The sequence below is a fragment of the Acetobacter pomorum genome (assembly GCF_002738225.1).
GTDB lineage: Bacteria > Pseudomonadota > Alphaproteobacteria > Acetobacterales > Acetobacteraceae > Acetobacter > Acetobacter pomorum.
In genome coordinates, this window is sequence record NZ_PEBQ01000083.1 from 1 (window position 1) to 57671 (window position 57671).

At 47.9% G+C, this 57671-nt stretch carries 41 protein-coding genes and 1 riboswitch (1 of these 42 running past the window's edge); of the genes, 20 read left to right on the top strand and 21 right to left on the bottom strand.

The genetic code is table 11. The annotated features are described in order from the left end of the window. Positions 1-677: 677 nt before the first annotated feature. The 6 genes from CSR02_RS05205 to CSR02_RS05230 all read left to right on the top strand — a co-directional run bounded on the left by CSR02_RS05205 (position 678) and on the right by CSR02_RS05230 (position 8166). On the top strand, positions 678-2300 hold the full coding sequence (locus tag CSR02_RS05205; RefSeq protein ID WP_099540811.1) for an ABC-F family ATP-binding cassette domain-containing protein: 1623 nt from the start codon (positions 678-680) through the stop codon (positions 2298-2300). A 378-nt stretch (positions 2301-2678) separates the two neighbouring features. After that, positions 2679-4112: a cytochrome ubiquinol oxidase subunit I gene (locus CSR02_RS05210; RefSeq protein ID WP_099540812.1), complete on the top strand. Its 1434-nt coding sequence runs from the start codon at positions 2679-2681 to the stop codon at positions 4110-4112. Positions 4113-4115: 3 nt separating this feature from the next. Beyond that, complete coding sequence (cydB, locus tag CSR02_RS05215) at positions 4116-5135, top strand: cytochrome d ubiquinol oxidase subunit II (protein WP_099540813.1); 1020 nt, start codon at positions 4116-4118, stop codon at positions 5133-5135. Further along, entirely contained in the window at positions 5122-5271 is a 150-nt protein-coding gene (locus CSR02_RS05220) for a DUF2474 domain-containing protein (RefSeq protein WP_099540814.1), read from the top strand. The genes cydB and CSR02_RS05220 overlap by 14 nt, the downstream gene beginning before the upstream one ends. A 53-nt stretch (positions 5272-5324) precedes the next feature. Further along, positions 5325-5840 carry a nitrate reductase associated protein gene (locus CSR02_RS05225; protein ID WP_099540815.1) on the top strand — a complete coding sequence of 172 codons (516 nt, stop codon included), beginning with the start codon at positions 5325-5327 and terminating at the stop codon, positions 5838-5840. 22 nt (positions 5841-5862) lie between these two features. Further along, positions 5863-8166, top strand: a complete 2304-nt coding sequence (locus CSR02_RS05230) for an FdhF/YdeP family oxidoreductase (RefSeq protein ID WP_099540841.1) — start codon at positions 5863-5865, stop codon at positions 8164-8166. Between the two features lie 48 nt (positions 8167-8214). On the opposite strand, the gene CSR02_RS05235 is transcribed toward CSR02_RS05230, so the two are convergent. From CSR02_RS05235 to CSR02_RS05245, 3 genes are all read right to left on the bottom strand, one after another. Beyond that, positions 8215-9705: an NCS1 family nucleobase:cation symporter-1 gene (locus CSR02_RS05235; protein WP_099540816.1), complete on the bottom strand. Its 1491-nt coding sequence runs from the start codon at positions 9703-9705 to the stop codon at positions 8215-8217. Between the two features lie 82 nt (positions 9706-9787). Next, on the bottom strand, positions 9788-12265 hold the full coding sequence (locus CSR02_RS05240) for a TonB-dependent receptor (RefSeq protein WP_099540817.1): 2478 nt from the start codon (positions 12263-12265) through the stop codon (positions 9788-9790). A 124-nt stretch (positions 12266-12389) separates the two neighbouring features. Then, positions 12390-13139, bottom strand: a complete 750-nt coding sequence (locus CSR02_RS05245) for an aspartate/glutamate racemase family protein (protein WP_099540818.1) — start codon at positions 13137-13139, stop codon at positions 12390-12392. A gap of 170 nt (positions 13140-13309) precedes the next feature. Here CSR02_RS05245 and CSR02_RS05250 point away from each other — a divergent pair, with 170 nt between their 5' ends. From CSR02_RS05250 to CSR02_RS05280, 7 genes are all read left to right on the top strand, one after another. Then, positions 13310-14014, top strand: coding sequence for a GntR family transcriptional regulator (locus CSR02_RS05250; RefSeq protein ID WP_099540819.1), 705 nt, complete (start codon positions 13310-13312; stop codon positions 14012-14014). Between the two features lie 135 nt (positions 14015-14149). Beyond that, positions 14150-15574 carry a DUF2252 domain-containing protein gene (locus CSR02_RS05255; RefSeq protein WP_099540820.1) on the top strand — a complete coding sequence of 475 codons (1425 nt, stop codon included), beginning with the start codon at positions 14150-14152 and terminating at the stop codon, positions 15572-15574. A 107-nt stretch (positions 15575-15681) separates the two neighbouring features. After that, the gene (locus CSR02_RS05260; protein WP_099540842.1) at positions 15682-16260 is read left to right on the top strand and encodes a TetR/AcrR family transcriptional regulator; all 579 of its coding nucleotides are present in this window, start codon (positions 15682-15684) and stop codon (positions 16258-16260) included. Between the two features lie 3 nt (positions 16261-16263). Continuing rightward, positions 16264-16593 (top strand): DMT family transporter, encoded by a 330-nt coding sequence (locus CSR02_RS05265; RefSeq protein WP_099540821.1) that lies wholly within the window; start codon positions 16264-16266, stop codon positions 16591-16593. A 71-nt stretch (positions 16594-16664) separates the two neighbouring features. Continuing rightward, the gene (locus tag CSR02_RS05270; protein ID WP_244176793.1) at positions 16665-17723 is read left to right on the top strand and encodes an efflux RND transporter periplasmic adaptor subunit; all 1059 of its coding nucleotides are present in this window, start codon (positions 16665-16667) and stop codon (positions 17721-17723) included. Beyond that, entirely contained in the window at positions 17720-20752 is a 3033-nt protein-coding gene (locus tag CSR02_RS05275; protein WP_099540823.1) for an efflux RND transporter permease subunit, read from the top strand. The genes CSR02_RS05270 and CSR02_RS05275 overlap by 4 nt, the downstream gene beginning before the upstream one ends. After that, positions 20749-22200, top strand: coding sequence for an efflux transporter outer membrane subunit (locus CSR02_RS05280; protein WP_244176795.1), 1452 nt, complete (start codon positions 20749-20751; stop codon positions 22198-22200). The genes CSR02_RS05275 and CSR02_RS05280 overlap by 4 nt, the downstream gene beginning before the upstream one ends. A 27-nt stretch (positions 22201-22227) precedes the next feature. On the opposite strand, the gene CSR02_RS05285 is transcribed toward CSR02_RS05280, so the two are convergent. The 6 genes from CSR02_RS05285 to CSR02_RS05310 form a co-directional block, all read right to left on the bottom strand. Continuing rightward, complete coding sequence (locus tag CSR02_RS05285; protein WP_099540824.1) at positions 22228-23541, bottom strand: Hsp70 family protein; 1314 nt, start codon at positions 23539-23541, stop codon at positions 22228-22230. Between the two features lie 45 nt (positions 23542-23586). Next, positions 23587-24234: an SOS response-associated peptidase gene (locus tag CSR02_RS05290; RefSeq protein ID WP_099540825.1), complete on the bottom strand. Its 648-nt coding sequence runs from the start codon at positions 24232-24234 to the stop codon at positions 23587-23589. Between the two features lie 20 nt (positions 24235-24254). Then, positions 24255-25010: a DUF72 domain-containing protein gene (locus tag CSR02_RS05295; RefSeq protein WP_099540826.1), complete on the bottom strand. Its 756-nt coding sequence runs from the start codon at positions 25008-25010 to the stop codon at positions 24255-24257. A gap of 56 nt (positions 25011-25066) precedes the next feature. Further along, positions 25067-26773, bottom strand: coding sequence for an ABC transporter ATP-binding protein/permease (locus tag CSR02_RS05300; protein ID WP_099540827.1), 1707 nt, complete (start codon positions 26771-26773; stop codon positions 25067-25069). Then, on the bottom strand, positions 26760-28760 hold the full coding sequence (locus CSR02_RS05305) for a TonB-dependent siderophore receptor (protein WP_099540844.1): 2001 nt from the start codon (positions 28758-28760) through the stop codon (positions 26760-26762). The genes CSR02_RS05300 and CSR02_RS05305 overlap by 14 nt, the downstream gene beginning before the upstream one ends. 386 nt (positions 28761-29146) lie before the next feature. Continuing rightward, the gene (locus CSR02_RS05310; protein ID WP_244176799.1) at positions 29147-29611 is read right to left on the bottom strand and encodes a DUF2946 family protein; all 465 of its coding nucleotides are present in this window, start codon (positions 29609-29611) and stop codon (positions 29147-29149) included. Between the two features lie 300 nt (positions 29612-29911). Between CSR02_RS05310 and CSR02_RS05315 the strand changes: the two genes are divergently transcribed. Beyond that, on the top strand, positions 29912-30214 hold the full coding sequence (locus tag CSR02_RS05315) for a hypothetical protein (protein WP_042787208.1): 303 nt from the start codon (positions 29912-29914) through the stop codon (positions 30212-30214). 69 nt (positions 30215-30283) lie between these two features. Here the strand turns inward: CSR02_RS05315 and thiD are convergent, their stop codons facing one another. From thiD to arfB, 5 genes are all read right to left on the bottom strand, one after another. After that, a complete protein-coding gene (gene thiD / locus CSR02_RS05320; RefSeq protein WP_099540829.1) occupies positions 30284-31084 on the bottom strand; it encodes a bifunctional hydroxymethylpyrimidine kinase/phosphomethylpyrimidine kinase in 801 nt (266 codons plus the stop codon). A 58-nt stretch (positions 31085-31142) separates the two neighbouring features. Further along, positions 31143-31262: riboswitch (TPP riboswitch) on the bottom strand. Between the two features lie 63 nt (positions 31263-31325). Next, positions 31326-32678 carry an amidohydrolase family protein gene (locus CSR02_RS05325; protein ID WP_099540845.1) on the bottom strand — a complete coding sequence of 451 codons (1353 nt, stop codon included), beginning with the start codon at positions 32676-32678 and terminating at the stop codon, positions 31326-31328. Between the two features lie 64 nt (positions 32679-32742). Beyond that, positions 32743-41208 carry a GH36-type glycosyl hydrolase domain-containing protein gene (locus tag CSR02_RS05330; RefSeq protein WP_244176801.1) on the bottom strand — a complete coding sequence of 2822 codons (8466 nt, stop codon included), beginning with the start codon at positions 41206-41208 and terminating at the stop codon, positions 32743-32745. Between the two features lie 135 nt (positions 41209-41343). Beyond that, positions 41344-41547: a hypothetical protein gene (locus CSR02_RS05335; protein WP_143225544.1), complete on the bottom strand. Its 204-nt coding sequence runs from the start codon at positions 41545-41547 to the stop codon at positions 41344-41346. 243 nt (positions 41548-41790) lie between these two features. Then, positions 41791-42213, bottom strand: a complete 423-nt coding sequence (gene arfB / locus CSR02_RS05340; protein ID WP_042787421.1) for an alternative ribosome rescue aminoacyl-tRNA hydrolase ArfB — start codon at positions 42211-42213, stop codon at positions 41791-41793. Positions 42214-42383: 170 nt separating this feature from the next. On the opposite strand from arfB, the gene katE reads away from it, so the two are divergent. Then, positions 42384-44519, top strand: coding sequence for a catalase (gene katE / locus CSR02_RS05345; RefSeq protein WP_099540831.1), 2136 nt, complete (start codon positions 42384-42386; stop codon positions 44517-44519). A gap of 10 nt (positions 44520-44529) precedes the next feature. On the opposite strand, the gene CSR02_RS05350 is transcribed toward katE, so the two are convergent. Further along, positions 44530-44886: a winged helix-turn-helix transcriptional regulator gene (locus CSR02_RS05350; RefSeq protein WP_042787213.1), complete on the bottom strand. Its 357-nt coding sequence runs from the start codon at positions 44884-44886 to the stop codon at positions 44530-44532. Between the two features lie 113 nt (positions 44887-44999). On the opposite strand from CSR02_RS05350, the gene CSR02_RS05355 reads away from it, so the two are divergent. Both CSR02_RS05355 and CSR02_RS05360 read left to right on the top strand, forming a co-directional pair. Then, positions 45000-46136: an alkene reductase gene (locus tag CSR02_RS05355; protein WP_042787214.1), complete on the top strand. Its 1137-nt coding sequence runs from the start codon at positions 45000-45002 to the stop codon at positions 46134-46136. Continuing rightward, positions 46133-47503 (top strand): NAD-dependent succinate-semialdehyde dehydrogenase, encoded by a 1371-nt coding sequence (locus CSR02_RS05360; RefSeq protein WP_099540832.1) that lies wholly within the window; start codon positions 46133-46135, stop codon positions 47501-47503. The genes CSR02_RS05355 and CSR02_RS05360 overlap by 4 nt, the downstream gene beginning before the upstream one ends. 124 nt (positions 47504-47627) lie before the next feature. Here the strand turns inward: CSR02_RS05360 and CSR02_RS05365 are convergent, their stop codons facing one another. After that, complete coding sequence (locus tag CSR02_RS05365; RefSeq protein ID WP_099540833.1) at positions 47628-48818, bottom strand: lipase family protein; 1191 nt, start codon at positions 48816-48818, stop codon at positions 47628-47630. A 229-nt stretch (positions 48819-49047) separates the two neighbouring features. Here CSR02_RS05365 and CSR02_RS05370 point away from each other — a divergent pair, with 229 nt between their 5' ends. Beyond that, positions 49048-49602, top strand: a complete 555-nt coding sequence (locus tag CSR02_RS05370; protein WP_042787217.1) for a TetR/AcrR family transcriptional regulator — start codon at positions 49048-49050, stop codon at positions 49600-49602. Between the two features lie 55 nt (positions 49603-49657). Further along, the gene (gene shc / locus CSR02_RS05375; protein WP_099540834.1) at positions 49658-51820 is read left to right on the top strand and encodes a squalene--hopene cyclase; all 2163 of its coding nucleotides are present in this window, start codon (positions 49658-49660) and stop codon (positions 51818-51820) included. 81 nt (positions 51821-51901) lie between these two features. On the opposite strand, the gene CSR02_RS05380 is transcribed toward shc, so the two are convergent. Both CSR02_RS05380 and CSR02_RS05385 read right to left on the bottom strand, forming a co-directional pair. After that, positions 51902-52594, bottom strand: coding sequence for a hypothetical protein (locus CSR02_RS05380; RefSeq protein WP_183172681.1), 693 nt, complete (start codon positions 52592-52594; stop codon positions 51902-51904). Positions 52595-52621: 27 nt separating this feature from the next. Further along, a complete protein-coding gene (locus CSR02_RS05385) occupies positions 52622-53719 on the bottom strand; it encodes a YeiH family protein (protein WP_099540835.1) in 1098 nt (365 codons plus the stop codon). A gap of 54 nt (positions 53720-53773) precedes the next feature. Between CSR02_RS05385 and CSR02_RS05390 the strand changes: the two genes are divergently transcribed. Further along, a complete protein-coding gene (locus tag CSR02_RS05390) occupies positions 53774-54673 on the top strand; it encodes a LysR family transcriptional regulator (protein WP_099540847.1) in 900 nt (299 codons plus the stop codon). A gap of 23 nt (positions 54674-54696) precedes the next feature. Here CSR02_RS05390 and CSR02_RS05395 read toward each other — a convergent pair whose 3' ends face one another. The 3 genes in view from CSR02_RS05395 to rbbA are tightly spaced (each overlapping or abutting the next) and all read right to left on the bottom strand, a layout consistent with a single transcriptional unit that may run on beyond the window. Then, positions 54697-56148, bottom strand: a complete 1452-nt coding sequence (locus CSR02_RS05395; RefSeq protein ID WP_099540836.1) for a TolC family protein — start codon at positions 56146-56148, stop codon at positions 54697-54699. After that, positions 56149-57276 (bottom strand): ABC transporter permease, encoded by a 1128-nt coding sequence (locus CSR02_RS05400; protein ID WP_099540837.1) that lies wholly within the window; start codon positions 57274-57276, stop codon positions 56149-56151. Then, positions 57276-57671: the end of a ribosome-associated ATPase/putative transporter RbbA gene (gene rbbA, locus CSR02_RS05405; RefSeq protein WP_099540838.1), read on the bottom strand. It continues 2337 nt past the right edge of the window; only the last 396 of its 2733 coding nucleotides appear in the window; its start codon lies beyond the right edge, outside the window; the stop codon is at positions 57276-57278. Before rbbA ends, CSR02_RS05400 begins: the two co-directional genes overlap by 1 nt.

Here is a 57671-nt window from a genome sequence, read left to right on the forward strand (position 1 = left end):
TTTTGTGCAAAACAGACTTTTTCATAATCTAACCCGATGTACAACCCTTCTGTGAGATTTCCGCGTCGAAATTCTCCGTTCAAAAGTACAGCAACATGACCCCGGTTATGCCTGGGGTTTGATTATTTTCATTTTTCATCAGGCTTCCGGGCGTAGCGTAAACAACGCGATAACATCACGAGGTTTCAGATCATTCGGTATTAACCCTGATGCTGAGTCAGTGCGTTATGTTTTGGGGGAATGTCAATGTAATAACAAAGAAAAGTAAAAAATATTATCGTTTATGTCATAACTTTTACTTTTTTATAATATGTAATGAAAATTAAATTCAAAACAGTGTGTATTAACGTTAGAATTAATCACAAATATGTTAATTTTTATACTTGTATGTTACGTGAGAATCGTATTTCGATTCGCAAATATAGCAAATTATTAAAAGAGTTTTTAAAATCGTTTTATAAAGTAGTTCTACGTTTATAGAGTTGAAAAATACATTGCCTGAACATCGGCGCATAACGTCATTTATAGTCAATCTGTGAATATTTCTGCTTTCGTCGATTAGGCAAACGAGAGCGTAATTGGTGAACATTCATACATTTCAGCTATTTACGCTAGGCAAAGGTTACGCAATAAGGGCTTTCCGATTTTGCTCATCCCCTTTTGTTGTCTGAGGCTCCATGATCCGTCTTGATACGATTAGCAAGCATAATGGTCATCGCGTCATTTTTATCGATGCGTCAGCATCACTTCAAAAGGGTGAGAAAATTGGGCTTGTCGGGCCAAATGGCGCAGGAAAGACAACGCTGTTTCGGCTCATTACAGGAGAGGAAGAGCCTGATGAAGGGCATGTTCTGATTGATCGTGGCATTACTATTGGCTTTTTCAATCAAGATGTAGGGGAAATGGCAGGGCGCAGTGCGGTTGCCGAGGTCATGAACGGTGCCGGACCCATTGCCGAGGTGGGAGCCGAGCTGGCGGAACTGGAAGCCGCTATGGCGGACCCAGAGCGTTTGGATGAACTGGATACCATTCTTGAACGGTTTGGCGAGGTTCAGGCTCGTTTTGAAGAACTGGGTGGGTATGCGCTGGACGGACGTGCACGTGAGGTTTTGCACGGATTAGGCTTTAGCCAGGAAATGATGGATGGCGATGTAGGTCGTCTGTCTGGTGGCTGGAAAATGCGTGTGGCGCTTGCACGTATTTTGTTGATGAAACCAGATGTCATGCTGCTGGATGAGCCAAGCAACCATCTTGATTTGGAAAGCTTGATCTGGCTGGAGCAATTTCTGGCTGGTTATGATGGCGCGTTGCTCATGACCTCGCATGATCGTGCTTTTATGAACCGGATTATCAATAAGGTGATTGAAATTGATGGTGGGGTTCTTTCCAGCTTTTCAGGAGATTACGAATTTTATGAGCAACAGCGCGCCCTGAGTGAAAAGCAACAGCAAGCTCAATTTGAGCGTCAGCAGGCTATGCTGGCCAAGGAGGTTGCTTTTATCGAACGCTTTAAGGCGCGGGCTTCCCATGCTGCACAAGTGCAAAGCCGGGTTAAGAAACTGGATAAAATTGACCGGGTTGAACCACCCAAGCGCCGCCAAACGCTGACCTTTACATTCCCTCCAGCTCCGCGTTCGGGAGATGCGGTTGTCAGCTTACGTGGTGTAGATAAAGCATATGGTAGCCGTGTTATTTACAAAGATCTTGATTTATTAATTCGTCGCCAGGAACGTTGCTGTGTGTTGGGCATTAATGGGGCAGGTAAATCAACCCTGTTAAAACTTGTTACAGGCAGTACAGAACCTGATGCCGGTATGGTTACTTTGGGCGGAAGCGTCAAGATGGGGTATTTTGCGCAACACGCCATGGATCTTTTGGATGGCGACCGCACCATTTTTGAAACCCTGAATGATACCTTTCCGCTTGCAGCGCAAGGTTCATTGCGTTCACTGGCAGGTAGCTTCGGTTTTTCTGGTGATGATATAGACAAAGTGTGCCGCGTTCTTTCTGGCGGTGAAAAGGCGCGGTTGGTTCTGGCATTGATGTTGTATGACCCACCAAATTTTCTGGTGCTGGATGAACCCACCAACCACCTTGATATAGCGACCAAGGAAATGCTGATTACCGCTTTGGCTGACTATGAGGGGACAATGCTTTTTGTCTCCCATGATCGTCATTTTCTGGCTGCGCTTTCTAATCGCGTTCTGGAACTTACACCACAAGGGCTTCATCGCTACGATGGTGGATATACAGAGTATGTTGCCCGGACTGGTCGAGAAGCACCTGGACTGCACGAATAATACGGTATCCATATAAAGATCTTACTCGTGTTGTCACAAGTGTAAGATGCACATCACGATAATGATGTTGTTTATGCATGGTTGCGGGGAAAGAATAAAATAAAAACAAGGAAATAATATATTTCTTGTATATTAATAATACAAGATCATCTATATTCCACAATATACAGTTATATTTAAATATATTTTTATTATAAGCGCTGTTTATCATTAGATACATAAACTGTCTTGGACGCTCTATGTATTATTGCGTTATTTCGGTTATCGAGAATACCGCAGCATGTATTTGTTTTCCAAACCGCTACATTGCTACGGAACCACTATGGCAAGAAGTTATCCAAATTTTATTCTTCTTGTTATAAGTTTTGGAAAGTATCGATGCAGTACGCACATGATCCTGCGCTTCTTTTAGCGCGTTTTCAATTTGCCTTTACCGTAGGCGTTCATATTATTTTCCCGGCTTTTTCAATCGGACTGGCTGCTTATCTGGCAGTTTTAGAAGGATTGTGGCTTAAAACCGGGCGGCCCGTTTTTCTTGATCTTTACCGATATTGGATCAAGATTTTTTCTATTGTGTTTGGCATGGGCGTGGTGTCAGGGCTGGTTATGTCGTACGAATTCGGCACAAACTGGTCAATCTTTTCCAAAAAAGCTGGGCCAATTACGGGTGTGCTTCTTTCTTATGAAGTCATGACCGCTTTTTTTATGGAAGCGGGTTTTTTGGGCATCATGCTTTTCGGCATGAACAAGGTAGGGCGTAAACTGCATTTTGCCGCAACCTGCTGTGTATCCGTTGGCACCCTGATTTCCATGACGTGGATTTTGTCTTCCAATTCATGGATGCAAACCCCACGCGGCTATACGATTGACCCAGCTACAGGGCGTTTTCTGCCAGCAGATTGGTTAGCCATTATCTTTAATCCCTCCTTTCCCTTCCGGTTAGTGCATATGGGGCTGGCGGCTTTTCTGTCTGTTGCTTTTATCGTTGGCGCAACAGGGGCGTGGCATATGCTGAAGGCGCGCAAGGAAGGAAAAATTTCCACCGAGCCAGTGAGAGTCATGTTTTCCATGGCCATGTGGATGGCAGCCATTATTGCTCCTATCCAGATTTTGGCAGGGGATGCGCATGGTCTGAATACATTGAAGTATCAGCCCGCAAAAATTGCTGCGATGGAAGGGGACTGGGATTCAGAAGGCCGTGCGCCTGAACTGCTGTTCGGTATTCCCAACATGAAAACCGAGCACACAGATTACGCCGTTAAGGTGCCGTTGGTTGGTTCTTTAATCCTCACGCATAGTCTGGATGGAAAAGTGCCGGGCATGAAGGATTTTCCGCGGGATCAGCGGCCTCCATCACCTGTTATTTTCTTTTCCTTCCGCATCATGGTTGCGCTGGGTGTGCTTATGGCGCTGGTCGGATTCTGGTCTTTGTGGTTACGGCGCAATAGCACGTTGTTTACCAATCCGGTCTTTCATCGTGTGGCACTGTGTATGGCGCCAGCTGGGTTTATAGCGCTGCTGTGCGGGTGGATTACCACGGAAGTTGGGCGTCAGCCTTGGACAGTCTATGGTCTGCTCAGAACATCAGACAGTGTATCCCCGGTTGCCTTGTCCAGCATGGCTGTATCGATGACGGCATTTGTGGCGGTTTATGTGCTCGTGTTTGGGTCTGGCATGGGCATTCTGGTGCGGCTATTGGGCCGCGCACCGCAGGAAGGGGAGCACAATGCTATCCCAGCAGACGCCCCGAAAATTTTGGCAACCCACACGCATCCAAACGTGATTGATTCCTCTTCTGGCAAAGGAGCCTGAAGCATGATGGACTTCGCCTATTGGCTCCCTATTGTGTGGGCCGTTATTCTGATAGCCGCCATTTCGATATATGTTGTTCTGGATGGGTTTGACCTTGGCATTGGCATGCTTTTTGCGCTTGAGCGTCACCCGGACCGGCGAGATGTAATGGTAAACACCGTTGCCCCGGTATGGGATGGCAACGAGACATGGATGGTGCTGGGGGGAGCCGTACTTTACGGTGTTTTCCCCGGTGCTTACGCCACATTGCTACCGGCTTTCTATCTTCCCATTATTCTTATGCTTCTGGCGCTGATTTTTCGCGGTGTTGCATTTGAATTTCGTGTCATGACACGCGGTACAGCGCGGGAAGGGCTCTGGAATACTGGTTTTATGCTGGGTTCGGGCATTGCTGCGTTCTGCCAAGGTGCAATTCTGGGTGGCGTAGTGCAGGGCGTTAAGGTTGTGGATGGAGCCTTTGCTGGTGGCGCGCTGGATTGGCTGACACCGTTCAGCATTGTCTGCGGCCTGGCCGTTATGTGCGGTTATGCCCTGCTTGGGGCAACTTGGCTGATCTGGCGTACTACTGGCGTATTGGAAGCCTCATGCCGCCGTTGGGCAAGCCGGCTTGCAGCGGGAATGTTTCTTGCCATTGTTGCGGTTAGCCTGTGGACACCTTTGCTGCATGCGCCATACCTGCGGCGTTGGACAGATTGGCCGAACTTTCTGTTTGTTGCGCCAGTGCCTGTTCTGGTGGGTGTTCTTGGCCTTCTGTTCATTATGGGGCTGCGCCGGGGACATTCAAAAGGGCCATTTTTATGTGCCTTGGGCTGGTTTTTTCTGTGTCTGTCCGGCTTGGGAATTACGATGTGGCCTTATGCTGTGCCACCCGGTTTGACGTTGTGGGATGTGTCTTCACCACCATCCAGCCAGTTTTTCCAGCTGATTGGCACCGCCATTCTGCTGCCAATTATCCTGACTTACACAATTTATTCCTATCACGTCTTTCGTGGAAAGGTGACGGAAACCGATGGCTATCACTAATGTTGTTCACGAAAATGGTGAACATGCACCGCGTTCTCTTGGTGTCCGGATTGCATGGTTTGTAGCCATCTGGTCGCTCAGCACGGCTGTCTTTTTCGGAGCAGCATCATTGCTTCATCTGATCATTCCCAAGTGAAACGTCTGGGCGTGTTTGCCTAGGTATTTTCCTCCAGTTCTGGAGTTTATCCAATGCTTTTTGACTTTGAACGTGACTTTGCTGGTTCGTTACGCTGCATTCCAATGGTTGCACGGCAGAAACTCGATATTGTTGGCATCAAGCTGAGCTTGCGCCAATGGAGCCGATTTACGCATGAGGAGAGAAGCAAACTGGTGGATCTACCTTGTGAGACCGTACGGGAGCAGATTCTCTATCATGAAGTGGTGGCACATTTTATCGCAACCCGCAGTGATGAACCCTTGCGCCCCCTTGCAACGCAGGGACTGGAGGCATGGCGCGAAAAGGACCAGATGCCAGAAGCTGTAAGGGTGCAGGCACAGGCTGATGGCATAGCACCGCCTACACCCGCGCAATGGGCGACGCTGGATCCGCTCCAAAGATTTGCCTTGGTAAAGTTGGCGCGCTCAAAACATGAGAACGAAAATTTTGTACCTGCCATGAGGGAATTTGGCCTTCTGCACCAACATGCTGGGTTGTTGCAGGATGTAGGTGTTACCATTGGCTTGTCTGCACGCGGACCCCATTGAATATTGGCTGGAGGATGATTTGATGAGCAAAGAAAAAGAACCTGAATACAAACCATATCATCATCCTGCAGGCGGGTGGGGTGCCGCAGGAGCCACAGCCAAAGTGCTGATGGAGCAAAGCGTTCTGGTTAAGGGGTCACGCGGTCTTTTATCCATGAACCAGCCAGGTGGTTTTAAATGCCCTAGCTGTGCGTTTCCTGACCCTGACCACCGTAAAACATTGGAGTTTTGCGAAAATGGTGCCAAAGCTCTAGCGCATGAAGCCACAAAGGCCCGTATCACGCGGGAATTTTTTGAGAAATATACCGTTACGGAGTTAATGCAAAAAAGTGATTACTGGCTGGAAATGCAGGGGCGCTTAACGGAGCCCATGCGTTATGATGCCCAGAGTGATCGCTATGTACCTGTGGTATGGGATGATGCGTTTGCCTTGATTGGCCAGCATTTGCGCGCGCTTGAAAGCCCACATCAGGCCGAGTTCTATACATCTGGCCGCACAGCAAATGAGACAGCCTTTCTTTACGCAATATTTGTGCGGGAATTTGGCACCAATAATTTTCCCGATTGCTCAAACATGTGCCACGAACCAACTAGCCGTGGCTTGCCGCCTTCCATAGGTATTGGCAAGGGCACAATTGTCATGAGTGATTTTGAGCATGCCGAAGCAATTTTTGTGGTAGGGCAGAATACTGGCACAAACTCCCCACGTATGATGACAAATCTGGTAGAGGCCCGCAAACGTGGGGTGCCGATTGTTCTTATAAATCCAATGCCAGAGCGTGCGCTGATCCGCTTTACGGAACCACAGGATGTGCTGCAAATGGGCACATTTGGATCAACCCCCATTTCCAGTGAGTTCGTTCATGTGCGCATTGGTGGAGACCTGGCCGTTTTTAAAGGCATGATGAAAGTGCTTTTTGAAGCGCAGGATCGTGGTGAAAACGTACTGGATACAGACTTCATTCATGAGCATACATCTGGGCTGGACGCCCTGCGGGCGGATATCATGCGTTATGAGTGGGAAGATATTACGCGCATATCCGGCATATCTGAAGACCAGATCCGCAGAATTGCCAGTATCTACATGAAATCCAATGCAACAATTATTTGCTATGGTATGGGTCTAACGCAGCATCAGGAAGGATCACGCCTGTTACAACAGGTTGCAAACCTGCTTCTGCTGCGTGGTAATTTTGGCAAGCCGGGGGCAGGTATTGCGCCAATTCGTGGTCATTCCAATGTGCAGGGTGATCGTACGGTTGGTATTGATGAAAAACCAACCGATATCTATCTGGACCGTGTGCGGGATGCTTTTGGGTTTGAACCCCCGCGCGGTCATGGGCACCATGTTCTGGAAGCCATAGCAGCCATGGAGGCAGGTACAGCCAAGGTCTTTTTCGGCATGGGCGGCAATTTTATTCGGGCCGTGCCAGATACGGATCGTTCTTATGCTGCCATGCGCAACCTTAACCTGACAGTTGGTGTGGCTACCAAGCTGAACCGAGGGCATTTGGTGCACGGCAAGGATGCCTTGATCCTGCCTGTTGTGGCTCGTTCGGAAATTATCCGCACGGAAGCCGGAGAGCAGTTTGTAACCATAGAAGATGCCATGGCAAATGTTACAGCATCACGTGGGGTATTTGAACCTGTAAGCGAACATGTATTGCCTGAAACAGAAATTGTGTGCCGTATGGCTATGGCAACACTCCCTGACTCACGCACGCCGTGGGCACAATATATGGTTGATTATACTTTGATCCGCGATAAAATTGCCGAGGTATATCCGGAAATTTACACAGATTTTTCAGAAAAAATTAAAAACCCGCATGGTTTCCACCTCGATATTCCGCCGCGTCGTCGTGTATGGAAAACACCGAATGGCAAGGCAAATTTTCTGGTTCTGCCTGGCTTGGATGTAGATGCACCAGTCAAAGATACTGCCATGCTACGTCTGGCAACCATTCGTTCTCATGATCAGTATAATACAACCATTTACAGTAATAATGACCGTTACCGTGGGGTATATAATACACGTCTTGTTGTATTTATGAACAAGGAGGATATGGCTGAGCGAGGTTTGGCAAATGGTGATGTTATTGGTTTGGAAACCTACAGTGATGATGGCATCAGACGATATGTGGATGGCCTGAATGTGCTTGATTATCCAATGCCACGCGGCGCCATTGCCGGATATTACCCAGAACTGAACCCGTTATTGCCACTTGATTATTTTGATGAAATTAGCGGTACGCCAGCAGCAAAGTCTATTCCCGTCAGAGTAGTGGAAAGCATTGCCTCGGCACCGCCAATTCGGATTGCCAACTAACAAGGCAGACGCAATAGGAACGCGATTGAAGTTCCTATTGCGTGCATATTAGCGGAACTGCTCGGTTGATACCGAAACAATATTTTTTCTGTTCAGCATTGGATAAAGTAAAAGGGCAGAAAAACAGCCAATAAACCATGAAAGCCCAGAAAACTCTGCAAGTTCCGGAAAGAGGACACCCGCATTGGCCAGAATGGTTGAAACACCCAATGTAAAAACAGCACGGTGGTTAATACCATTTGTGTACCAGTAACGTCCTTGCGGAGAAAGGGAATAAAGGTCTGGCACAGAAATGTGGCGCTGACGCACAAAGAAGAAATCGGCAATAAGAATACCATAAAATGGGCCGATCAAACTTGCCAGAAAATCCAGTGTAAAATGCATGGCAGCCGGACTGTTATACAGATTCCACGGTGTAATGAGCACAGAGAGCAAAGCCGCGCCAAACCCTGCGGCACGCCAGCTTATTTTTTCTGGGGCAAGGTTTGAAAAATCGAATGATGCAGATACAAAATTAACAACAACATTAATACCCGCCGTAGACAGCATAAAAGTAAGAATACCGATGATGATAACCGTGGGGTTGTCTGTTCTGGCAACAGTCTCCACGGGGTCTGATAACCGTATTCCAAAAGCAGGAAATGTTAGGGCGATAGTTGTGAAGGTAAGAGCCGTAAATGTCAGAAAATTGGCAGGTAATCCCCAAAAATTGCCACGCCTAAAAACCTCTGGTGTTTTGGCATAGCGTGCAAAATCACCAAAGTTCAGCATTGGTGCAGAAAAATACGATACTGTCAGTGTAATCGTCATCAGGATGGAGGCAAGAAAACCGTGAGATGAAAGGGTTTGCCCCGTTTCCACCAAGCTTTTGGCAATGGCCTGCATACCAGCTGAAAGCCCGACACGGTACAACAGATAAAAGTCCAGTGCCAGCATGACAACATAAATGAGAGGCCCAGCCCATTCTGTAAAATGCCGAATACTTTCCAGACCACGCCAGAAGATGGCAGCCTGAACAAGCCACAAGGAAAGGAAACAAAGCCATCCCAGGGGAGAAAGCCCACAGAAACCATGATGAGAAAGATCTGCCCATGGTGTAAGGGCTGGCGCGCATTTCAATAAAAGAACAAGGAGAGCGTTTGAGGCCAGCCATGTCTGGATACCGTACCAGCATACGGCAATAATACCCCTTACAAAAGCCGGTATCAAAGCTCCTTTAATGCCAAAGGAGGCCCGGCAGACAACAGGGAAGGGGGTACCCGTTTGCTGGCTGGGTAGGGCAATCAGGTTACAAAATCCCTGCACAATAAAAATGCCAAGTAGCAGGCCAATTACCACAGCTCCTCCCGGTAGATCTCCGGCAAAGAGATTGCCAAGCGTGACGTATGTGCCCACGCTATGCACATCGGACATCCAGAATGATAAATAATCAAACCAGGACCACGTTCGTTCCTGGGTTGGTAAAAGCGCACTGTTGGAAAGGCTAGGATCTGCTTTGGGCGGGATAAGGGAAAGATCGCGGAGGGGAGCCTCTGGCATCAAGCGGTATTCCTTACCGTGGAAACAGGTTGTGCAGGCATGGATGAATACAGAGGCCAGAAGCCTCCGTATTCATCTTGCATTAGAATCCTGTACGGAATGTTACGATAGCGTAAAAATGGCTGAGAGTGTTATAGGTTGGTGCAGATCCATTAATTTCCGTGCCATAGATACCGCGTGTTGTATGGGCATTCAGCTTGACGCTATTGATGGCAGAATATGCTTTAACGTTGGCCAGATTATTAACCCAGAGCATAATTTCAGGAGATTTCATAAAGGAAAGCTGGCGGCCAAGCCATGTATCGCGATTAAGGCGTGCACCAAGTGTCAGGTTTTCAGTGACCAGTTTAGGCAGATATTCATCGTTCATGAAAGTAGAATACTGACGTGAGAAATATGTCAGATTAAAGTTCCAGAAAAATGTTCCATTATCCCAATCAATACCCAAAGAGGTTGTCCATTTGGGTGCATTGGTGGACGTCTTTCCTTTTGTAGGCAGATAATCATCTCCAACACGAATATTGTTGTTGATAACAGAATGGAGATACTGCGCAGAAATATATGGGCGGAAGTGATAAATTGGGCGCGTGCCCAGTTCAACATCCACACCATCGCTGGTTTGGCCACCGCCATTAATGTTTTCAGCAATTTGCTGGTTGCCGAGATAACCGTATGTCGAGATTTGTCGGTTTGTGAAATTGTAGTGGAAATAGGTGAGTGAGCCGACAAAAAGATCATCATTATAACGGACGCCAGCTTCTTCCGAGATTGAATATTCTTCCTTGACGGAATTACTCCCCTTGGAGGCATAAGCCCCGGTATTGGGGTTTAGGGTTGTGAGCAAATAACTATCTGGTGGTGCCTTGGCACCTGTCGCAACCCCGGCAAAAACCTGCCAGTTTCGGTTTACCTGATAATGCCCGCCAAGCTGTGGCAAGAGTTGCAGTTCATTCAAGCCCATCTTGTAGGGCAGGCCGGGGAGGCGTTGTGTGGCGTTACGGTTGATCATTGTAACACGCATTCCCCCATCAACCACCAGCTTGTCATGGAACAGTTTAAGGGTATCACCTGCAAACAATGCGTGTGTTGTGGTAATATCGCTATAGTTAGCTGTATAATAATTCTGACCGTTGGGCATTTTCAGGCTTTTGCTGGACCAGCCCCATGGAGTGGCCGGAGAGCCATCCCGATTAACACCGGTATAACCTGTCAGATCAGTTGAATTGTCGTAATCAAACCAATAGCCAAAATAGGGGTGATTGGCACCAAGATCGAGTGTTGCTTTGGTAACCACACCACCACGCATTTCATTCAGGCTGGAATAAGATTCCGCATTGCCAGAATTGGTTCCGGGAAGCTGGCCAGGAATAACCATGGCTGTAATTTGCTGGTTGCCGTAATAAACGGTATTTCCCAGATCTGTTCCAGCTCCATAAACTTTATAGTTGTAGGCTGTATAAGGTGTAACTTCAAAACGTACCTTGCCGAACCGGAATTTAGAAGGCGCAAGAATGTTATATGTACGGGAATGAAGCCAATTTTGCTTCCAGTAATCTGTATTTTGTGTTTGCGGGTCATAATAACGCGCCAACTGGTTGGACCACCCGGATTTATGCCAGTTATCCATTGTGGTGCTCCAATAGGGTTCATTCCCCGCAAGACCACGCATAAAGCCGCCAATCAGAGAAATTCTATTATCGCGATCCCATTCTTTCAGAATATTGAAATCCAGATGTTGAAAACTTTCTTCCCCGGGGCCGCGGTAGAAGGAATCATGCTGGTTGGAGGCTGAAATGAATGAGCGAATACCTGAATGCCCCCATTCTCCCGTATCTATACGCACAAATTGGCGTGTATAGTCACGCGTGCCAGCGCCAAAATCGACAAGCCCCCCAAATTTCTTGGCTGGATCGCGCGTGGTAAGCGTGAACATACCCCCAGACCCGTTGATGGCGGCTGTATCCAGATTGGATGAGCCGGGCTGGGCTGAAATTGTGCCAATATTTTCACTATCCACAATCCATGCAAGGTCTAGGTTGTAGCCCCCAACGCTGGAAAGCGGCATACCATTATAAGTATTGGCAATTTCATCCTGCGTTAGCCCACGCATGGAAAGAGCAGATTTTTCATGCCCTGCGGGGTCAGTATTTGCCACCACAACGCCGGGCATCATTTTAGCAAGATTGTAAGCATTTTGTGCCGGAGCCTGTTTGGCAATGTAATCCTGCGAAACCGTACTGCGGGCTTTTGGGGCATCCTGTATCCGAATAAGGCCACCCCCTGCTGCACGGCGTGTAACGCCCGAAGGTGTAACGGAAGAACGCACATTAATTTCTTCAGTCGAAGTGTTAACAACGGCCTTTGGTTTTCCGCCTCGTACGCCTGAAGAATGCGTGCTGGATGCAGAATGGGTTGGGTTGGATGTGTGTGTGTTGTGGGGGGTGGCTGCCAGAGAAGAAGGAGACATAAATAATGCCATGATGTCCGCCGCCCCGGTAAGAACAACGCTGCTAAGAAGTGTGGCGCGGACTGTCGTGTATTGGGTTGGGAAACGACGCATGCTGAAGGCCTCGGTCACAGAGGGAAAGGATGGGGGCGGGAATCGTTCCGTTGCCGGTATATTGCGAAATCAGAATGAAATTGATAACAGGTATGTGTCAACAAAAAATGTTAACAATTAGTACTTAACGCGGATGCTTGAGAAGGGCGGTAAGGGGCTGGGAGAGGCCTGAGGTCATCACAGATGAAACTTTATGGGAGCTAAAATCAGGTTGCGCCTGCACAATATGCTTGATGCTCTCTGTAAAGGAGCAGTGTACTGGCACGGGCAGGGTAGCGGCCAAAGCTGCATCCATGCCTGCAAGGCCTGCTCCTGCAAGAAGGATGCGGTCTGCATGGTTGTGAACAATCAAAGAGCGTGCTGCTTCCAATAGCGCCTGATGCGTGGCTGCCGGATTTTTGCTTGCATGCTCTCCACTCACCGAAATGGTACGTATGCCCGCAATATCGGCACTGAATCCTGCCAGCAAAACCAGGTTTTCAATCAAGGGCTGCCAAGCGCTTCCGCCGGTAATAATGCCGGTGCGTCCGCCTTTTTGTCGGCAAGCCTGTAAAGAAGCCTGTGCCATACCCGTTACAGCGCAATGAGTGATGTCCTGTAGGGCAGCAAGGCCAGGATCCCCAAAACAGGCGATTAAAACCGTGGTGGAGGGAGAAACAAGAAAAGGGCTTTTTTCACAAAACCGCGCAAATGCATCAAGCGTTGCATGTGCTGCAATTACAAGTGAGGCACTGCAGGCTATGTATCGTGCGCCAAAAGTAGCTGTTATATGCCCTACGGTATGACCGCTCGGAAGGAGGGGCGCTGCGCGGGAGACCAGTTGCCGGGTAAGGGTTGTGTCTGTATTTGGATTGAGAATAAGAAGGTGCCGCATGGGGTGTGTCACTGCTCATGTGTGGCGAAGCAGGAGAGATGCTTCGTGCGGGGAAAGGAATATGCATCAATAAGACCACATAATGTTAACAATATTTGTTCACAATACAACATGAAATGCAAGCGATGTGTGGTTGCGGGTAATGATGCAAGAGCAAGGAGAAGCTGTCGGTGGTGATTGAAGGGGAGAATGTGCAGGAGGAAGGGCTTGTTCCGGAAGAAAGTGTGGTTGCCCAATCGTTACGAGACGCCATTCTGGAACGTAGGCTTGGCCCGGGCAGCCGCTTGCCTGAAGAACAGTTAGTAGAGATTTTTTCTTCATCTCGTGGCCGAATACGTCGCGTTTTACTCGCACTTGCGCGGGAACATATTGTTGTTATTCAACCGGGGCGGGGTGCGTTTGTGGCATCACCAGACCAGGAAGAAGCAAAAGATGTTTTGGCCACCCGTCGCATGATTGAAGTGGGTGTGCTGGAACGCCCCTGCCAGCCTTTAACAGAAGAACGGTTAGCAACCTTGCGCCAAGTTTTAAAAGAAGAGCGCCAGGCGCATAAAACACATGATGCCGCCAGAATGATCCGCTGGTCTGGTCAGTTTCATCTGGAATTGGCGCGCGGGCTGGGCAACGCTGTTATTGCAGGCATTGTATCTGAACTGATTTTGAGAACATCGCTTATTATTGCGATTTACGAGCGAAACAATACAACATGCTGCCTGAAAGCTGATCATGATCTGCTTTTAAAATCCATAGAAGCGCATGCATGGCCAGAAGCAGCAAGGTTGATGTCCCGACATTTGTTGGAAATTGAACACAACTTGGATTTTTCCGTATCTGTTAAACCCGGCCTTTCACTGAAATTGGCGCTGTTAGGTTAAAAAGTAGGCAATCTTTCTAGATCTCGTGGAGATATGATGCGTTGCTTTGATAATCAAAAACGCATCAATCCCAGCAGACACGAACTTGTGTTTGGGGTGTTGGCATAATCATCGCATTATGTCTAAAAATGTTCCATGATATCAATTCTTCCGGCGCAAGCTGCCAGTCTTCTCCCACGTAATCTTCGTCATGCACAGGGCATGAAGCTGCGCAAGAGTGCGCCGCGCACGCAACAGGCAGAGTGGCATCCTCATAAAAACAGAATGGATCCTGTTTCTATTCTTGTTGCACAAGGCGCGCATCGCATCAGTGTTTTGTTGCCAGTTCGTTATGCGCGCATGGCGGCATCGCCTTTTGCTTTTTTGCGTGGAGCCGCAGCTGTTATGGCCGCGGATTTGGCCGGAACTCATTCTGCTGGCATAAAAGTACAAAGCTGCGGAGATTGCCATCTGGCGAACTTTGGAAGTTACGCTTCCGCAGAAGGGACGCCAGTTTTTGATATCAATGATTTTGATGAAACACTTTCTGCACCATTTGAATGGGATATCAAACGGTTAGGCACATCTTTGGTGCTGGCTGGCCGTGAAAGTGGTCTTTCTGAGACAACATCACGCTGCATGGCCCGCGCTATGGCGCTATCCTATGTCCAGGAAATAGCGCGTCTGGCCCCCATGAACCCCATAGAAATTTGGGCGGAACGTATTGATCTTTCTACAGCTATTGCTGGTTTTAAGGACAAACAGGCCCGCAAAAAAGTACAAACTCTGCTGGAAGCCCGATTGGAAAGCGCGCGCAGGCATTTTGGCCTTGTTGCAGAAGATTGTGGCACACCGCATCTAACAGAAAAGCCTCCTCTGGTTGTGCGGCTGCCAGAACAGGATAATACAATCCGCGCTGCTTTTGCTCGTTATGTTGCAACACAGCCGCCTGAGCGGGCTATTCTGCTGGCGCGCTATACGTTGCAGGATGTTATTTTCAAGGTTGTTGGTGTTGGCAGTGTTGGCACATTTTGCGCTATTGGTTTATTTTCCACGCCAGATAATGAGGTCTTGCTGCTTCAGATCAAGGAAGCCCAGACTTCTGTTATGGCTCCATATCTTGCACCTTCTCCTTTCCACAATCAGGGTGAGCGTGTTGTGGTGGGGCAACGCATTATGCAAACAGCATCCGATACCTTTTTGGGTTGGACGCATAGTAGCGGCACAGATGAGGTTGATGGGGAAACAGGAAATCTTCCCGTGGGGCAACGCCAATTTTATGTGCGCCGCCTGAAAGACCAACGACTAGCAGCCATTGGGGCCGAATTTGCGCAGATTGGCTTGCCAGATTATGCGCTTTTATGTGGCCGCACACTTGCGCGTGCTCATGCGCGTTCTGGCGATGTAGCAATGTTGGCGGGATATCTGGGCGGGGGTCGTGCTTTTGCAGATGCCATTGCCAGTTTTTCTGTTGCATATGCCAATCAGACGAAAGCTGATTGGAAAGCTTTTTGCGCCGCCATTAAAGCCGGACGCCTATCCACACAGCCTTCTCATGTAACACCAGCAAAAAAATTGTAACCTAGCAAATGCACTGTAGATAAGGAGCGTAAAATTTACTCAAGCGCTCTTTATCCGAGGCAAATTTCGACTTTACAATAAACCGTCCGGACGGTATGTTTTGGATCATGACAAACCATAAACCACGCATCAACAATCCGGAATTTGTAAAAAGCAACCTTTTGGATGCTGCTGCCGAAATATTGATTCATGAAAGTGCGCAAAAACTTACCCTAAATCTCGTGGCGCAAAAGGCAGGAGTAAGTAAAGGGGGCTTACTTCACCATTTTCCTTCCAAAGAAAAGCTTCTTGATGGATTGTTTCATCGTGAGCTCAATATTTTTCGAGATGAAATATTGGCTGCAATGGAAAAAGACCCGGTAAAAACTGGACGTGCTGCCCGTGCTTATATTGGTTTAGGGGGAGCAACCTCCAGCCCGCAGGATAAAAGTTATATTATTTTACGACAACTTTTGTCCGTGATGCTCTCAGATTACGAGTTATCTCAAACATGGACACGTATGTATTGGCAAACCATAAAATCTACAGGTCTTTTTGCGGAGAGTTCTGCAATTATGATCTTATGCTGTCTGGCTGCTGATGGAATGTCATTATGGGAAATATTGGGAGCCGAGAAGCTTGATGGCATCAATTATGAAGATATTCATAATATCATTGAAAAAATTACATATTCTACCAAAGAATGACAAATGAAAGGATTTTTGTACATAGTCTGTACAGTACTTTCTGAGGTGGTAGGTACAGCAGCATTAAAAGAAACCCATAATTTCACGAGGCCTCTCCCAATTTTTATTATGAGTATTGGGTATGTCTTGTCGTTTCTTTTTTTATCTCTTGCGTTAAAAGTTATTCCCATGAGTGTTGTTTATAGTGTCTCTTCTGGATTGGGCATTGTTTTTTCATGTCTTATTAGCAGATTTTATTTTAATCAATCATTGGATTCTATCCAAATAATAGGAATTATTTTAATATTTCTCGGAATTTTATTGTCAAACGGCAGCAATATCCAAAATACATGAAGTATATAAAAATATAGCAGATAGATGTGAATGTTATGTGTTATCATATCAAAAAAACAAACATATTCTGTATGTCAATGTTTTCTATTGCTCTGATATCAATAAGTGCTTGCGAAAAAAAGCATTCTGAGAAAATAAATATACAACAGAAACCAGTTGAAGTTACTCAAGCTACACAGGTTGATCGCATCTCATTACAATATATTGGCCATTATACAGCACAGCATATGATATCCATCTGTTCATTACGAGCAGGGAAAATAAAACATATATTTGCAAAAGAAGGGCAGAATGTCATTAAAAATGATATACTCGCTGTTCTTAATAATACAGATTCAAAAATTCTTCTGGACCAGGCACAGAACGAATTTGAAACTGCACATGTAAATACACGCCAACTTTCAGATATCGTGAAACGAAGCGCCGGTCTGGATGAGATAGGCGCGTTATCTACAAGCACAATTAAAGAAAGGCAGACTGCCCTTTTAATGGCGCGAGCTAAAGAAAAATATGCAAAAAATGCAGAAAGATTAGCCGAAAACCAAGATCAGCAAAGTATGATACGCGCCCCGGAAAATGGAGAAATTATAAAAGTTGTTGCGCAAGAAGGGACATTAACAGATATAAATAATGAAATTGTTATAATGGCTACAGGCAATCCTGAAATTGATGTAGAATTATACGATACAAATACCGTATATATTGGCGAAAATGCTGAAATTCGATCTCTAATAAATGGTTCTCCTTTTATAACACAAGGGGAGGTCGTGCGTATCAGCCCGTATGTAGATCAAGATACAAAAACAAGGCATGTACGTGTAAAATTAAAAACATCTTTACCTTTAGCATTTAATGAGACTGTTGTAGTAAAATTCCTTTCAAACAAAGTGGAAAACTTTGTTCGTGTGCCACTTGTGGCACTTTTTTACAAAGAAAATGTGCCATATGTTTGGGTTATAACCAAAGATAAAAAGCATATTGAGGAACAAAAGGTTACATTTATAAATCAAAGTGGGCATGATGCTATTGTTACAGGCCCGGTAGATGGACAACTTATTGTTTCTAGTGGCCCTGATCTTCTTCAGCATGAAGATGTCGTGAACATCGTTCAGATGGATGACCATTCATGATATCCAAACAATTTAATCTTTCGCGCTGGGCCGTAGAGCATCCCCAACTTGTTGGTTTTTTAATGGTTCTTTCCCTTGTTGCTGGAGGGTGGCAATTTGCACATTTGGGGCGCGCAGAAGATCCTAATTTTACATTAAAAAGTATGACAGTTTCGGCCCAATGGGCCGGCGCCAGCCCTGAAATGTTACAGGAGCAAATAATAAATCCATTAGAGCAAGAATTACGTGGTATAGATTTTTTAGATACTCTTTCCACTTACTGTAACCAGTCTTTTTGTGTTACCCAGGTTTCATTAAATGATAATGCTCCCAAAGAGCAGGTTGCAGCAATATGGCAAACGGTTCGTAATAAAGTCTCTGATATATCTCCCAGCTTACCAACAGGGGGAATGTTATCTGTAAATGATGATTTTGCAGATGTTTATGGTTATACCTTTGCATTAACAGGATCTGACTTATCTCACCTTTATCCAATAGCAAAAAAAATAAAAACATCTTTTCAAAGTATTCCTGATGTTGGAAAAGTTCAAATTATTGGTGAAATACCAGAAACGTTTAATATAGATATAGATCCTATCAAACTCAAAAGTTCTGGTATAAGCCTGTCACAGTTTTCTGAAACACTGCAACAACACAGCCGTATTGCATCTGGTGGTATGCTGGATTTTGGTATGGATATACCGATTGATGTTTCAGGCAAGGTGTATAATCAAGAATCAATAGAGCAAGTTATTCTGCCCTCAAAATCTGGTAATTTACATGTAAAAGATATAGCGACCGTTCGTTCCGGCTATACAGAGCCACCACCCAGTATTGTAAGATATCATGGTAAATCAGCACTGATTATAGCTGTAGCAATGGCAAAAAATGGCGATGGCCTTACTTTGGGGAAGAACTTGCATGCAGAAATGGAAAATTTGAATCATGAATTACCTGTTGGTTTACAATTTGTTCAGGTTGAAGACCAAAGTAAAGTTATAAAAGAATCTGTAAATACATTTTTATTAAAGTTCTTTTTTGCACTTCTAGTGGTGCTTGTTGTTGCATTTGGAACGCTTGGTTTTCGAAGTGGTATGGTGGTCGCATTTTCTGTCCCACTTACGCTGTCTTTTGTTGCGTTATACATGAAGGTATCAGGAATTGGCTTGGAGCGTATTTCTCTTGGCGCTTTAATACTTTCCCTTGGTCTTTTAGTTGATGATGCCATTATCAGTATAGAGGCCATGATTGTACAATTATCTCAAGGTGCATCTCGAGAAAATGCAGCATCCTTTGCATGGACACATACTGCGTTCCCCATGCTGACGGGAACTTTGATAACAATAATAAGTTTTTTACCTGTAGGGATCGCTAAATCGACAACAGGTGAATATGCTGGAGAAATCTTCTGGGTAAGTGCCGCAGCATTACTTTGTAGTTGGGTTGTAGCTGTAGTTTTTATACCGTTACTTGGTGTATGGTTTTTACCATCTTCTAAAAATATATCGTGCCAGGAAACCAAGAAAAATAAATTTTTACAGAATACTTTGAAATGTGTTATTCGTAAAAAGAAAACAGTTTGTGTTGTAACCATTTCTTTGTTCTTTATGGCTATTTTTGGAACATTTATTGTCAATAAACAGTTTTTTCCATTATCAGATAGGCCAGAGCTTATTCTTGATATCTCCTTGCCACCAGGAAGTTCATTAAGAAAAACAGATGAAGTTGTAAAACATATTGAAAAAAAACTTTCATCTTTACCATCTCTTGTTCATCTTGAAACACATATTGGAGATGGGGCACCTAGATTTTATTTGCCGTATATTCCTGCAACTCCAAATTCTTCGCATGCAACGTTACTTTTGGTTGCCAAAGATTTAAATACACGAGAGGATCTTTTCAAAGAAATTAAAGCGTTTTCAAATAATATTCCTGCAAGTGTTCATATACAAAGATTATCTTTGGGGCCAAGTGCTGATTTTCCTGTGCAATACCGCATTATTGGGCCTGATATAAAAGAAATTGTAGATATTTCTCACAAAATAAGAAATATTCTTAAAAAAACACCAGGAACATCTGATGTACAAATTGATTGGGGCAATCGTACACTTGCTGAATCATTTAACCTGAATTCAGAAAAAATTGCTTACTTTGGAAGTAATCGTACTGAAATTGCACAGCAGATACAGGCTTTTCTTTCAGGCGAAGTCGTTGGTGCAATTTTCAATACAAATAGTCACCGTAATCTGGTGATACGTGCACAAGAGAATTTTCGTCGCGATCCGCAATTATGGTCACTTCTTCCAATACAAACCCAGATGGGAAATGTTTATCTGGGCCAATTGGGTTCCTTAGAGATCAAACAGGTTTTTCCTGTAATATGGAGAAGAAATGGACAACCTTGCATAACAGTACAATCAGATGTTGCCCCAGGTATTGAACCTTTAGAAATTGTAGAACGCATAAAACAGGATATAAGCAATATAAAAAACCATCTTCCCTATGGATATAGAGTGGAAGTGGGAGGAGATGCGGAACTTTCTCAAACAGCAAATGATGCCATATTTGCATTACTGCCTTTAACATTGGGCATTATGTTACTTATTTTAATGTTTCAACTTCAAAAATTCAGTCGTGTTTTGTTGGTTCTTGGCTCCAGTTTTTTAGGGCTCATTGGTGCTGTATTGGCATTGCTTATCTTTAATGCCCCTTTTGGCTTTGTTGCCTTGTTGGGCCTTATTGCTTTGGCGGGGATGATTATGCGCAATACCATACTGTTGGTTGATGAAATAGAGCATAACAAGAATAATGGTTTAACATTAAATGAGGCTGTTATTAATGCAACAATATTACGTGCACGCCCTGTTATATTAACAGCTTTAGCATCTGTTTTTGCTTTTGTGCCTTTGGCATTTAATATTTTTTGGGGACCAATGGCTATTGTTATGATTGGAGGGTTAAGTGTTGCAACATTTCTTACGCTTCTTTCATTGCCAGCTTTTTACTTGGTTTTATTTTCAGATAAACAAAAAGGTCCAGTCTTTCAATGATTTCTATATTCGACAAAACACAAAAAAAGAGAAATCTGATTTTATTTTCCGTTACCTTTTTGCAGGCATGTTCTTTACAACCAAAAGTCTCACTTCCAAAAATAACATTGCCACAGACATGGCAAAATACATCGTTACTGCAGTTTGATGGCAAAACACAAAAAGATTGGTGGCAAAATTTCAAACAGCCACAACTTGATAATCTTGTTGCCACCGGGCTTCAGGAAAATATTGAAATCAATATTGCCTATGAAAAACTGCGCGCATCACGCATTGAAAAGAAGATAGCGTATGCAGCCAATATGCCGGAAATTAATGGTTCTGCAGGATATAGTAGAAATTATACATCTACAGCGGGAATAGGGGATGTTTTGCGGCCTCTTTTAGGGTTAGACCAGGCAGGAGCATATCTGGAACCTCAAGGGGTTTCTTATAGTAATTTCAATACTGGTATGTTTGCCTCGTGGGAGCTGGATCTATGGGGCCGCTATAAACTGATGCGTAAGGCAGCCAAGGCAAACCAGCAGGCTTTTCAAAATGATCTGAACGCGCTTTCACTTTCTTTCGAGGCAGAAATCTGCCGTCTTTATTTTCTGTGGGTCAACCTTACTCACATGGCAGAGACAGAAAAAAAGGCCACAGATATTTTGAAAGAAATAGAAAATATAAATAATGCTTCATATCAAAGGGGTTTCATTTCACAAACTGTTCTTCTTGAACAAAACAGCCAATTCCATAAAGTATTCATAAAGTATCAGGAGCTTGACAATGCAGCGCAGGAAGTGCGCCGGACACTTTCCATGCTGGTATATAATCGTCCAGATGCATTATCTGTAAATGATCAAAAATTTCTGCCTGTTGATTATCGTCAGATTACACCACCACCCTTAAAAATTCCTTCAGAATTAGTTAAAGTCAGGCCAGATATCCGTGCAGCCGAACAAAGATTACATGCGGCAGCGGCAATGGTAGGTATTGCGCGGGCAGATTTTTATCCACGCATCACATTTTCCGGTGAATTGTCGATAGATGCGTTAACATTGACAGAATTTGGCTGGGGCGCGCGCAACACCCAGTTTGGACCAACACTGACATTACCGATTTTTGAGGGGGGCAAAATAGCGCGGCAAGTAGAATTGCGGCAATCCGAGTTTAAAAGCGCTGGCTTGGCATATCAACAAACAGTGCTTAATGCGTGGAAAGAAGCAGAAGATGCTCTTGCCAATTATAATATGACCCGCAACCAGTATGATAATGCAGTATTGATTGCGCAAAATGCGCAAAATAACGAACAAAAGGTAGGGGCCTCTTACCGCCGAGGAGATCTCTCCAAGGCGGAATTTCTTATAAGCCAGTTAACCAGTTTGGATGCTGAAATTGAACTTTTGAACATAGAACAGCAATTGATGAACAGCTATATCCGTTTGTATGTCGTTTCAGGTGGGTAAAATACGCAATATGGTTTTTACCTAAGGCTAAACCGAGGCAAGTGCTAGCCCTTCGGCAACAGAAACAAATTCTCCGCCCAGTTCAACCCGATCTTTCCCAAAACGGGATGTAAACAGTTTGCGCACAGCGGGTACAAAAGATGTGCCGCCGGTTAGAAATACCCGGTCAATCTGGTCTGGTGTAAGAGATGCCTTCTTCAAAGCAAGATCAATTCCTTCACCAAGTTTGGCAATATCAGGAGCAATCCAGCGATCGAAATCTGCACGTGAGACTGTTGTTTTGATATCTAGACCTGGTTGTGAAAAAGAAAGTTCGGCATTTTCAGACGAAGACAAAGCACGTTTGGTAGCCGAAACAGCATTATAAAGTTCCTGCCCATGTTGTTCACGAACAAGCTCAATAAGATTTTTCAGTTTTTCCGGCTCAGAAGCTGTTCGGGCCACATCCGCAATCTCATTGAGTATACGCGGTGTGCGCATAAGTGAAAGACGATGCCAGCGGGCAAGGGCATGGTACCATTCTATCGGAACCGGCAGAGGTTCCCCACCCATTATGCGGAATGTACAGTCACGCCCAAGGTAAGGCGCAACCACATTATCAATAATACGGTAGTCAAACTGGTCTCCTGCCAGCCCCACACCCGCGTGGCCCAAGGGCTGCGCAGGTTCGTTACTGGCAGGATCAAACCGCATGACGGAAAAGTCACTCGTGCCGCCGCCAAAGTCTCCCACAAGCACTGTAGCGGGCTTATCCAGCCGTTGCATGAAGCGCCAACCTGCGGCTTCTGGTTCCATCATAACGGCAACATCGGCAAAGCCTGCCTGCGCAAAAGCTGCGCGTAGCCGGGCTTCCCCCAAGGCATTGTCAGCATTTTTGCCAACAAAATGTACGGGCCGCCCAACCGTAACGCAGCAATCTGCCGGATCCATACCGGCAAGAGCCATAAATTGCCGCAAAAAAGTGGCGATAAGGCTTTCTAGCGAAAGGCGCTGGTGAAACACCTGTGTCTCACGAAAACTGGCTTGGGCCAGATAGGATTTCATGGACATGATAAGGCGCGTTTCTGAGGGATCATCAAGATGCGCTTCAACAGCATAGGGGCCAACGGCCCGCTGGAGCACACGTCTGCCTCCTTCAACCTCCTGCCATAGGGCTAAAAGCGTCTGGCAGGTTTCGGAATTTCCACCGTCAGGGGTGGGGAAACGAATGGTTTGAATAGAATGATCAGGTTGTACAATGACAATGACACTGTTTGTTGTGCCGAAATCAATACCGATCTGGATAGGGCTGGGTGAGGTCATGGTCGGCGCAAAATAGTGCTCTCGCACTTTGCTGTCCATGCCCGGAATAGAGCCTTGTTTAAAATATTTATATTTGATGGCGCGTTATTCAGCAGTCTTATGAGGTGTTATAACTTGCAAAACACCATCTGGAAGGGGCCTTTGCAGCTGAAGGGCGTCTTCTATCGGCGTATTCATCCATATATCCAGTTCTTCCGGCTGAGTGAGAATAACTGGCATGGCCTTGGGGTGAATGGCTCCAACCTCCCGGTTCGCTTCCGTGGTCAGAAAACCAAAGAGATTATCCGTTGTTTCTCCGTCAGCCAGTTTGCGGATAGATGTCCACTGGCACCATATCCCGGCAAAAAAGGCCAGAGGCTCTTGATCAGCACGAACAAACCATACGGGTTGCGATTTACCATCTGGCAGACGCATGGGTTCTGAAAAAGCCGTTAACGGCACCAGACAACGATGTGAGACATCCTCCCAGCGTTTCCACCATGTTGAGGCAGGATGGCGAATATTGGTAACACCCCGATCCACCTTATGGCCCTTGAGATATCCTGGAGGTGTTGGCATACCCCATCGTGCCATCATCAACTCCCGCCCGTGCTGCGTATTACGCACAATGGGTGCCAGAGTGTTTGGATAGATTTCCGGCAAAGGCTGAAGATTGCCAGTGTGATCTTCTATTACCTTTGCTGCCTTGCGGATTGCCTGCGGGTTTGAGGTCATGGAATAAAGATTACACATCCGTTTTCTCCCAAAGCCGGTTAGGGCGAGGTTGTATTATGGGGCAGCGGCATTGTTTGCACCATATTCATAAGTTCTAGCGCGTTTTGTGTAGCGGCACCAAAAGTAGTATTATCGTAAATGGTCCAGACATCGGTGCCACATGCGTTTAACGCAGCAATCATCTTAGCCTGCTTCAAAATAGCCTCTGCACTATATGGTGATTCGTAAATACGGGGCGTGCCATGGAGCCGAAAATAGGCAAGGCTGTTCCAGCCGCCGGGGTGCGCGCCTTGGGCGCATTTGGCAGGATCTGCGGCAACGCGTGAGATATGCTGTTTTTTCAACATCATATCTATATCCGGCAAAAACCAACTGGCATGTCTGGGTTCCAAAACAACGGGACCGTTGATCATGGCTTTAAGATCATGAAGGAAATGTTCGGCAATTTCTCCCGGATAGGCAAAGCTTGGCGGAAGCTGAACCAGAATGGGCCCACGTTTTTTACCTAAGCCGTCTGTTTCCTCCACAAAGCGCGCGACCAGATCCTGACATCCTATAAAGCGGCGCTCATGCGTGATGGCTTTGGGAAGTTTGACGGAAAACAGAAAGTCTGGTGGAACACTTGCTGCCCAGCGCATGTAAGTTTTGCGCTGATGCGGACGATAGAAACTGCTGTTAATTTCTACAGCTGAAAAGCGTGTTCCATAGCGTTCAAGATGCGTGCCAACAGTAGGAAATTCTGTAGAAACTTGACTGGGAAGCGACCAGCCTGCAACGCCAATGCGTATAGGCATATGTGGGCTCTCCTATAATGTGCAAACGTATGGCATCTTGCCTCAATACAAAGGAGCTAGAAGAATGCCTTGCCATTTTGTAAAATAATCTGCTTTTGGTGGTAAGCATTCAACGCTTCATGATGCGTGATGCTGATGAGCGTACAGTGTGGTAAATGCATGAGTAGTGCGCCATATAACCAGCGCTCATTTTCTGCATCCATGGCAGAGGTGGCCTCATCCAGAAACAGGATGGAAGGACGAACCAAAAAGGCACGTGCCAAGGCCAAACGCTGTTGCTCCCCGCCAGAGAGAATGTTGCTCCATACCTGCTCGTTATCTAGGTGTGGCACGTAATTTCCCAGATTAACAGCATGGAGTGCAGCCACATAAGCCTGTAGATCATGCTGTTCTGGAGGGAGAGGATAAGCAAGAGCTTGCCTTAAGGAGCCCGATGGCACGTAGCTTTGTTGGGGAATAAACATGGATTTTGCGCTATTCAGGCAGACTTCTCCGCTACCATATGGCCATAGCCCTGCCAAACTCCGCAAAAAAGTACTTTTCCCGCTACCAGAAGCACCAGAAATAGCCCATCGCTCACCGGCTTTAAATGTCAGATCACCAACGTCCAGCAATGATTGTCCGGAAGGTAGATTGAGAACCAGATTATGGGTTGAAACTGTTAAATTGTGTGTGGGCTTACAGAGTATACCTTGCGAGGGCATCTGCTGCATCACACCTTCAAACTCAGCAAGACGTTGGAGAGTGGCGCGCAAGGTGGCCAGATCTGTGTAATTATCCATAAACCATTGCAGGCTACGCCTTACCTGCATGAAAGCAGCGTTAATACGCGCATAAGTGCCAACAGTCAGTGTGTGGTCCAACAGTTTGGGCACAAGCAGAACCCACAGGATAACAGAGGCTGTTTGATTATAAAATGTGCCTACAAAATTGGCCCGCCAAGTATAACGCACAACCTTGCGCCAATTTTTGGCAATATGAGCAAGATGCGTGGAAAAACGCAGGTGTTCAGCATCTTCCCCTTTATAAAACGCGACTTGCTCCGCATCGCGGCGCAGATCAAGCAGACTTGCGCGTAAATCTGCATCGTAATGTTGCTGCTGATAGTCAGCATTTACCAGTGGACTTCCCACTTTTTCCATAAAAAGTGAAACAAGTATGGAAATAATGACTGTTCCAAAAAACAGATACCCAGGAACATGGTAAACATGCCCCCCAAAAGGAACGGGAAGAGCACCACCTATATTCCATAAGACAATGGAAAAAGACAGCAACGTCATAACAGCCTGAATGGCATCCAGCCCCAGTCTCAGCACAAGAGTTGTCATTTGCGCCAGGTCATCTGCAATACGTTGGTCCGGGTTATCTGCCCGTATGCGGGCATCATGTTCCAGACGATAATAAGTGGTATTTTGCAGATAGTGTTGCAGGTAGATGTTTGTATTCCACAAGCGCCAACGCATGGAAAGGATCTGTGTCAGATAGGTCTGCAACACATAAACCCCGGCAGATAGGGCACTCATGGCAATATAAAGCGGTAGCATGCCAAGGGCTGCCCCAATATGGAAGGCAAAAAAGGCATCAAAAAACTTTTGATCCCAAATGCCAAACCATACGGCAGTACGCACATAAAGCAGGGAAAGGCCAATAATCAGCCCCAATAGCCCCCATGCTTTCCATTTTTCTTCCGATACCCAATACGGAACCAGGATTTTCCAGTTTGGAAGGGAATGGGAAGGAGAGGGCTTGTTAGTACGTAGCACGAAGTGTTGCCATGAAGTTACGAGGAGCCGCAGGGAAGTTGAACTGCCATATACCGCTGGCGCGTTCGTAATAATGCCGGTTTGTGAGGTTGTAAGCGTTAAGTTGCAAGCGCAGATTGTTGTTAATTTTGTAGCCAATCATGCTGTCAATTGTCATGTATCCACCCTGCACGGTGGTGGCATAACTTCCACGCAGGTTGCTGTTGGCATCTATTCCCGCCCCAATATGCAGATCCTTGAGCCACCCATCGGGCACAGTATAGTGCACCCAGGATTTGAACATGTGATGAGGTGAGTAAACACCCCCAAAGTCACTTACGCGGGAATTGGAAACCTTGGTATCCAGATACGTGTAGCCAATGGAAACATCCAGATTTGGCAGGATCTGCCCATCAATCTGCATTTCCCAACCTTGGCGACGGATAGGCCCTGTTGTGACGTAAAACTGTGAATGTAGCGGATCTTGCACCGGCTGGTTCACACTTTCCATCCGAAACAGGGCTGAAGAAATGTTCAGACGGCCATGAAAATATTCCGCCTTAAAGCCGGTTTCAATCTGGTTGCCTCTTTGGGGTGTCAGCCCTCCACCATGATAGGTTTGCTTGCCCACAGAGGGCGTGAAAATACTGGAGTAACTGGCATACCACGAAACATGAGGTGTAATCTGATACACAGTTCCCAAGTAAGGTGTAAGTTCTCCATGAATACTGGAGGTTGTCTGCCAGTTTGTTGCGGGTGCTGGGGCAATATTCCGAAGTTTTTCGTAATAACGAGAGACACGCCCACCCAGAATGAGCGAGAGTTTTTTGGTCAGTTCAAAGCGTAGCTGTCCATAAAATCCCCATTGGTAGGCGTAGTCGTCCGTGCCCCATCCGTCAGCATTTGTGGCGTAGTTCAAACAGCTTGCGGAGGGTTTTTTAACAACATTCGTATTGTTTATGCTTACGTTATTATAGACGGCATTGCAGTTTACATTCGCATACTGCGTCACCTGTTCATAAGAATTATAGTTGAAGCCAAAGAGGGCATGATGTGTGCGGTTTAGAAAATGAAAACTGCCTTGTGCATAAATATCTGCTGAGCGCGAAACATTCGTACCTTTAAAAGCGGCTATACCTTGATCCTGATATTGCAGGCGCCCAGTGGACGCATCTATTTGGGTCCATGGCTCATTGTAAAGTGTGTCATAACTCTGATCATAAAATGTGCCACGCGCGGTTGCCTGCCAGTCTCCCCAAAGTTTCTGGTTAAGCGAGGCAATGGTCTGCTGTGTCATGTAATTGGCGTAACCCCAACTCTGGCTTGGGTTTGCCGAGCGGCTGCCAGACCAGAGTGTATTGGCGGTTGTCAGCGGCAAACCATAATACGGGGCCTGATTATCCTGCTGTTGCGCTGCATGAGAGACCATAAAAGTGGTGCGTGGCGTTATATCCCACTCCAATACGCCATAGGCCTGCCATTTGCGGGTATTGGCATATTTATAAAAGTAATCATTATCTTCAAACACATCGGCCGTGCGGAAACGCAGCGTTTTTGATCTGTTTAATGCTACCGTCATATCCACATCTGCGCGGTAGTTGTTAAAGCTGCCGATTGAGGCAGCACCACTCAGGGCAAAATCCTGACCGGGTTTTTTGGTAATCTCGTTGACAACACCACCTGCGCCACCAGCTCCCTGCAGCAGGCCGGAAGATCCGCGAAGCACCTCAATCCGGTCATACATGGAAAGATCAAAACTGGCGTTATTCAGGGTGCCAGAAGCATTCGGCGTGCCATCTACCGAAGTGGTCAGCTGATAACCGCGTGAATAAAAATTCGAATTGGCTGTAGAAGCCGGTAGAACACGAATACCGTTTATCTGGCGCATGGCGTCTGTCATGGTCAGCATGTTGGAATCTTCCATGCGCTGTTGTGTAATGACAGAGACAGATTGCGGAATATCTTTTAGTGCAACCGGAGATTTCCCCCATGCCTCTACTGTTGGCACAGTGTAGGAACGCCGAGAACCAGACCCATACACAGTAATGTTCTGATGCAACACATTGGCTGCAGAACTGCTTTTTGCGGATGAACTGCCATCTTTTGTTGCACGCGCAGGGGTTTGCTTAACAGAACCCGAAGGTTGTGCCTGTGCCGAAAGAACATCTGCAAAAGCATGCGGTGTGTAAATAAGCACAACACCACCTGCTATCCCCCCCAAACAGAGGTATATTTGAAAAACGCGAGACATATCTATCTGTCCTGACAGCATTATACTTAAAGGCTGACAGGGCAGGGGCACGCTTCATCCTGTTAAAGAAGGATGATGTGTGAATTACGCACATATAATCTGTGCGGTATCACAAAAAGCAGCAGCAAAAACCTCTTTCCCTGTCAGGCGAGCCGTAACAGGGAAAGAGGAGGACCGCGTGTATAAGGAAGACCGGTAAAAAAGCCCGCAGGAGGTGCGCGGGGTGCACGATCATGGTAGATCTGCCGCTTTTCCAGCAGCAAAATGCTTAGAGCAACCAAAAACCCGATAAAGGCAATATCAGGTAGCTGAAGCAAAGGGCAAAGCGGGCAGAACCCGTTGTCATCATGCGAATGGTGTGAGGAATCATGCCTGTCTTCATCAGGCATCACCATTGCATCATCCATATCTGAACACGTCGGGGCTTTAACGCCAGAGCCAATATGAAGGCCGGTTAAGCGCTCAAACGTAACGCGGGGCATTTCTCCCAACCGCGCATGACTTTGGAGAAAAAGCTGGCCAATCAGTCCTATCATAACGCAAATGGCCACCAGCCATCGGCTGGCAAACAGGCGCATTTTTGCATGAGTGGTGGCTGATCTAGACAAAAACCCTCTCCAAATTACGCCCTTGTTAAAGGGATATAAATTGCCTTTTGTCAAGAAAGAGTAGCATGTTACACAAGCATTCTGCCCGGAAAATAGCAGGAATATTCAAATACAAGCCAGAGATCAGCAGAGCTGTTCTGTTGTAGGGTCAGGTATGGCTGCTCCTATATCACACTCTCTCGCTTTTGCAGGCAAAGGGGGGTAACCCAATAACAGGCCTGCACACAGCCCTAAAAGGTTGCATGTGTTTTCAAGATAAATTGGGCCAGAGCATTATTCCTGCGAAGAGGAAAACGATCCATGTCAGCTTACAGCATTTTACGTACGGCCATTGAACAGAAAAAGGCCGTGGCTTTTACACTTCATGATAAACCCCAGGTTGGTTCTCCTCACGCTCTGGGTAAGGGTGATGGGGTAGAAAAAGTTCTGATGTATCGCGGTGTTGATGCCCATGAAAAACGTGTTCCGGCACAGGGGCAGTGGGATTGCATTGCTGTGTCCGAACTGAGTGACGTAAAGCTTCTTGCCGATGAACCTTTCCATCAGGGGCACCCGGATGCCGCACAGCGTGCAGGTATTCGGGAAGTGGATATTTCGCTCTAACAAACCCTGTTTATCGGCATCATTCACTTTGATGCCGATAAAACCCTTTTATATTCAGGTTCCTTTGCATCATTTCCAAACACGGTGGAAATGATGCAAAGGGCCATGTCCATGCCCAACATCCAGCAGATCACTCGCGGCAAGTGCACCGTGCATGTATAATTTTGCTTCACGCACGCTCTCTTCAACCGACATGGAAGGCAGAAGCGCTGCGATTGCGGCAGAAAGGGTGCAGCCAGTTCCATGATCATTGTGCGTATGGATACGGGGGGCTGCAAACTCAACGGTTCCAGCCGGGCCGTAAAGCAGATCAACACTTTCTGCCGAGCCCTCAAGATGGCCGCCTTTTAACAAAACCCATTTGGACCCCAGCCTGGCCAGTTCTTTTACGCGTATGCGCATTTCATCCAATGTCCATGCCGGGTGGGCATCCAGCAAAACAGCAGCTTCTGGCAGATTGGGGGTAATGAGTGTTGCAAGCGGGGCCAGCAGGCTTCTGATCGCACACACTGCGTTACCTTCCAGAAGGTGATCCCCACTTTTGGCGACCATAACCGGATCAAGCACAATATTCTTTGCACGATGCTGATGCAGCCGCTCAGCAATAACCTCGGCAATGCTGCTATTGGGCACCATCCCGATTTTGACAGCATCCACTCGTACGTCATCAAACACGCTATCAATCTGCTCGCCCACAAATTGCGGATCTAATGCGACAAAGGACCGCACACCCTGTGTGTTCTGGGCAACCACGGCTGTAATGGCCGCCATGCCATAAGCGCCCATAGCCGAAAATGCTTTAATATCAGCATGAATACCCGCGCCACCTGTTGGGTCAGTACCCGCAATACTCAAAACATTGGCGATCATGGTCAGGCAATTTCCTTTCCGCCAGAAAATGGCGCTGTGTTGGGTAATTCCAGCAAAAAGGAAAGGGAAAAACCTGTCCCTTCGCCGGCATAACCCGGATCAGGTTCAAAGGGTCATTGCGCTGCCTGCAGGCTCTGCAATATCTCAGCCCCATGTCAGGGCACCCCTCGGTATTCTGTAACGTATCAGGACCATGCCTTTTGTGCACGTCATATCATACACTGGTCCAATAAAACGCCATTTAATGTGTTATTTGCTGCGGTACAGGGCCGGATATGGCATTTCCATTTTCCCATGTTTCAACAATTCTGTCGGCATCAGCAATGTTCGCAGCCGGGTTGCCTGCAACAATCAGTAAATCTGCCCGTTTACCTGCTGCCAGCACCCCACGATCAGAAAGATTCAATAAATCTGCGGCATTTTGGGTGGCAATATGCAGGGTTTCCAGCGGCGTGAGACCAGCTTGTACCGTAAGCGCCAGTTCGCGGTGCTCTGCAACACCGGGCACGCGCAATGGTGTGGCTCCGCTATCTGTGCCAAACCCGATTTTTACGCCCGCATCATGCAGCGTTTTCAGATTTTGCAGATTCATTGCCAAGGATGTACGGGCAAAATCGGCCTGTTTTCCGGCTTTATGTTGCGCCTGCCATGCAGGATTATTGATCTGTTGTAAAAGAGGCGCAGAAAGACCAGCCATCGCAAATGGTGTTTGTGTCCACGGCATGCGGTCAGCCCATGCAGTGGTGGCTTCATCCAGCTGAAGAGTAGCTATATACCAGATTCCGCGTGATTTAAGTTGTGCAATCAACTCCGGTGTTACAGGTTTGTCCCGAACACCGTGAGCAAGAATATCCACACCTGCTGCCACAACGTGCTGGGCATCTTCCAGATCATGAATATGCGCTGCCACACGCAGTTTGCGTTTATGAGATTCATCTACAACAGCGGCAATAATATCCGGGCTCATTTTAACCGGTAATGTACCATCAAAATCATCAACCCAGATTTTAACCAGATCTGTGCCTTCATCTGCCATGGTATCCACCGCCTCACGGGCTTCACCAATGGTTCTGGGGCGAAAGAGCTGATTGGGCGCCACATGAACAGGTGGAGCACCTTTTGGCACCCCAATACCATGATCTACCCCAAACAGGTCAGCAGGGGTTTGACCTGCATGTGCTTCCTTGCGAAGTGGATCAAACACATCCGGCACGTTATTACCCAAGGCGGTCACTGTAGTCACACCATAATGCCGATACTGATCAAGGGCGGCAATAATATTGGCGCGTGTGTAAAATTCGGGGCCTGTGGTCACCCCCTCATACTGCCCAACATGGCTGTGATCTGAAATAATGCCAGGTAGTACGGTATCTCCTGAGCGGTCCAGAACCTTGGCGTGTTTGGGAATAGCCACATTTTTACCAAGCGCAAGAATGTGGTCTCCCTGCATAACCAGTGTTGCATCCTCTATAGGTGTTGCGCCCGTGCCATCCACAATGCGCACATGTGTCAGCGCGACAGGAGCGGGGAGTGAGGCAGCAAGCACCGGTGAGGCCATAAAAAGAAAAGAGCTGATGAAAAACATACGGCGCATATTGGTCTCCCTGCGGAAGGCATGAATGGAAGGCAGATGTATTCGTTCCTTGTTTATCAGATATTCAGGAACCAAGGATCACTTCTACTTTATGCACAGCGCCATCATCTTTCATGCACAGTTCATGCAGTGTGGAGCTTTGCACACCATCTACGGTTATTTTTCTTACACCGCGGCAAACATGATCCGGATTTTTAACCGCAATAATATAACGCGCTGTTTTCCATTGCAGTGTAACCTCAAATTCCGGCCAATGCTGCGGAATACACGGATCTATCAAGAGCTTGTCAGCCTGCACACGCACACCAAGAATGGTCTCGCTTCCCACACGCTGCATCCAGCCACCAGAACCCGTGTACCATGACCATCCTCCACGCCCAACATGTGGGGCTTCGGAATAAATATCTGCAGCAACAACATAGGGTTCCAGTTTGTAACGGATGGCACGTTCCGGTGTCTGGCTATGTGTTATCGGGTTAAGCATATGAAACAATGTTTGCGCCAGATTGCCATCCCCCAAAGCCGCAATGGCCATAACGGTCCATAAGGCCGCATGTGTGTACTGCCCGCCGTTTTCCCGGATACCTGGCGGATACCCACGGATATAGCCAGGATCTGGCATGGCTTTATCAAACGGTGGCGTCAACACAAGGATCAGCCCATCCTGATGCCGTACCAGCTTATGAATGGCAGAACGCATGGCATGATTGGCTCTTTCGGGAGAGGCTGCACCAGAAAGAACTGACCATGATTGAGAAATGGCATCTATCTGGCATTCTGGCATGGTGTGAGTGCCCAGCGGCGTGCCATCATCAAAATAAGCCCGCAAGTACCAATCACCATCCCATGCGTGCTCCAGGGCCTTGGCAAGTTTACGTGCATGGTGGTGCCATTTATCTGCACGCATAGTCTCATTACGGGCGCGTGCTATAGGGATAAACGTGACAAGCGTGGTGTAAAGAAACCAGCCAAGCCACACACTTTCTCCATGGCCCTGTTCCCCCACACGGTTCATACCATCGTTCCAGTCCCCCGTGCCCATCAGGGGCAGACCATGCACACCGACCGCAAGGCTATGATCAAGCGCACGCGCACAATGCTCGAAAAGTGAGGCGCTTTCTGATGACTGTGCAGGCACCATAAAATTGTCGTGCTGTGTTATCGGTAACGGAGGGGCTTCCAGAAAACCGATGTTTTCATTCAGAACAGCGTGATCCCCCGTGGTGGTAACATAATGCGCAACCGTATAGGCAAGCCATGTGCAATCATCCGAAATATGGGTGCGCACACCGGCCCCTGTTTGCGGAAGCCACCAATGCTGCACATCACCTTCCACAAATTGGCGGGATGCCGCACGCACAAGGTGTTCACGCACCAAATCAGGACAGGGTAGGGCGAGGGCCATGCCATCCTGTAACTGATCTCTGAAACCATAAGCCCCACTCGCCTGGTAAAATCCTGACCGAGCGCGTACGCGACTGGAGAGTGTTTGATACAGTAGCCAGCCATTCAGCATGATATCCATGCTCCGGTCTGGTGTTTTTACCTGAATGGAACCACAGATATGACTCCATTGCTGTTTGACTGCATCCAGCACATCATCCAGATCCATAGTGCGGTAGCGAACAATTAATTTTCTGGCTTCATCCTCGTTTTCAGCTTCTCCTAGCAGGAACACAATTTCCACGCGTCCATCAGCAGGTAGGGAAACAAGTGTTTGCAGCATGCCACACGGATCAAGCCCGGCACCGGTGCTGCCATGTGCTGTTTCTGCCAGAGTAAGGGCATATGGGCTATCAAGATTACCATTTCGGCCAATAAAGGCTGTACGGTCTCCAGAACATGCGGTGACGTAACCACCAATATCTATAAAGGCAACGTGGTTGCCATACACCGCGCTCCAGCGGTTACGCGCAAACAGTGCATTCGTAACCTCATCTCTTTCCGTGGTAATAAAAGATGCCGTTTTGGCGCGGGCCGTACCAAGCACCCATTCAACATACCCGGTAAGAGAAAGAGTGCGGGCATGCCCAGAAAGATTATGAAGTTGAAGCCGCGAGATTTTTATTGAATCTTTTACCGGCATATATTGCAAAAGAGTGCTGGATATACCGTGGGCTATCCGATCATAACGTGTATAGCCACGCCCATGGCGCGCAACGTAAGTTGCATCTCCATCGCGCCGCACAACAGCCGTGGGGCTCCATAATACCCGACTGTCTTCATCTCGCAGGTAAAAAATTTCTCCTGACTGGTTACTGACAGGATCATTTGACCACGGCGTAATTTGGTGTTCTCGGCTATTTAATGTCCATGTATGGCTACTGCCCTCAGCCGAAGCCAAAAAACCGGCCGCATCATTGGCAATAACGTTTACCCAGGGGGCGGGAGTTGTATGGCCAGGGGCCAGCACAACCGTATATTCCTGCCCATTATCGGAAAATCCACCATAACCGTTAAAAAATTCCAGTTCAGGAATATCCGGCACCTTAAATGCCGTGGATGCAAAAATATGCGGTGTTTGGAGGAGAACAGATTTTTGAGGTGTGGCCTCATCGGCCTGATCAAGCTGTTCTGCCAGCCCTCTATCAGCGGAAAGAACAACACGAGCTGCTGCCAGAACAAGATTTTTAACGGAAGCAGAAATAATATCTGTTCGTAAAATAGAAATAGAACCGGCACCGGTTGCGATCTTGGGCATGGCGCGAACAAGATTTTCAAGAGTATTTTGTAAATCCTGCAAATAAGAGGCAGGGTGTTCATTAAGCAGAACAAGATCCACCGCCACCAGTTTCAGCCGCAAGTATTCATGCGCCAGCAAAACCTGGCGGATAATATCTGTATCTGGTGTATCGGTTATCCGTAAAACCACTATGGGCAGATCACCAGAGATCCCTTGCTCCCATAACGTTGGCTGTGCCGCCATGCCTTGCATAATGGTTGCAGACGGCGCCCGTAACGCTGCATTGGCAAACAGTACATGGCCTGCCAGACGTTGAAACAGATCAGCTTCGGAAGGAGTAATATCAAAATGCCGAAACTGGATCTGTGCCTGCGTCCATGCCAATGTACGCACGCGGTCCAGCGCGGTATCATCCTGGTGCACTTCAATCAGATTTTCCAGTTTTTCGCGTGTGGGGGCAACCATTGTCCAGAATGACATACGAGCTGTTGCACCGGCTTTGATGCTGATGCGGCTACGTATGGCAAAGCAGGGATCAAGCACTGTTCCTGTTTGGCCGGATAATTGCGCCTTTCCCAACAATGCGGCAGGAAAGCGCGCCGTATGGCCCCGCCCGATAAACTGCGCGCGGTTTGTTTCCACTGTAATGGGTGTTGTGCAGACCGCTACATGGGCCACCCAGATTTCTGGATCATCTGGGGTGCGGCGCCTGCGTGTGGCTATAAGAGCCTTGGACTGGGGTAGGTAATCCGTTTGCACAAACAGCTTGGTAAAGGCTGGGTGCGCAATATCGGCATCTGGTGCCAGCAAAGCCAGTTCTGCATAAGATGTAATGTCTATTTCAACGGTATCGTAGCCCCCATTAAAAAGGGTCAGGTAACGTACATCCGCATCATCTTCCGCAGAAACCATCACTTCCACGGTTGTTGTCAGAATACCATCGCGCCGGGTGAACTCTGCACGATCTTCATGAAAAACGGATACATAATCATCCGGCTCTTCCCCACAGGGTTGAATGCCAGCAGACCACACTTTCCCTGTTTTTACATTTTTCAAATAGAAATAAGAGCCAAAATTATCCAGCGTAGGGTCTTCTCGCCACCGTGTAATGGCCTGTCCACCCCACATTGTATAACCGGAGCCTGCTGCTGTCAGCATAACTGTATATCGGCCATTGGAAAGAAGATGCGTAACAGGTGCTGGCGTGTAATCTGTACCGTAATATCGGCCAGATGCCGTTTGTGGTAATTCCGAACGCGGGAGCGGATATTCTTCTATCGGCAAGGGGCGCGCAACTGCGCCTGTACGTGGTGCACGTTCCTGCAACAGTAACTCGGCCGATGCGATAACAGGATCATCATGAAAGCGCTTTCTCATAATGCCATCCAGAACCGCATCTGCTACGGAAAGAATAGACATGCCTTGGTGATGCGCCATATAGGCCCGGACAATAGCCATGTCCTGCCCATCGGGCACGCGCTCTGGCGTATAGTCCAGTGCTTCATAAAATCCATAACGGCCATGTGCGCCGGTTCTTTCCAGAATAAAAAGATTGGCAACGGCTTTTTGCGGATCCACCATAGAGGCAAGCAAGGTGGCATAGGGCGCCACAACTTTATCCTGCCCGAGGCCGCGCTTTAACCCCAAACCGGGAATGCCAAAGTTTGAATATTGATATGTGTAATCTACATCCCGCACATTATAGGCAGATTCCGAAATGCCCCACGGAATGTTATGAGATTGCCCATAAGCAATCTGGCGCTGCACAATAAGGGCATTTGTTTGCTGCAGCAGGCTGCCGATTGGAGCACGCATGACCAAAGAAGGCATGAGATACTCAAACATTGAGCCAGACCAAGAAACCAGTGCAGCACCACTGCCAGCAGACGTAAGAGCACGCCCAAGGCGAAACCAGTCCCGCGCTGGAATATCACCTTTTGCAATGGCAAAAAAGACAGCCAGGCGAGATTCTGAAGCTAGGAGATCGTAGCAGTTACTATCGGGTGTATCTTCTGTGACCACAAACCCTATAGATAAAAGTTTACGTGCCGGATCCCGCAAAAAGGCAAAATCCATGCCATAAGCAAGGGCCGTTGCCTTGTTCTGAAGTCTTTTCAGGCGGCTTTCAAAGGTTACGATATGTGTAGCCTCAAAATCTTTCAGATGGCTTTCAAGCGCCTTGAGAGGAGCTATAGACCAAAAATGCGGATCTGAAGATGTTTGCGCGGGAAGGGATATTGCGGAATAAAGATGCGTAGCATGCTCCGCTATAGTGCGTGCCTGTTTGATCTGTATTTGCAAATTGGTTGCCGTTTTTACTTCAGGCGCAGCGAGAATAGATGTTTTTAGCTTAGCCAATGCGCGAATAAGAACTTTTTGCTGCTTTGTGTTTTGTAACCGCTCACCATTACGAAAAGTAAGATCGGTTATGGCAAGGGTAATGGCATCTGCGATACCCTCGCGCCACATGGAAGGCTTGGGTGTATCTGTCATCCATTCCTGGCAGGCATGTGCCACAGCAACAAGATGGCCCGCAAAGTTACCACTATCTACTGTGGAAACATATAAAGGGGCCAATGGCTCCAGATCTGCCGTACTATACCAGTTATATAAATGGCCTCGGTATTTTGATAGTTTTTCCAAGGTCTCAAAAGTATTTTCAAGTCTTTCTATTGTATCAGCCAGACCATTCCAGCCAAAATCATAGGCGCTGGCTGTGCACAGAAGATAAAGCCCTATATTTGTTGGGGATGTTCGTCTGGCTACAATAGGGGCTGGGTCTTCCTGAAAATTGTCTGGCGGAAGCATGTTGTCATCTGCTGTGACAAACTCTTCAAAAAAGCGCCATGTATTCCGCGCTGTTAGGCGCAATGTACGGATATCTGTACGAGATGGCCGAGATTGTGCTGTTAAAACAGCAGCCCGGCTTGTCCATAACCCTACGGCTGGAGAAAACACCCATAAAACAGCCAGTGGACCAATAAAGATCAGGTTACCCATATCTTGCAGCGCCACTTGCCCCAGAAGAAGTATGGCAATAAGCGGGGCAGGGAGCATTTTTAGATAATATTGGAACAGACCAGATTGTAAGAGATCTGCGGTTTGAGCTGCAGGAACCCACTGCAGCAGATAACGCCTTGTAATAAAAACACGCACAAAAGTACGGGCAATGGCATCTCCCAACAAACATGCCTGATGCGCCAGAAATGTGAGATTAAGGGCTGCCATAACAACCGCATTGGCAAAGGAATCTCCTAATATACTAAAATAACTACGAAAACTTATCCATTCCCGACGGGGCACAATGTCTGGAATAACAGGCAGAAATGCAGGAAGTGCCATGATGAGGATAATAAAGAGTGTCCAGATACCTGCATCATTTGGCAATAAAATCCAGCTGATAATCAGAGCCAGAAAAGTGAAAGGTGCACACAAGGTTCTGCGCAGGTTGTCCATCATTTTCCATCGCGCAATTCCAGATAAGCTATTGCGAGGAGAGGGCGTGCGAAATATGCCTGAAACAATCCATGGCAGAAGTTGCCAGTCCCCCCGTGTCCAGCGATGCAACCGTTGTGATGCAACCAGGTAATCTGTCGGAAATTCCTCTATCACCTCAATATCAGAAACCAGGCCAGCACGGGCAAAAATGCCTTCAAACAGATCGTGGCTTAATAGCGTTGCTTCTGGCACACGCCCGGCCAAAGCGGCTTCAAACGCGTCTATTTCATAAATACCTTTTCCTGCATAAGAGCCTTCACCAAACATGTCCTGATAAAGATCTGATATGGCGGATGAATAGGCATCTATACCGCTTGATGTTGAAAAAATACGTTGAAACAGCGTGCTCTGGTGCCCGATGGGAAGCGAGGGTGTAACGCGCGGTTGCAGAATGGCATAACCTTGCCGCACGCGCCCGGTTTGGGCATCAAACTGCGGGGCATTAAGTGGATGTGCCAGCTTGCCAACCAGTTTTTTAACCGTTTCAAGCGGCAGGCGTGTATCAGCATCCAGTGTGACAATATATTTAACACACTGGGGAATGTTCTGGCAGCATTCTGCCAGAAATGTGGTATCGGATGCACCACGTAAAAGACGGTTCAGCTCATGCAGTTTCCCTCTTTTTCGTTCCCATCCCATCCAGACGCCTTCGCTCTCACTCCAGACTCTGCGCCGGTGAAGGAGAAGAAATCTGTTACCATCGGGCACAGAACCATACTTTTTATTAAGGTGGAGAATACCCTTTAGGGCTAGTTGAAAAAGAGCATCATCTTCTGGGGCCGTAGGCTCTGCATAATCACGCCAATCTGTCAGAAGGGCAAAGTAAACGCTGCTATCATGGGTTGCCAGATAGTGAATTTCCAACCGGGAAAGAAGTTCATTAACTGTATTTTTGTTCGTAAGAAGTGCTGGAATAACCACCATTGTACGCAATTTAACCGGAATATCCCCCAGCAGTTCCAAGCCAGGTAATATGGTGGCCTTGGTGGCGCGTAAGGTAACCCAGTTGATACATGCAATAGCCGTTTCGGATACAGGCAGAAATGCCAGAATTGTCACCAAAAAAACCCACGGAAACCAAGTATTTTGCCGCAGGGAAAGCCACACAGGGCCAAGTAGAAATATAAAAGCAAATATCAAAACAGCTATGGCATAGCCTGTAATGCCACTTTGACAGAAAAGTTGAGCCAGTTTTCTGGATAGTTTGGGCCGGAAGCCTATATGGGCCTCCAGCATGGCACGCCCTTCCATAACCAGATAGTAACCGGGATCATGCTGACGCAAATCAGCAGAATGTGTGGATGAGGCATTTTGCGCAAAAAAAACAGCCTGTTTGGCAATATCAATTTCGTCTGCATTGCTGCCAAAGGCAAGATCTTCTATTGCTTTTCGGTAAAGGTCTCGGCTGGCAAAATCGGCTGATGTAAAACTTGCATATTCTGCAAATACTTTATCAATCAGACACACCTGTTCAAAAATTTCTGTCCAATCAGATTCAGAAATATGTCGTAAACTGGTGATGATATTACGAATGGTAGCGTTAAATGCCCCTTGTTTTTGCAGATATTCCTGAATACCTTGTTCAATATTTGTATTTTTATCTTCCAGACGTTGTTCCAGCCATACAAGAACCGGATCTTTTTCTGGGTCCATGCCTCTTAAACGATGTGCAAGTTGTGCTGTAAATGCAGGCGTAATAATATTAGGATTTACTTTGGACAATATGGCAGATATTGCCGTAATATCGTTCTTGCGGGCATATGTCAGTTGCTCAACCAATACATCAGCCGTTTGCTGGCTTATGTGGCTCTCTATAATTGCACTTACAACACGCCGCAGGTTTTCTATAAGCACAATGCGTAAAGTAATGGGTACAGCCCAAAGCTCTCCTATTGTAAGGGGAGAAACCGTTTGGTAGGCCAGTAAAAACCTGCGTAAGAAATCCGGTTGAAGGTAACTGTCTGTATGGGCAACAAAAGCCCATGTAATGCCAAAAACGCGCGGTAAATTCACAAAAGGGCCATTCGCAAGCTTAGGCAGGCGTGTATAATATCCAATAGGCAGATTTAGGCTTATCTCTCTAATCTGCATATCAATAAGTGCATAGTTATCTGCCAGCCACTGGGCAGCTGGGGGCAGTTGGCGGCCTCTTTGGCTTGCCTTTGTTACTGTTTCGTTGGCGGCGGCAAGAAACGCAGCATTTTCGGCCAGTCGGCGTTTAAGGGGTTGGCCACGCCGGTTATACTTTGCGGGTATAATACCCTGCGCCGCCGCCAAGCTTTTGGCATGTGCCTCCAGACGTTCAATACCGAAAATTTCGCTCTTTATCGGGTAGGGATCTTCCTGCATGTTGATGTGCGCATGCATCCCAAACACACGATGCAAAAATGAACGACCTGTCTTTTTGAGGGGAGTATTTAAAGATTGCTTTGTATACATGCACTCAATCCCCAATAAATAAAGACAAGGTAAAAGATGTCTTTATTATTTTCTGAACAGGCTTTTTCTTGTTTTCACAGTGGTAGTAAAATATTTTTTATCCAACAAATTATGGGGTTTTATCGTCTTATCCGGTTCTGTCCGGGTATCCCGTTCCATAATTTTTTCAGGAACATTGTTTTGTTCCACCTGTTTTTTAGTCTGCAAAGAAACAGGTAGGGCATGATGATTTGTAAAAGGGACACGCATTTTCATTCTCCAGCCAAGAGGAAATGCCAGCAGACATTCAAGCTGCTTTTTGCGAGACTTTGTAAAAAGAAAAGGCAAGAAACTGGAGAGATAGAATATAACTCTACCTTCCAGATATTGAGTGGCTATTAAACGCCGATGCAGACAAAATGTTCCTGCACGAAGGGCATCTTAAAGTATCAAATTTGGAAAATAATTTTTAATACAAAAATCAGGGTGATCTATATCGGTTATAATTCGTTATTAGTCATCAAGCCGAACAGACCGTCCTTGTTTAATACGCGCTCGGTGTGCCTTGCCTTGCAACCGCCTCTGACGTGCAGCTCTACTGGGGCGAGTGGCAACACGAAAAGCCGGGCGATGCGCGGCTTCACGTATCAAGGCGGCCAGTCGTTCCACAGCATCCTCTCTGTTTCGCTGCTGCGTGCGAAAGCGCCGTGCAGTAATAACAATCACACCCTCACGCGTGGCACGGCTGCCCGCCAGTTCCAGTAAGCGTGTCCGCACACGTTCTGGAAGCGACGTGGAACGCGCTGCATCAAACCGTAACTGGGCCGCTGTTGCAACTTTGTTGACATTTTGCCCCCCAGGGCCAGATGCCAGGATATAGGTGATTTCCAGTTCGGAATCAGCCAAAGAGATGGTGGGAAGAATAGAAATTGCCATGCTCAAAACATAACACATTTTGTGCCTGTGTGTCTGTGCCGTGGCGTTGAAACTATTCGGCATTTCATACGTATAAATTTGAATACGGGGAGCGACGAAACCTTAGAGACGCACGATTTGAAAGAGAGACAAGGGCGACGCTCCTGCCGAATAATGGCGAGGGGGAGAACATGGCGGCTAAAAAAAATATACCAAACAAGCCTGCAACAAACGGTTTAAAGGCAGATTCCGATAAAATTGAACCAAGCTATACAGAACAACAAGGAAATGGGGGAGAAACCCACCAGAAAGCAGGGGAAAAGGTTGCAACCCTTACATCTGCCCAAGGTATTCCCATAGCAGATAACCAGAATACTCTACGTTATGGTGCGCGTGGGCCAGCCCTGCTGGAAGATTTTCATTTTCGGGAAAAGATTTTTCATTTTGATCATGAGCGGATCCCCGAACGCGTTGTGCATGCACGTGGCTATGGGGCACATGGTTATTTTGAGCTTACAGAGAGCCTGCAGGATATTACCCGTGCCGCCATTTTTCAAAACGTAGGGGAACGCACACCTGCTTTTGTGCGGTTTTCCACGGTTGCTGGCTCCAAAGGTTCATTTGACGTTGCGCGTGATGTACGCGGATTTGCCGTTAAACTTTATACCAAGGAAGGTAACTGGGATCTGGTTGGCAACAACATTCCAGTATTTTTCATTCAGGATGCCATCAAGTTTCCCGATATGGTGCATGCCGTAAAACCCGCACCAGACCGAGATTTTCCACAGGCACAATCAGCCCATGATAATTTCTGGGATTTTATCTCACTCACGCCAGAAAGCTTTCACATGATCATGTGGGTTATGTCTGATCGGGGCATTCCACGCTCCTTCCGTTTTATGGAAGGGTTTGGCGTGCATACATTCCGTTTTCTGGACAACAATGACCGCTCCACTTTTGTAAAATTTCACTGGAAACCCAAACAGGGCCTGCAATCTGTGGTCTGGAATGAAGCTGTGAAAATCAATGGTGCAGATCCTGATTTTCATCGTCGGGATCTGTGGAATGCGATTACCAGCGGAGATTTTCCCGAATGGGAATTGGGCGTGCAGCTTTTTGATGAAGACTTTGCCGAAAAGTTTGACTTTGATGTGCTAGACCCCACCAAACTTATACCAGAAGAGCTGGTGCCTATCAGAAAAGTGGGGCGGCTCGTACTGGACCGCGTTGTGGATAATTTTTTTGCTGAAACAGAGCAGGTTGCATTCTGCACGCAGAATGTTCCGCCCGGTATTGATTTTTCAAACGATCCATTATTGCAGGGGCGCAATTTCTCTTATCTGGATACGCAAATAAAGCGCCTTGGCAGCCCCAATTTTACGCATATTCCTATTAACGCACCCAAATGCCCGATGGCCCATTTTCAGCAAGATGGGCATATGGCCATGCGTAACCCTGTAGGCCGCGCCAATTATGAACCAAACAGTTGGGGTGCTGCCGGTGGCCCACGTGAAAATCCAGAGCAGGGATTTCGGAGTTTTGCAAGTGATGAAACCGGCCCCAAACGGCGGCTTCGCCCTGAAAGCTTCGCAGACCACTATAGCCAACCCCGCCAGTTTTATATCAGCCAGACACCGATTGAGCAGAAACATATAGCAGACGCCATTACATTTGAGCTGAGCAAGGTGGAACGGCCCGATATCCGCTCCCGCGTTGTATCACACCTGCTGCATATTGATGAGAATTTGGCAACAACAGTAGCAGATGGTCTTGGTTTGCCATTGCCTCAGCCAGCCTTGGCAACACAACCTACACGCACTGATCTTCTGCCTTCCGATGCGCTCAGTATCATTAAAAATGGACCAAAGAAGTTTGCTGGCCGAAAAATGGGTATTTTGGCAACAGATGGCGTAGATGCAAATCTTTTTGCCGCGCTTATTGCCGCCATCAAGGCAGAAAAAGCCGATTATGAAGTGGTCGCCCCTAAAATTGGAGGCATTACACTCTCCGATGGCACCAAGGTTGCAGCGCAGCAGAAAATAGATGGTGGGCCATCGGTCCTTTACGATGCGGTAGCTATTCTTGCCTCCAAAGAGGGTTCAAAAGAGTTGGCCAGTATTCCTGCGGCCAAGGATTTTCTGAGTGACGCTTTCACACACTGCAAATTTATTGGCTATTCTCCAGAAGTCTGCACCTTCTTTAAAAAGGTGGGGTTGGCAGACAATATGGATAAAGGCTGCATCAAGCTGGATGACAAAAACGCTGTCAGCGCATTTGTCAAAACCTGCGGGAATATCCGCTTCTGGCAACGGGAAAAACTGGATTAAGCAGAGAAATCTATTCTTTTTCTGGCTTCAGACTATGGGCATATTTATCACCCCATGTTTTTAAGGCATGGATGACCGGCTTGAGGGTTTGCCCCAAGTCGGTCAGTTCATATTCTACCCGTGGAGGCACTTCAGGAAAAACGGTGCGAGAAATCAGCCCATCAGCCTCCAATTCCCGTAACTGATTGGTCAGCATACGTTGTGTTACGTTTGGCATACGGCGGCGAAATTCACTAAATCTCAGCACACCATCTTCAAACAGATGGTAAAGAATAAGCGCCTTCCACTTCCCACCAAATAATTCAAGCGTGGCTTCCACAGTACAACCAGGGCTGCATGTCAATGTGGTGTGACGAATACGGGGCATGGTATCATTCCTGACACTATCGGCTATTTATGTGCGTTCTTGCTTCTTTAATCTAATAGGCCAATGTTTACAGGCAGACCAGATAGCATTTCTGCTTCTAAACAAGGTTTATCATGACTGCATCTTACCTTTTTAACCCTGTAACATTGGGGGATTTGCCCCTTGAAAACCGTATTTTTCTGCCACCATTAACGCGCTGCCGTAGTACCCAGCCGGGTGATATTCCCAATGCGCTTATGGCGGAATATTATGCCCAGCGCACGCAGGCAGGTTTTTTGATTACTGAAGGTACGCAGATTGAACCGCGCGGGCAGGGCTATGCCTGGACACCCGGAATCTATTCTCCAGAACAGATTGCTGGGTGGAAGCTGGTTACGCATGCCGTGCATGAAAAAAAGCGGCCCATTTTTGCCCAGCTTTGGCATGTTGGGCGTGTTTCTCATCATTTGTTGCAGCCGCATCATCAATTACCTGTTGCGCCTTCGGCCGTAGCGGCAACGGGGGTAAATGTTTTTATTCCCACCGGGCCAGGTACCGGAAAACTTGTGCCGCCTGATACTCCGCGTGCCCTGACTATTCCAGAAATTCATGAACTGGTGGAACTTTATGCGCAAGCCGCCAGAAACGCGCTGGAAGCCGGGTTTGATGGTGTGGAAATCCATGCTGCCAATGGGTATCTGATCAATCAGTTTATTTCGGAACAGGCCAATTTCCGAACCGATGCCTATGGAGGATCACTTTCCAACCGTCTAAGATTTTTGCGTGAAGTGGTAGAGGCTGTTTCCGCCGTCGTCTCGCCAGAAAGACTGGGGGTTAGGTTTTCTCCGCTATTCAGTACAACAACAGAAGCGCGTGTTTATCTGGGCCTGCTGGAAAGCAACCCGGCAGAAACCTACACACAAGCTGTGAGCGTTCTGGCAGAAGCCGGTATCGCGTATCTTTCTCTGGCTGAAGCAGACTGGGATAACGCGCCAGACATGCCAGATTCATTTCGTGCCAGTGTCAGGAACATCTTTCCAGGCCGTATTCTATGTGCTGGTCGCTACAACAAAGCCAAAGCAGACCATGTTCTCCGCAACGGGTGGGCAGATATGATCGGGTTTGGCCGCAAATTCATCGCCAATCCCGATCTGCCAGAGCGGCTCAAGCATGGGTGGCCTCTTAACGCCATTGATCCGACAACCATGTATGGCGGTGGCGCGCATGGATATACCGATTATCCTTTTTATCATCAGGAAACAGAAAAATGATTCTATATCAGACAATTAACCCAACAACCGAAGCTGTTGAACGCACGTTTGACCTTCATACGCCCGAACAGATGAAGGCCATTGTAGATCGGGCAGAGCATATCTGGCGCACAGATTGGAAAAAACGCAGTATTGCTGAGCGCAAGATCATTATGTCCAAAGCAGCGGATCTGTTACGCCAAGATCGGCAGGTTCATGCCCGTTTGATTGCCACGGAAATGGGCAAGGCGCTGCCAGATGCGTTGGAAGAAATTGATATCACTGCAGATATTCTTTCGTTCTATGCTGATGGTGCTGAAGAGTTTCTGGCCCCCACACCACTTAAGGTGAAAAAAGGCCATGCAAAAATCATCAATCAGCCGCTTGGTGTTATTTATTGCATCGAACCTTGGAATTTCCCCTATTATCAACTGGCACGTGTGGCCGGGCCTAATCTGATGGCTGGCAATGTGGTTATTGCCAAACATGCCCCCAATGTGCCGCAATGTGCGCTGGCATTCGAAAAACTATTTCATGATGCCGGGGCGCCAGCTGGTGTTTATACAAATATCTTTCTCAGCAATGATCAATCTGCCGAACTGATCAAGGATGGCCGTATCCGTGGTGTGGCCCTAACAGGGAGCGAACGGGCAGGGCAAACTGTTGCCGCAGAAGCTGGTGCTGCGCTCAAGAAAGACACGATGGAACTTGGGGGTAGTGATGCCTTTATTGTGTTGGATGATGCTGATCTGGAGCTTGCCATCAAATGGGCCACATGGGGCCGATTTGCCAATAACGGGCAGGTATGCACGGCTGCCAAGCGCATGATTGTGCATGAAACCCTTTATGATGCTTTTCTGGACGGGATCAAAAAGGCCATTACACAGTTCCGGATTGGAGACCCGCTGGCAGAAGGTACAACACATGGACCCATGAGCAGCAAGCGTGCGCTGGATCTGGTGCTTGAACAGATTGATGAAGCCGTAAAAGCGGGTGCCACACTGGTTGCAGGAGGCAAGCGGATCAATCGTAAAGGGTTCTTTATGGAACCAACTATCCTGACCCATGTGCAAAAAGATAATCCTGTTTTTTATCAGGAAATCTTTGGCCCGGTTGCGGTTATCCATAAAGTTGCTTCCGAGCAGGAAGCTATTGATCTGGCAAATGATTCTCCATATGGGCTCGGTGGGTCTGTGTTCTCGCGCAATATCACACGGGCAGAAAAGGTGGCTGAGCAAATAGAAACGGGCATGATGTTTATTAACACGGCCACGGCAGCTGCCCCGGAATTACCTTTTGGGGGCATTAAAAACTCTGGCTTTGGGCGGGAGCTTTCGTTCCTGGGCATTAAAGAATTTATTAATCGCAAACTGATTCGTGTCAGCTAACCCATGCGTGCCATTCCGCTTTCTGCCCATATATTGAAGGAACGGTAACACTTTGTAAGGAAGGAAAAACCAATAGAAACGGCTTTTCCTTCCTTAACGTGGGCTGAAATATATGTGGAAGATTTTATTCCGGTAAGGGAGTGCATTGCGGCGTTATGGTTTGGCCATTCATAACCGCTTGGGTAAATGTAGCTGAATCTGGCAAGGATGCGTTTACTGTCTGATCATGGTTCAGACCTTTATAAACATGAGCCTGCACAACTGTACCTGCCGCACAGGCTGCTTTTACAAGCCCGAACTGAAGCGGAGGAGGTACATCCCTATCAAGCTCACCTATGCCAACAAACAACGGTTGAGGCAGTTTCATGGTCGGATAATTCATCCCGGCCAGAGCAGGAGCAAGATATTTTGCAAAGTCGGGTTGAAGTGAATTTTTAAAATTCAGGCCGTCTTTCTTAACCTTATCAGTCAATTCATACACGCATAAACTGGCCGCAGCCTGATAGGCTGGCATGGCTTTAGCTGTAAAAACGCTTTCTGGCCTAAAATGCGTATCATATCCGGCAAGCCCCTGCGCCAGATACAATGCATAAACCATAACTGGGTTATATGGCGCATTGGTCGGATCTGGAGCCGTTGCCATTTGTTTCAACAATTCAGGCGTAATATATGGTGCTCCTGTGGCCACAGTGCCTCTAATATTCAGCTCCGGCGCATAGCTGGGTGCAAAAGCCGCCGAGGCAAAAGCCGCGCCGCCTCCCTGAGACTGGCCAACAATCATAATTTTATTCTGCAAATTTGGCACAGAAGCCAAAGCAGCCTTCACACCATCTAACAGGCTGTAAGCCTCTACGCGCGTGTTGAGGTAAGGGTGCACGCCCGGAGTACCTAACCCCTGATAATCTGTGCCCACCACGGCAAAACCACGCTTCATCCATTCAGCCAGGTAATGCCGGTTTCGTTCACTCCACGGATTATTAGAGGGCGCGCAATGGTCTGCCACACCCACCGTACCATGCGCCCACGCCACAATAGGCCACCCACCAGTCGGCGGCTGACCTGCCGGCAAAATAACTTCTGCTGTAACCGGAACCAGACCATTGCCCGTAATACCGTTGGTGGAAAGATAGGTAATGCGCAACGCATGCCCGGCATCCGGTAACGAAAAAGCATCTGGCAAAGGTTGGGATGACACAAGTGCACCTGCTGTACCAGCTAGCAGGGCCGGTGCTGCAAAGGCGCTAGCACTTACATCTGCCAGACAAAAACCAGCAAGCAAGCAGGAAATACGAGAAACAGAACGGAAAAAACGCAAAAGGAACCCTTTCTCAGGCTATAGGTCTTTTGTTGGACCACCCGATAAAACATGAGAAAATGATATCAAGAGCATGAATGTTTATCATGTCGTTAAAGTTATTTTTTGCGTTTTCAAAACCCGCTTCTGCTATTCTAAAAACGCATCCGTGCATTCCAATATGACAGTTGCATGAGAGCGGAGCCTATTTTAATTCCATCCAGACGGATTGAAATTAAAAGGATGGTGCATGGGTCGCCGCAGAACCATAGATCGGGAAAGCGTTCTGGATAGTGCGGAACAGCTTGTGCAAAAGGGTGGTGCAACCGCGTTAACGCTGGATGCCGTGGCCAAGGCTGCCGGTATTACCAAAGGTGGCCTGCAATACTGCTTTGGTAACAAGGATGACCTGATTACCGCCATGATTGACCGCTGGATAGCGGCTTTTGATCTGGAAATAGAAAAACATGCAGGCCCCAAGGCTTCTCTGGCGGAGCGGGCGCGTGCCTATGTTATGGCCTGCCGCCAGATAGATGCTGCTACACAGGCCAGAATGGTGGGTATGCTGATTACTTTATTGCAATCTCCCAAATATCTAAACCGGATACGAGAATGGTACGCTGGCTGGTTTGGAGATTGCAACGAGACATCGGAAGACGCACGACAGGCACGTACGGCAATTTTTGCCGCTGAAGGGGCTTTTCTTTTAAGGAGCTTCGGCTTTATCGCTATGGATCAGTCTGGATGGGATTCAGTGTTTACAGATTGCCTGCGGCTTATTACGCCCCAGACAGAAACACCATGACTGATACAACAGGAACCAATGAGTCTTTTATGATATTTCGCGCAGGTATGACAAAATGAATATGGCAAGCCGTTTTTCATTAAAGAAGATTTTGCGTTCTAATTCAGATACTCAGGAAACGGACGTTAATACGCTCATCCAATCCGGAAATATGGATATTGCGCGTTCAAACCCTGCGCCACAGGCTCCGGCAGATCTGTCGGCTATCAAGGCAATGGGGAACAGCCTGACGCACACAATTTCTTCTGCCTGCGAATGGTTGATGAAGCAGCAAAAGCCAGATGGGCACTGGGTAGGGCCTGTTGCCTCCAATGCCTCCATGGAAGCCGAATGGTGCTTGGCGCTGTGGTTTTTAGGGCTGGAAGATCATCCGCTGCGGCCTCGTCTGGGCAAGGCTTTGTTAGAAATGCAGCGGCCAGATGGCTCCTGGGGCACGTATTATGGTGCAGGCAACGGTGATATTAACGCCACTGTGGAATCTTACGCAGCCCTGAGATCCTTGGGCTATGCAGAGAATGACCCTGCCGTTAGCAAAGCTGCTGCGTGGATTATCAGCAAAGGCGGGTTGAAGAATGTGCGTGTGTTCACCCGCTACTGGCTGGCCCTGATTGGGGAATGGCCGTGGGAAAAAACCCCCAATCTTCCGCCAGAAATTATCTGGTTCCCCGATAACTTTGTTTTTTCCATTTATAATTTTGCACAATGGGCGCGCGCCACCATGATGCCGCTGGCTATTTTGTCAGCACGTCGGCCCTCTCGCCCTTTGCGCCCCCAAGATCGACTGGATGCGCTTTTTCCCGGTGGGCGGGAAAACTTTGATTATGAACTGCCGACCAAAGAGGGCAGGGATGTTATTGCTGATTTCTTCCGCCTGGCAGATAAAGGGCTGCATTGGCTCCAGTCCTCTTTCCTAAAGCGTGCGCCTTCGCGGGAAGCGGCGATCAAATACGTGCTGGAATGGATTATCTGGCATCAGGATGCAGATGGTGGCTGGGGCGGTATTCAGCCCCCATGGGTGTACGGGCTGATGGCCCTGCATGGTGAGGGCTATCAATTCCATCACCCAGTTATGGCAAAGGCGCTGGATGGGCTGAATGACCCCGGCTGGCGGCATGATAAGGGCGATGCAAGCTGGATTCAGGCCACCAACAGCCCGGTCTGGGATACCATGCTGTCCCTTATGGCCCTGCATGATGCCAATGCCGAAGAACGCTTTACACCAGAAATGGACAAGGCACTGGATTGGCTGCTTTCCCGCCAGGTACGTGTGAAAGGGGATTGGTCTGTTAAGCTCCCCAACACGGAACCCGGCGGCTGGGCTTTTGAATATGCCAATGATAGATACCCAGATACGGATGATACTGCCGTTGCACTCATTGCCTTAGCACCCTGCCGCAACCGGCCAGAATGGCAGGCCAAAGGCGTAGAAGCCGCCATTGGCCGTGGTGTACGTTGGCTTGTGGCCATGCAAAGTTCCTGCGGTGGCTGGGGTGCTTTTGATAAGGACAATAACAAAAGCATTCTTGCCAAAATTCCCTTCTGTGATTTTGGGGAGGCGCTTGATCCTCCTTCAGTGGACGTAACGGCACATGTTCTGGAAGCTTTTGGCCTCTTGGGCTTGCCGCGTGATCTGCCCTGTATTCAGCGGGGGTTGGCTTATATCCGCAAGGAGCAGGACCCCACAGGGCCGTGGTTTGGCCGGTGGGGCGTAAACTACCTGTATGGCACAGGGGCCGTTCTGCCCGCTCTTGCCGCCATTGGCGAGGATATGACGCAACCCTACATTTCCAAGGCGTGTGACTGGCTGATTAACTGCCAGCAGGAAAATGGTGGATGGGGTGAAAGTTGCGCATCCTATATGGAAGTGTCTTCCATTGGGCATGGCACCACAACACCATCCCAGACAGCGTGGGCACTTATGGGGCTGATAGCCGCCAACCGCCCGCAGGATTATGATGCCATAGCCAAAGGATGCCGTTACCTGATTGATTTGCAGGAAGAAGACGGCAGCTGGAATGAGAAGGAATTCACCGGCACGGGTTTCCCCGGTTATGGTGTGGGCCAGACCATCAAGCTGGATGATCCGGCCATTTCCAAGCGTTTGATGCAGGGAGCAGAGCTTTCTCGCGCTTTTATGCTGCGTTATGATCTCTATCGGCAGCTTTTTCCGATTATCGCACTTAGCCGTGCTTCCCATTTGATCAAGATTGGGACCTAACGCGTTTTGCAGATGGATACAGGAGGGAACTCCTGTATCCTTTTAAAATATTGAGCTGCGCTTCATTTCACTTTGCAGCATTTAATGCCCGGAAGGCGTTATTGTATCCTGAGCATCTGCTGTATGGGTGCTGGTCATGGCCATATCGCCACCACCTCCCTGCATACCGCCTCCACCATTACCACCACCACCGGCTTTGTCAGATCCGCCATCTTTTCCTTTTCCGCCAGATGCCTGCACACGCGTAGGACCTTGGGTGGGAATACTTAGATCAGAGGGAATAGGTTCAAGATCCAGCGCCTGCCTTACAAAATTACGTAAGGAAACAACCAGATCATGCGTATGTACCCGCTGGCCTGCTACCAGCTCTCGCGCTGCATGTTCTGCCAAACGCACGTGCTCCTCTGTGCCCAGAAGAATAATGTCTGATAAAGCTGCTTCCACTGCATCACGAATACGCCGAGCCCGGTCTGTTGCGTTGGCATCTTCCAATATGGCAGAGGTTGTTGCTGCATTTACATCCGTTATGGCACGCAAATCTCGCTTATGCCTGGGGTCCACGGCCAAATCTCCGGTAAAGGACCCGCCCAACGTGCGATAGGCGGCAATCAATGTGCGCAAACGTTCATTGATCTGGCGGTTCATGCGCTCACGCCGCTGCTGGATCAGCACCATCATCAAAAGCCTGATGCCAACACCAATCAAGGTAATAAGAGAGAGCCCGATCATGGTGAACAGAAAACTGTGCCATGAGCTGAAATCTAAAGTGTGCAATATGGGCTCCTGATACAGACTGTTTTTCTAGAACATGATTTTAAGCAGTAACATACTTGTACAGACCAGCCCGATTAGAGAAAATCCTTCGGTCAGAAGCAGGGGAACGCCTGCCCGAAAAACCGAACGTATGTCTATGCACAAGCCCAACGCAGCCATAGCCAGAATGGTTAAAAAATTGGCCGCAAGGCTTACAGGTTCAATCATTGCTTGTGGCATAACGTTCATGGAACGTGCACTCATCATGATGATAAAACCAATGATATACCAAGGCACCATCTGCGGGACACGAGATGCGTGCTGAACATTCCCTCGGTTTAACCGGGCATAAAGCATGGAAAGAACAATACACACTGGCCCCAGCATCAGCACCCGCATCAGCTTTATCAGCATGCCAATATGCGGAGCCGTTGGGCCAAAAGCAGAAGCCGCTGCGCCCACCTGTGGCACGGCATACACCGTTAACCCCGCAAGCGCACCGCCCACATGGCTATCCAGAGATAGAAAAGGAGCTGCAAGGGATAATCCCACAACCAGTATCAAGCCACCCGCTGCTGTAAAGGCAATGGTTGCGCCAATATCTTCATCTTTGGCATGAATGGCAGGGGCTGCAGCCATAATGGCCGAATTACCACAAATGGAATTACCGCAAGCCACTAGCAGAGTTTGCGGCCTAGGCAGCCCCACCACATGCCCAATACAACTGGTAAATATCAGGCTGAATGTAACCAGCCCCATAACACCGACCAAAAGCCATGGTCCGCCGGAAAAAGCCGTATCTATACTAAAAGAGGCTCCAAGTAGCACAATCCCGATATTCAAAAGCGTTTTGGAGCATGTTCTGATACCCGGCTGCCATAAATGGTCTGGTTTATGCACAGTGCGTGCAACCACACCGGCAATAAGCGCCAAATTAAGCTGTTCCAGCCATATTTTTCCGCACAGAAGCCCCTCAATCTGCTCGCATAAATAAGCAATGCCCGTAAGGGCCAGACACAACAGAACCCCCGGAAGATTATGGCCGATAACGCCAAATATACGTTGCCTGAATAATGGCTGCGCCTGAGAAGTGGTGAGCATGGTCATTTCCCTTTCCGTGCAAAAGGTAAGGGAAATCCGTTTCATCACTCCAACGCATTATTCTGGTTATTCCAATCGGAAATTATGATTGATTGTGGTATAAAATCAGGTATGACACTGGAACAACTTCGCCTTTTTATTGCAGTGGCCGAACGTGAACACGTTACCGCAGCCAGCAAAGCCCTGCATGTTACACAATCTGCCGTATCGGCCGCTATTGCGGCGCTGGAAGAACAGCATGGGGTCAAGTTGTTTCATCGTATAGGGCGCGGCATTTGTCTCACAGAAGCAGGGCGCCTGTTTTTACCCGAAGCCCGCGCTGTTCTGGCCCAGGCAGAAGCCGCAGAAAACATGCTGGAAGCGTTTAATGGGCTTAAACAGGGTACCCTACGTGTTGTGGCCAGCCAAACCATTGCAGCCTATTGGCTTCCGGCTCTTTTGGTACAGTTCCGTCAACAATATCCGCAAATCGCTATGGATATTGTCATCAGCAACACCGAGGAAGCAGCAACCCGCGTTAAGAATGGTGAAGTTGATTTGGGTATTGTTGAAGGGCAGGTAGATGATCCTGCCTTGGCACAATGGCCCGTTGCAACAGATACCCTCAGCATTGTGCAAGCCGATGCGTGTGTGCCAGATACCATAGATGCCGCATGGCTACGAAATGCCAAATGGGTGATGCGTGAGCCTGGCTCTGGCACCCGCGCTACATTGGAACACGCTTTGCGCCAGCACGGCATAGACCCAACCGGACTGGATGTAACACTTGTGCTCCCCTCCAACGAGAGTGTGCGCTCAGCCATTGAGGCCGGGGCAGGCATTGGCGCTCTTTCTGCACTGGTGGTGGCACCAGCCGTGCAGGCAGGCACATTACATGCTGTACCTCAGGCATTGGGAACACGCTTCTTTTACGGTTTGCGGCATAAGGAGCGTTATCGCAGCCCAGCAGCAGAAGCACTCCTGAAATTGATTGTCCAATCCAGCAAGCAGCATGGCTAAAAACGATGTAACAAGTGGGCGGCTTATCGTTTTGTTGTGTGCGTATCCCATCCACCGCCCAGCGCCCGCGCAAGGCGCACCGTGGCCAAAGCCTGCCGCGTTTGCGCACTTGCCAGTTCATCTTGGGCAGAAATCTTTTTCATTCGGGTTGTTAGAATATCCTGCATAGTAAACTGCCCACCTTCATAAAGGCCTTGCGCCTGTGATGTGGCAAGAGAAAGGGATGAGACTTCCCCTGTCAGGCTGGCAATATTTTGGTCTGCGCTGGAGCGGCTTTCATAGGCATCTTCCACTTCTGCCAAAGCAGTCAGCACGGTTTGATCATAAGATGCCACAGCCTGCTTAAGTTGAGAGTCTGCTGCACGTATCTTGGCCTGTATGCGCCCGGCGGTGAAAATAGGCAGATAGGCATTAACAGCCATCAAGCCGCCAGAGCCGGATACACCGGGAATACCATCAAACCGCAAACGGCCGTCCCCTCCAAAAAATTCTAAACCAAACCGTGGCAGAAGGTCTGTTTTGGTGCTTATCAGCCTTTCAAGATTAGCCTGCACAATGTTTTTTTGCAGCATAACATCTGGCCGGCGGTCCAATACTGTAGAAGGAAGTTCCGTGGCTGGTGGAGCAGGCACTTGGTATTGCGCCGGGGCTGTCAGGTCCGGTGCCTGTTCAGGCGGCAAACCGGATAAAATAGCCAACCGATGGCGGCATGCATCCAATGCTGCCACCAGTAATGGGCGTTGTGCCTGCACCTGATTGATCTGGGCCGTTATGGTTTCCAGATCAGCACGCGTTGTCTGCCCAGCATCAAACCGCGCTGTGGCATAACGGAGCAACTCCTGCAATGTACGGGCTGATTGATCCAGCAGTGCAATGCGTTGTTGCAACCCGCGCGCCGTAAGGTAATTGGCAGCCACATCTGCGGCAATGGCCATATGCGTGCCATGCAGCACATCTGCGGCGGCCAATGCCATATGTTGTGCCGCGCGTTTGCGGGCACGGTTACGGCCCCAGATATCTGGCTCCCACGCCATGGTTATGCCTGCCAGATGCCCATCTGTTGCCGGGTCCTGAATATCTGGATCTGCCATTTTCATTAAAGGTGGCACAGGGTGGCGCCAGTCCACCCCACCACCCATCATGCCGCCTGTAGCCCCTATTGTGGGGTACAGAGCAGATTTGGCCATTTGTGTATAGGCGCGGGCCTCCTGCACACGTTCCTGCGCCATGCGTATTTCCGGATTGGCAGCCAGTGCATTCTGCACAAGCTGATCCAGTAATGGATCCTGCCATGCCGTCCACCAGTTTGTCAGATCAGTGGGTTGCGCGTTTTGCGTTACGGCACTGAACTGCGCGGGAACATTCACCTGTGAAGGTGGCACCTTTGTATGGAAAGGAGAACATGCCACCAAACCTGTGCAAAGAAGCGTGCTGAACAGCAGACGGGCAGAAGGCGCGGAAAGAGACATCAGCATTCAATCCTGACGGGCCAGCATGGAGCGAAAACGCAACAGCGCCATGGCAAGAAAAAGAGTGGACGACAACACAATGGCCAACAGCGAAGGCCAGATGCTTTCCAGCCCGGCACCACGATATAAAATGGATTGTGAAATTTTGACGAATTGCGTTGTGGGGAAAAACCGCACCAGAGACTGCACAGCCTCTGGCATGCTTTCCACCGGGGTTGCTGCGCCAGAAAGCAGATAAGCCACGGCATAAACGGGCACTACCAAAAGCCCGAACTGCGGCATGGTTGGCGCAATGGTTGCCAGCATCATCCCCAGAGATGTTACAGAAAACAGGTAAAGAATAAGGCAGGCGGCAAACAGCAGGGGAGAACCGGCAATAGGCACAGCCAGCCCAATATGCACAACAATCCAAAGAGAAAGGAGGCTGGCTACAAAAATAACCGCGCCATTTGCCAGAATTTTTCCAATGGCAATCTGGCTGGCAGAAACAGGCAGAACAAGCAGATGCTCAATTGTGCCGTGTTCACGCTCACGAATAACCGCAGCGCCTACCAGCACAATGGATAAAATGGTTGCGTTGGTGACAACCTGCATAACAGACGTAAACCACGCAGATTCACTATTCGGATTAAAACGGATACGGCTTTCAGGATGAAACGGCATCAGTTTGTTAATATCGGGTGAATGAAGCTGTGCCTCTACTTCACCCAGAAAAATCTGCTGGAGATAAACGCTGCCCAAGCCGGCCTGTGTCATGGCTGTGGCGTCAATCAGTTCCTGTATCTGCGGGGTGCGGCCAGCCAGCACATCAGCTTCAAAACGGGGGGGAATATCAATAACAAAGTTATAGGCGCCGTTATCCATACCTATACTGGCATCATTACGATTGGTCAGGAAAGGCGGCTTGAAGTAAGGCGGCAGCACTACTGAACGCAACTGGCGTGAAAGGGCAGAATGGTCTTCATCAATAAACGCAACGGTTGCATTTGCAACATCTACACGCACCCCATGTGCTACAAGAACAATAGCTGCGGAAAACGCAAAAACAATCAGCCCCATCAGCACAAAATCGCGCATCAGGCTATGGAATTCCTTGCGGCACAACAGGCCGACATTCATAAGCCAGCGCAGCATTAGGTATCCTGCTTTTTCAGAAAAAGGCGGGCGCCCACCATGTAAAGAGCCGCAAACCCACCCAGTGCCAGATACATGGAAAGAAAGGATTTGATACCCAATCCCTTTGTAAAACTGCCAAGGCTGATAAGCTGGAACCAAGAAGCCGGAAAAGATTTTCCCAGATAATAGGTAAAGCCTGTAAGCGTTGAAACCGGATACAGCAGCCCGGAAAAATTGGCAGACATAATCAGGCAGATAATCGCCGTACCAAAAATGGCTGCCACCTGAGAACTCACAAAAGTTGAGATCAACAGCCCCAAGCCCGTGCTGGCCAGAATATACAACACGGCCCCAATACTCAGCCCAATAAAGGAGCCCTTAAGAGGTACACCCAGAACAGTTACAGAAAGCGC

Coding starts and splice junctions, on each gene's coding strand:
- CSR02_RS05205 (WP_099540811.1), top strand. CDS start 678: ATGATCCGTCTTGATACGATTAGCAAGCATAATGGTCATCGCGTCATT.
- katE (WP_099540831.1), top strand. CDS start 42,384: ATGGCGGCTAAAAAAAATATACCAAACAAGCCTGCAACAAACGGTTTA.
- CSR02_RS05240 (WP_099540817.1), bottom strand. CDS start 12,265: ATGCGTCGTTTCCCAACCCAATACACGACAGTCCGCGCCACACTTCTT.
- CSR02_RS05385 (WP_099540835.1), bottom strand. CDS start 53,719: ATGAAACGGATTTCCCTTACCTTTTGCACGGAAAGGGAAATGACCATG.
- shc (WP_099540834.1), top strand. CDS start 49,658: ATGAATATGGCAAGCCGTTTTTCATTAAAGAAGATTTTGCGTTCTAAT.
- cydB (WP_099540813.1), top strand. CDS start 4,116: ATGATGGACTTCGCCTATTGGCTCCCTATTGTGTGGGCCGTTATTCTG.
- CSR02_RS05275 (WP_099540823.1), top strand. CDS start 17,720: ATGATATCCAAACAATTTAATCTTTCGCGCTGGGCCGTAGAGCATCCC.
- CSR02_RS05235 (WP_099540816.1), bottom strand. CDS start 9,705: ATGCCAGAGGCTCCCCTCCGCGATCTTTCCCTTATCCCGCCCAAAGCA.
- CSR02_RS05350 (WP_042787213.1), bottom strand. CDS start 44,886: ATGCCCCGTATTCGTCACACCACATTGACATGCAGCCCTGGTTGTACT.
- CSR02_RS05285 (WP_099540824.1), bottom strand. CDS start 23,541: ATGGACAGCAAAGTGCGAGAGCACTATTTTGCGCCGACCATGACCTCA.
- CSR02_RS05400 (WP_099540837.1), bottom strand. CDS start 57,276: ATGCTGCGCTGGCTTATGAATGTCGGCCTGTTGTGCCGCAAGGAATTC.
- CSR02_RS05255 (WP_099540820.1), top strand. CDS start 14,150: ATGATATCAATTCTTCCGGCGCAAGCTGCCAGTCTTCTCCCACGTAAT.
- arfB (WP_042787421.1), bottom strand. CDS start 42,213: ATGGCAATTTCTATTCTTCCCACCATCTCTTTGGCTGATTCCGAACTG.
- CSR02_RS05325 (WP_099540845.1), bottom strand. CDS start 32,678: ATGCGCCGTATGTTTTTCATCAGCTCTTTTCTTTTTATGGCCTCACCG.
- CSR02_RS05315 (WP_042787208.1), top strand. CDS start 29,912: ATGTCAGCTTACAGCATTTTACGTACGGCCATTGAACAGAAAAAGGCC.
- CSR02_RS05330 (WP_244176801.1), bottom strand. CDS start 41,208: ATGCAGGAAGATCCCTACCCGATAAAGAGCGAAATTTTCGGTATTGAA.
- CSR02_RS05225 (WP_099540815.1), top strand. CDS start 5,325: ATGCTTTTTGACTTTGAACGTGACTTTGCTGGTTCGTTACGCTGCATT.
- CSR02_RS05280 (WP_244176795.1), top strand. CDS start 20,749: ATGATTTCTATATTCGACAAAACACAAAAAAAGAGAAATCTGATTTTA.
- CSR02_RS05210 (WP_099540812.1), top strand. CDS start 2,679: ATGCAGTACGCACATGATCCTGCGCTTCTTTTAGCGCGTTTTCAATTT.
- CSR02_RS05295 (WP_099540826.1), bottom strand. CDS start 25,010: ATGCCTATACGCATTGGCGTTGCAGGCTGGTCGCTTCCCAGTCAAGTT.
- CSR02_RS05360 (WP_099540832.1), top strand. CDS start 46,133: ATGATTCTATATCAGACAATTAACCCAACAACCGAAGCTGTTGAACGC.
- CSR02_RS05220 (WP_099540814.1), top strand. CDS start 5,122: ATGGCTATCACTAATGTTGTTCACGAAAATGGTGAACATGCACCGCGT.
- CSR02_RS05230 (WP_099540841.1), top strand. CDS start 5,863: ATGAGCAAAGAAAAAGAACCTGAATACAAACCATATCATCATCCTGCA.
- CSR02_RS05260 (WP_099540842.1), top strand. CDS start 15,682: ATGACAAACCATAAACCACGCATCAACAATCCGGAATTTGTAAAAAGC.
- CSR02_RS05335 (WP_143225544.1), bottom strand. CDS start 41,547: ATGCGTGTCCCTTTTACAAATCATCATGCCCTACCTGTTTCTTTGCAG.
- CSR02_RS05370 (WP_042787217.1), top strand. CDS start 49,048: ATGGGTCGCCGCAGAACCATAGATCGGGAAAGCGTTCTGGATAGTGCG.
- CSR02_RS05245 (WP_099540818.1), bottom strand. CDS start 13,139: ATGCGGCACCTTCTTATTCTCAATCCAAATACAGACACAACCCTTACC.
- CSR02_RS05355 (WP_042787214.1), top strand. CDS start 45,000: ATGACTGCATCTTACCTTTTTAACCCTGTAACATTGGGGGATTTGCCC.
- CSR02_RS05395 (WP_099540836.1), bottom strand. CDS start 56,148: ATGCTGATGTCTCTTTCCGCGCCTTCTGCCCGTCTGCTGTTCAGCACG.
- CSR02_RS05290 (WP_099540825.1), bottom strand. CDS start 24,234: ATGTGTAATCTTTATTCCATGACCTCAAACCCGCAGGCAATCCGCAAG.
- thiD (WP_099540829.1), bottom strand. CDS start 31,084: ATGATCGCCAATGTTTTGAGTATTGCGGGTACTGACCCAACAGGTGGC.
- CSR02_RS05270 (WP_244176793.1), top strand. CDS start 16,665: ATGTCAATGTTTTCTATTGCTCTGATATCAATAAGTGCTTGCGAAAAA.
- CSR02_RS05265 (WP_099540821.1), top strand. CDS start 16,264: ATGAAAGGATTTTTGTACATAGTCTGTACAGTACTTTCTGAGGTGGTA.